This window comes from Bradyrhizobium sp. Ghvi, from assembly GCF_900115265.1.
Classification (GTDB): domain Bacteria; phylum Pseudomonadota; class Alphaproteobacteria; order Rhizobiales; family Xanthobacteraceae; genus Bradyrhizobium.
Genome location: NZ_FOVU01000002.1, coordinates 449,869 through 505,652, shown reverse-complemented (window position 1 = coordinate 505,652; position 55,784 = coordinate 449,869). Strand labels below are relative to the sequence as shown.

The 55,784-nt window shown below is 64.0% G+C and carries 54 protein-coding genes and 1 tRNA gene (2 of these 55 only partly in view); 44 read left to right on the top strand and 11 right to left on the bottom strand.

The features are described 5' to 3' along the window. The 8 genes from BM374_RS09165 to BM374_RS09125 all read left to right on the top strand — a co-directional run. On the top strand, positions 1 to 1,004 hold the 3' portion of the coding sequence (locus BM374_RS09165; protein ID WP_092291888.1) for an NAD(P)H-dependent flavin oxidoreductase. The gene continues 37 nt to the left of window position 1, outside the view; only the last 1,004 of its 1,041 coding nucleotides appear in the window; its start codon lies off the left edge, out of view; it ends in the stop codon at positions 1,002 to 1,004. A gap of 104 nt (positions 1,005 to 1,108) precedes the next feature. Beyond that, positions 1,109 to 2,185 (top strand): NAD(P)H-dependent flavin oxidoreductase, encoded by a 1,077-nt coding sequence (locus BM374_RS09160; RefSeq protein WP_092291119.1) that lies wholly within the window; start codon positions 1,109 to 1,111, stop codon positions 2,183 to 2,185. Between the two features lie 136 nt (positions 2,186 to 2,321). Next, a complete protein-coding gene (gene gatC / locus BM374_RS09155) occupies positions 2,322 to 2,609 on the top strand; it encodes an Asp-tRNA(Asn)/Glu-tRNA(Gln) amidotransferase subunit GatC (protein ID WP_063194894.1) in 288 nt (95 codons plus the stop codon). Between the two features lie 17 nt (positions 2,610 to 2,626). Beyond that, complete coding sequence (locus BM374_RS09150) at positions 2,627 to 2,839, top strand: hypothetical protein (protein ID WP_057756502.1); 213 nt, start codon at positions 2,627 to 2,629, stop codon at positions 2,837 to 2,839. Then, positions 2,836 to 4,311 (top strand): Asp-tRNA(Asn)/Glu-tRNA(Gln) amidotransferase subunit GatA, encoded by a 1,476-nt coding sequence (gene gatA, locus BM374_RS09145; RefSeq protein ID WP_092291118.1) that lies wholly within the window; start codon positions 2,836 to 2,838, stop codon positions 4,309 to 4,311. The genes BM374_RS09150 and gatA overlap by 4 nt, the downstream gene beginning before the upstream one ends. Next, the gene (locus tag BM374_RS09140) at positions 4,302 to 4,604 is read left to right on the top strand and encodes a hypothetical protein (RefSeq protein WP_092291117.1); all 303 of its coding nucleotides are present in this window, start codon (positions 4,302 to 4,304) and stop codon (positions 4,602 to 4,604) included. The genes gatA and BM374_RS09140 overlap by 10 nt, the downstream gene beginning before the upstream one ends. Next, complete coding sequence (gene gatB / locus BM374_RS09135; protein WP_092291116.1) at positions 4,601 to 6,079, top strand: Asp-tRNA(Asn)/Glu-tRNA(Gln) amidotransferase subunit GatB; 1,479 nt, start codon at positions 4,601 to 4,603, stop codon at positions 6,077 to 6,079. Before BM374_RS09140 ends, gatB begins: the two co-directional genes overlap by 4 nt. A gap of 1,544 nt (positions 6,080 to 7,623) precedes the next feature. After that, a complete protein-coding gene (locus BM374_RS09125) occupies positions 7,624 to 7,890 on the top strand; it encodes a hypothetical protein (protein WP_092291114.1) in 267 nt (88 codons plus the stop codon). Between the two features lie 300 nt (positions 7,891 to 8,190). Here BM374_RS09125 and BM374_RS09120 read toward each other — a convergent pair. Continuing rightward, positions 8,191 to 8,283: transfer RNA gene (locus tag BM374_RS09120), tRNA-Ser, on the bottom strand. 814 nt (positions 8,284 to 9,097) lie between these two features. Here BM374_RS09120 and BM374_RS09115 point away from each other — a divergent pair. After that, positions 9,098 to 10,705: a porin gene (locus BM374_RS09115; RefSeq protein ID WP_092291113.1), complete on the top strand. Its 1,608-nt coding sequence runs from the start codon at positions 9,098 to 9,100 to the stop codon at positions 10,703 to 10,705. A 612-nt stretch (positions 10,706 to 11,317) separates the two neighbouring features. Here the strand turns inward: BM374_RS09115 and BM374_RS09110 are convergent. Further along, complete coding sequence (locus BM374_RS09110) at positions 11,318 to 13,702, bottom strand: transglycosylase SLT domain-containing protein (protein WP_177248229.1); 2,385 nt, start codon at positions 13,700 to 13,702, stop codon at positions 11,318 to 11,320. Positions 13,703 to 13,998: 296 nt separating this feature from the next. Between BM374_RS09110 and dapA the strand changes: the two genes are divergently transcribed. Genes dapA through BM374_RS09090 form a run of 4 tightly spaced genes read left to right on the top strand, consistent with a single transcriptional unit; the run spans position 13,999 to position 16,476 of the window. Beyond that, a complete protein-coding gene (dapA, locus tag BM374_RS09105) occupies positions 13,999 to 14,889 on the top strand; it encodes a 4-hydroxy-tetrahydrodipicolinate synthase (protein ID WP_092291111.1) in 891 nt (296 codons plus the stop codon). 26 nt (positions 14,890 to 14,915) lie between these two features. Beyond that, complete coding sequence (gene mscL / locus BM374_RS09100; RefSeq protein ID WP_092291110.1) at positions 14,916 to 15,356, top strand: large conductance mechanosensitive channel protein MscL; 441 nt, start codon at positions 14,916 to 14,918, stop codon at positions 15,354 to 15,356. Positions 15,357 to 15,416: 60 nt separating this feature from the next. Then, positions 15,417 to 15,890, top strand: coding sequence for an SsrA-binding protein SmpB (gene smpB / locus BM374_RS09095; protein WP_024341117.1), 474 nt, complete (start codon positions 15,417 to 15,419; stop codon positions 15,888 to 15,890). A 4-nt stretch (positions 15,891 to 15,894) separates the two neighbouring features. Then, positions 15,895 to 16,476, top strand: coding sequence for a peroxiredoxin (locus BM374_RS09090; RefSeq protein WP_092291109.1), 582 nt, complete (start codon positions 15,895 to 15,897; stop codon positions 16,474 to 16,476). On the opposite strand, the gene BM374_RS09085 is transcribed toward BM374_RS09090, so the two are convergent. Both BM374_RS09085 and BM374_RS09080 read right to left on the bottom strand, forming a co-directional pair. Continuing rightward, complete coding sequence (locus BM374_RS09085; protein ID WP_092291107.1) at positions 16,473 to 17,147, bottom strand: uracil-DNA glycosylase; 675 nt, start codon at positions 17,145 to 17,147, stop codon at positions 16,473 to 16,475. The genes BM374_RS09090 and BM374_RS09085 overlap by 4 nt on opposite strands. Further along, complete coding sequence (locus tag BM374_RS09080; protein WP_011087827.1) at positions 17,128 to 17,772, bottom strand: LabA-like NYN domain-containing protein; 645 nt, start codon at positions 17,770 to 17,772, stop codon at positions 17,128 to 17,130. The genes BM374_RS09085 and BM374_RS09080 overlap by 20 nt, the downstream gene beginning before the upstream one ends. Before the next feature lie 329 nt (positions 17,773 to 18,101). Here BM374_RS09080 and rpoZ point away from each other — a divergent pair, with 329 nt between their 5' ends. From rpoZ to BM374_RS09020, 12 genes are all read left to right on the top strand, one after another. After that, positions 18,102 to 18,494 (top strand): DNA-directed RNA polymerase subunit omega, encoded by a 393-nt coding sequence (gene rpoZ, locus BM374_RS09075; RefSeq protein WP_008133017.1) that lies wholly within the window; start codon positions 18,102 to 18,104, stop codon positions 18,492 to 18,494. Between the two features lie 209 nt (positions 18,495 to 18,703). Further along, positions 18,704 to 20,989 carry a RelA/SpoT family protein gene (locus BM374_RS09070; protein ID WP_092291105.1) on the top strand — a complete coding sequence of 762 codons (2,286 nt, stop codon included), beginning with the start codon at positions 18,704 to 18,706 and terminating at the stop codon, positions 20,987 to 20,989. 111 nt (positions 20,990 to 21,100) lie between these two features. Then, a complete protein-coding gene (locus tag BM374_RS09065; protein ID WP_092291103.1) occupies positions 21,101 to 21,853 on the top strand; it encodes a pyridoxine 5'-phosphate synthase in 753 nt (250 codons plus the stop codon). Continuing rightward, entirely contained in the window at positions 21,850 to 22,269 is a 420-nt protein-coding gene (acpS, locus tag BM374_RS09060) for a holo-ACP synthase (RefSeq protein ID WP_092291101.1), read from the top strand. The genes BM374_RS09065 and acpS overlap by 4 nt, the downstream gene beginning before the upstream one ends. Positions 22,270 to 22,528: 259 nt before the next feature. Then, entirely contained in the window at positions 22,529 to 23,293 is a 765-nt protein-coding gene (lepB, locus tag BM374_RS09055) for a signal peptidase I (RefSeq protein ID WP_092291099.1), read from the top strand. After that, entirely contained in the window at positions 23,290 to 24,186 is an 897-nt protein-coding gene (gene rnc / locus BM374_RS09050; protein WP_092291097.1) for a ribonuclease III, read from the top strand. Before lepB ends, rnc begins: the two co-directional genes overlap by 4 nt. Further along, positions 24,176 to 25,102, top strand: coding sequence for a GTPase Era (era, locus tag BM374_RS09045; RefSeq protein ID WP_092291095.1), 927 nt, complete (start codon positions 24,176 to 24,178; stop codon positions 25,100 to 25,102). Before rnc ends, era begins: the two co-directional genes overlap by 11 nt. A 21-nt stretch (positions 25,103 to 25,123) precedes the next feature. Continuing rightward, a complete protein-coding gene (locus tag BM374_RS09040; RefSeq protein WP_092291093.1) occupies positions 25,124 to 25,504 on the top strand; it encodes a hypothetical protein in 381 nt (126 codons plus the stop codon). Positions 25,505 to 25,672: 168 nt separating this feature from the next. Continuing rightward, positions 25,673 to 26,425 carry a DNA repair protein RecO gene (recO, locus tag BM374_RS09035; RefSeq protein ID WP_092291091.1) on the top strand — a complete coding sequence of 251 codons (753 nt, stop codon included), beginning with the start codon at positions 25,673 to 25,675 and terminating at the stop codon, positions 26,423 to 26,425. Between the two features lie 127 nt (positions 26,426 to 26,552). After that, positions 26,553 to 26,831 (top strand): hypothetical protein, encoded by a 279-nt coding sequence (locus BM374_RS09030; RefSeq protein ID WP_092291089.1) that lies wholly within the window; start codon positions 26,553 to 26,555, stop codon positions 26,829 to 26,831. Positions 26,832 to 26,891: 60 nt separating this feature from the next. Next, on the top strand, positions 26,892 to 29,150 hold the full coding sequence (gene parC / locus BM374_RS09025; RefSeq protein WP_092291087.1) for a DNA topoisomerase IV subunit A: 2,259 nt from the start codon (positions 26,892 to 26,894) through the stop codon (positions 29,148 to 29,150). A gap of 112 nt (positions 29,151 to 29,262) precedes the next feature. Next, a complete protein-coding gene (locus tag BM374_RS09020) occupies positions 29,263 to 30,807 on the top strand; it encodes a GMC family oxidoreductase (RefSeq protein ID WP_092291085.1) in 1,545 nt (514 codons plus the stop codon). 196 nt (positions 30,808 to 31,003) lie between these two features. Here BM374_RS09020 and BM374_RS09015 read toward each other — a convergent pair whose 3' ends face one another. Beyond that, complete coding sequence (locus BM374_RS09015; RefSeq protein WP_244552560.1) at positions 31,004 to 31,360, bottom strand: hypothetical protein; 357 nt, start codon at positions 31,358 to 31,360, stop codon at positions 31,004 to 31,006. 221 nt (positions 31,361 to 31,581) lie between these two features. Between BM374_RS09015 and BM374_RS09010 the strand changes: the two genes are divergently transcribed. Continuing rightward, the gene (locus tag BM374_RS09010) at positions 31,582 to 32,400 is read left to right on the top strand and encodes an N-acyl homoserine lactonase family protein (RefSeq protein WP_502689425.1); all 819 of its coding nucleotides are present in this window, start codon (positions 31,582 to 31,584) and stop codon (positions 32,398 to 32,400) included. A gap of 4 nt (positions 32,401 to 32,404) precedes the next feature. Here BM374_RS09010 and BM374_RS09005 read toward each other — a convergent pair whose 3' ends face one another. Together BM374_RS09005 and BM374_RS09000 are read right to left on the bottom strand one after the other, a co-directional pair. Continuing rightward, a complete protein-coding gene (locus BM374_RS09005; protein WP_092291081.1) occupies positions 32,405 to 32,593 on the bottom strand; it encodes a hypothetical protein in 189 nt (62 codons plus the stop codon). A gap of 31 nt (positions 32,594 to 32,624) precedes the next feature. Further along, entirely contained in the window at positions 32,625 to 33,782 is a 1,158-nt protein-coding gene (locus BM374_RS09000) for an MFS transporter (RefSeq protein WP_092291884.1), read from the bottom strand. A 152-nt stretch (positions 33,783 to 33,934) separates the two neighbouring features. Here BM374_RS09000 and BM374_RS08995 point away from each other — a divergent pair, with 152 nt between their 5' ends. Further along, on the top strand, positions 33,935 to 35,194 hold the full coding sequence (locus tag BM374_RS08995) for an adenylate/guanylate cyclase domain-containing protein (protein ID WP_092291079.1): 1,260 nt from the start codon (positions 33,935 to 33,937) through the stop codon (positions 35,192 to 35,194). Here BM374_RS08995 and BM374_RS08990 read toward each other — a convergent pair. Next, positions 35,191 to 36,435 (bottom strand): MFS transporter, encoded by a 1,245-nt coding sequence (locus BM374_RS08990; RefSeq protein WP_092291077.1) that lies wholly within the window; start codon positions 36,433 to 36,435, stop codon positions 35,191 to 35,193. The two genes, BM374_RS08995 and BM374_RS08990, sit on opposite strands and share 4 nt — an antisense overlap. Before the next feature lie 167 nt (positions 36,436 to 36,602). Between BM374_RS08990 and BM374_RS08985 the strand changes: the two genes are divergently transcribed. Continuing rightward, complete coding sequence (locus BM374_RS08985; protein ID WP_092291075.1) at positions 36,603 to 37,955, top strand: Nramp family divalent metal transporter; 1,353 nt, start codon at positions 36,603 to 36,605, stop codon at positions 37,953 to 37,955. 148 nt (positions 37,956 to 38,103) lie between these two features. Here the strand turns inward: BM374_RS08985 and BM374_RS08980 are convergent, their stop codons facing one another. Together BM374_RS08980 and BM374_RS08975 are read right to left on the bottom strand one after the other, a co-directional pair. Next, a complete protein-coding gene (locus BM374_RS08980; RefSeq protein WP_092291073.1) occupies positions 38,104 to 38,880 on the bottom strand; it encodes an arginyltransferase in 777 nt (258 codons plus the stop codon). A 119-nt stretch (positions 38,881 to 38,999) separates the two neighbouring features. Beyond that, positions 39,000 to 39,548, bottom strand: a complete 549-nt coding sequence (locus BM374_RS08975) for an RDD family protein (RefSeq protein ID WP_092291071.1) — start codon at positions 39,546 to 39,548, stop codon at positions 39,000 to 39,002. Positions 39,549 to 39,729: 181 nt separating this feature from the next. On the opposite strand from BM374_RS08975, the gene BM374_RS08970 reads away from it, so the two are divergent. Continuing rightward, complete coding sequence (locus BM374_RS08970; RefSeq protein ID WP_092291069.1) at positions 39,730 to 40,365, top strand: DUF6151 family protein; 636 nt, start codon at positions 39,730 to 39,732, stop codon at positions 40,363 to 40,365. Between the two features lie 153 nt (positions 40,366 to 40,518). Here BM374_RS08970 and hemB read toward each other — a convergent pair whose 3' ends face one another. Next, complete coding sequence (gene hemB / locus BM374_RS08965; protein ID WP_092291067.1) at positions 40,519 to 41,580, bottom strand: porphobilinogen synthase; 1,062 nt, start codon at positions 41,578 to 41,580, stop codon at positions 40,519 to 40,521. Positions 41,581 to 41,705: 125 nt separating this feature from the next. On the opposite strand from hemB, the gene BM374_RS08960 reads away from it, so the two are divergent. From BM374_RS08960 to BM374_RS08890, 15 genes are all read left to right on the top strand, one after another. Then, positions 41,706 to 42,209, top strand: a complete 504-nt coding sequence (locus BM374_RS08960; protein WP_092291065.1) for a DUF6163 family protein — start codon at positions 41,706 to 41,708, stop codon at positions 42,207 to 42,209. 416 nt (positions 42,210 to 42,625) lie between these two features. Further along, positions 42,626 to 43,144 carry a transcriptional regulator LdtR gene (ldtR, locus tag BM374_RS08955; RefSeq protein ID WP_027529973.1) on the top strand — a complete coding sequence of 173 codons (519 nt, stop codon included), beginning with the start codon at positions 42,626 to 42,628 and terminating at the stop codon, positions 43,142 to 43,144. Between the two features lie 195 nt (positions 43,145 to 43,339). Continuing rightward, entirely contained in the window at positions 43,340 to 43,576 is a 237-nt protein-coding gene (locus tag BM374_RS08950; protein ID WP_092291063.1) for a hypothetical protein, read from the top strand. 37 nt (positions 43,577 to 43,613) lie between these two features. Further along, positions 43,614 to 43,835, top strand: a complete 222-nt coding sequence (locus BM374_RS08945) for a hypothetical protein (protein WP_092291061.1) — start codon at positions 43,614 to 43,616, stop codon at positions 43,833 to 43,835. Between the two features lie 292 nt (positions 43,836 to 44,127). Then, positions 44,128 to 45,426: a serine hydroxymethyltransferase gene (gene glyA, locus BM374_RS08940; protein WP_092291059.1), complete on the top strand. Its 1,299-nt coding sequence runs from the start codon at positions 44,128 to 44,130 to the stop codon at positions 45,424 to 45,426. Between the two features lie 28 nt (positions 45,427 to 45,454). After that, a complete protein-coding gene (gene nrdR, locus BM374_RS08935) occupies positions 45,455 to 45,937 on the top strand; it encodes a transcriptional regulator NrdR (RefSeq protein ID WP_011087793.1) in 483 nt (160 codons plus the stop codon). Continuing rightward, positions 45,934 to 47,082 (top strand): bifunctional diaminohydroxyphosphoribosylaminopyrimidine deaminase/5-amino-6-(5-phosphoribosylamino)uracil reductase RibD, encoded by a 1,149-nt coding sequence (gene ribD / locus BM374_RS08930; protein ID WP_092291057.1) that lies wholly within the window; start codon positions 45,934 to 45,936, stop codon positions 47,080 to 47,082. The genes nrdR and ribD overlap by 4 nt, the downstream gene beginning before the upstream one ends. Position 47,083: 1 nt before the next feature. Further along, entirely contained in the window at positions 47,084 to 47,695 is a 612-nt protein-coding gene (locus BM374_RS08925; RefSeq protein WP_092291055.1) for a riboflavin synthase, read from the top strand. A gap of 158 nt (positions 47,696 to 47,853) precedes the next feature. Further along, positions 47,854 to 48,345 carry a 6,7-dimethyl-8-ribityllumazine synthase gene (gene ribH / locus BM374_RS08920; protein ID WP_092291053.1) on the top strand — a complete coding sequence of 164 codons (492 nt, stop codon included), beginning with the start codon at positions 47,854 to 47,856 and terminating at the stop codon, positions 48,343 to 48,345. A 3-nt stretch (positions 48,346 to 48,348) separates the two neighbouring features. Further along, a complete protein-coding gene (gene nusB, locus BM374_RS08915) occupies positions 48,349 to 48,843 on the top strand; it encodes a transcription antitermination factor NusB (RefSeq protein ID WP_092291051.1) in 495 nt (164 codons plus the stop codon). 193 nt (positions 48,844 to 49,036) lie between these two features. Continuing rightward, on the top strand, positions 49,037 to 50,035 hold the full coding sequence (gene thiL, locus BM374_RS08910; protein WP_244552559.1) for a thiamine-phosphate kinase: 999 nt from the start codon (positions 49,037 to 49,039) through the stop codon (positions 50,033 to 50,035). 114 nt (positions 50,036 to 50,149) lie between these two features. Beyond that, complete coding sequence (locus BM374_RS08905) at positions 50,150 to 50,758, top strand: hypothetical protein (RefSeq protein WP_092291047.1); 609 nt, start codon at positions 50,150 to 50,152, stop codon at positions 50,756 to 50,758. A 236-nt stretch (positions 50,759 to 50,994) separates the two neighbouring features. Further along, positions 50,995 to 53,115, top strand: a complete 2,121-nt coding sequence (locus BM374_RS08900) for a sodium-translocating pyrophosphatase (protein WP_092291045.1) — start codon at positions 50,995 to 50,997, stop codon at positions 53,113 to 53,115. Between the two features lie 324 nt (positions 53,116 to 53,439). Continuing rightward, on the top strand, positions 53,440 to 54,327 hold the full coding sequence (locus BM374_RS08895) for an AraC family transcriptional regulator (protein WP_092291043.1): 888 nt from the start codon (positions 53,440 to 53,442) through the stop codon (positions 54,325 to 54,327). An 86-nt stretch (positions 54,328 to 54,413) separates the two neighbouring features. Then, positions 54,414 to 55,784: the 5' portion of a flavin-containing monooxygenase gene (locus tag BM374_RS08890; protein ID WP_092291041.1), read on the top strand. 327 nt of this gene lie beyond the right edge of the window; only the first 1,371 of its 1,698 coding nucleotides appear in the window; its start codon is at positions 54,414 to 54,416; its stop codon lies off the right edge, out of view.

Here is a 55,784-nt window from a genome sequence, read left to right as displayed (position 1 = left end):
TCAGGCATCCGATCCTGTTGGCGCCCATGGACACCATCGCGGGCAGCCGGCTGACGCGCGCCGTCAGCGAGGCCGGTGGTTTCGGCATTTTGGGCGGTGGCTATGGCGATCGCGCGCGACTTCAGGGCGAAGCCGCGGAGCTGAAGGACTTTGCGCCATTCGGGATCGGCTTCATCACCTGGAGCCTGGCGAAACAGCCCGAGCTTCTCGACATTGCTCTCGATGCGCGCCCGCAGGCGGTCATGCTGTCGTTCGGCGATCCCGCGCCATTCGCGCCGCGCATCAAGGCGAGCGGCGCGCGATTGATCTGTCAGGTGCAGAGCGAGGACATGGCGAAGCAGGCGCTCGACGCCGGCGCGGAGATTTTGGTCGCGCAAGGGACAGAGGCGGGCGGCCATGGCGCCTCGCGCACCACGATCGACATCGTGCCCGCGATCGTCGATCTTGCGGCTGGGCGCGTGCCTGTGGTCGCGGCCGGCGGCATCGCCGATGGCCGGGGCCTCGCGGCAATGATGATGCTGGGCGCATCCGGCGTGCTGATCGGCACGCGGTTCTATGCGAGCGTTGAGGCCAATGGAGCAGAGGAGGCCAAGCAGCGCATTCGTACCGCCGACGCCAATGGCACCGTGCGCGGTGTCGTTCCGGATTGGTCGCGAAAACTGTTCTGGCCGGCGCCGTTCACCGCGCGCACGCTCCTCAACACTCACATCAAGAGCTGGACCGGCCGCGAGATCGAGCTGATGCAGCGCGCAGACGAGATCGCCAGGGAGTATGCCGCGGCGAAAATGGCGGGCGATTTCGAAATCGCGGCCGTCTTTGCCGGAGAAGCGGTCGGCCTGATCCATGATATTCCGCGGGCGGCCGAGATCGTCGAACGGATTGTGTCCGAGGCCGAGCAGCTGCTTGCTGGAAAACGCAATTCGGTGGCCGGTGCTTTCAGTTCTCCCCTTGTGGGAGAAGGTGGCGCGCAGCGCCGGATGAGGGGTATCTCTCCGCAAAATTAGTATTGCGTTTGACGAGAGATACCCCTCACCCGTCTCGCCGCTTACGGGGCGATCCACCCTCTCTCACAAGGGGAGAGGGGAAGAGCGAATACGAGGTAAGAACCATGTGGCCTGACCGTCGACTGATCGATCTCTTCAAGACTGAATTCCCGATCGTGCTGGCGCCGATGGCTGGCGTAATGGATGCAGAGCTGGTGATCGCAGCCGCGCAAGGCGGCGCGCTCGGTTCGCTGCCTTGCGCGATGTTGTCGGCGGAGAAGGCGCGCGAGCAGGTCAATCTCATTCGCCAGCGCGTGAAAGCGCCGGTGAACATGAACTTCTTCTGCCACACGCCCGTCGATCTCACGCCTGAGGCGGAAGCACGCTGGAAGCAACGGCTCACGGGCTATTATGCCGAGCATGGTCTCGATCCGGCGGCGCCGATCAACGCCGCAAACCGCGCGCCGTTCGACGCTGCGTTCTGCGAGGTGGTCGAGGAACTGAAGCCGGAGGTGGTCAGCTTCCATTTCGGCCTGCCGGAGCCCGCGCTGCTCAAGCGCGTCAAGGCGGCCGGATGTCTCGTCATCTCGTCGGCCACGACCGTCAAGGAAGCCGTCTGGCTGGAGCAGCGCGGCGTCGATGCGGTGATTGCGCAAGGCGCTGAGGCCGGCGGCCATCGCGGCATGTTCCTGACCGACAAGATTTCCGAGCAGCCCGGCACCTTCGCCCTGGTGCCGCAGGTGGTCGATGCTGTGAGGGTGCCAGTGATCGCCTGCGGCGGCATCGCCGATGGGCGCGGTATTGCCGCGGCGTTTGCGCTCGGCGCCTCCGGCGTGCAGATCGGCAGTGCCTATCTGCGCTGTCCGGAATCCAAAGTCAGTACGGGCGGTCGCAAGGCGCTCGCCGAGGCGGGCGACGATTCCACCGTCATCACCAACGTGATGACTGGCCGTCCAGCGCGTGGCGTCCAGAACCGGCTGATGCGCGAGGCCGGCCCGATCTCGCCCGATGCGCCGCCATTTCCTCATGCCGCGACGGCACTGGGGCCGCTGAAGGCGGCTGCCGAAAAGCAGGGCAGGGTGGATTTCACCAATCTGTGGGCCGGCCAGGCCGTCGCGCTCGGCCGCGAGGTCCCCGCGGCCGAATTGACCCGGGATCTTGCCAAATCGGCGCTGGCCCGCATGAAAGCGCTGGCCGGGTAGGCCAGGTTATTGTTTGCGCATGGTCTTTTCGGAAAACCGCTTTACACTTTTCCGGACCATGCGCTAGCGCCGGTTGCGGCGCAAAACCGGCCTCTGCTATACGGCACTTAGGTTTTGCCGTGAGAGGCCTTATATAATGTCCGTCGACGCCGCTACCGTCCGCCGCATCGCGCATCTGGCGCGCATTGCGGTTTCCGAGGACGAGGTTCCGCACCTGCAGGGCGAGCTCAACGCCATGCTCGCCTTCGTCGAGCAGCTCTCGGAGGTCAATGTCGAGGGTGTGGAGCCAATGACCTCGGTGACCCCGATGCAGATGAAGAAGCGGCAAGACGTGGTCAATGACGGCGACATCGCTGACGATATCGTTGCCAACGCGCCTGCGACCGAGGGGCACTTCTTCCTGGTGCCCAAAGTCGTCGAATAACTTTAGGACTCCGTCCGATGTGTCTGCTTTGCGACGATGAGAAGGCCTATCAGGCCTACATGAATTACCTCGACAAGATGGAGCGGCAGGGCAAGGCTGCCGATCCCAATGTCGCGGTCAATGAAGTGCTCGACGAGCTTCAAGCCGCCGCGAATGCCGCCGCCAAAAAAGACGACCCGGCCAACGACAAGACCCTGTCTCCTTTCTTCTGCAGCCCGATCAATAAATGACCGATTTGACATCGTTGACGCTCGCCGAGGCCCGCAAGGGTCTCGCCGACAAGACTTTCACGTCCCTTGAGCTGACTGACGCGCATCTGTCCGCGATCGAAGCCGCGCGCGTGCTCAATGCCTTCGTGATGGAGACGCCCGACCAGGCGCGCGCCATGGCGCGCGAGGCGGACGCCAAGATCGCCAAGGGCGACGCCGGGCCGCTCGCCGGCATCCCGCTCGGCATCAAGGATCTGTTCGCGACCAAGGGCGTGCGCACCACGGCGTGCTCGAAGATCCTCGGCAATTTCGTGCCGACTTATGAGTCGACCATCACCTCGCAGCTCTGGCGCGACGGCGCCGTGATGCTCGGCAAGCTCAACAATGACGAGTTTGCGATGGGCTCGGCCAACGAGACCTCGTGCTTCGGTCCGGTCGGCAATCCCTGGCGGCGCGAGGGAAGCAACACGACGCTGGTGCCGGGCGGCTCGTCCGGCGGTTCTGCCTCGGCGGTAGCGGCGCTGCTATGCATGGGCGCGACCGCGACCGATACCGGCGGCTCAATCCGCCAGCCCGCGGCGTTCACCGCGACCGTCGGCATCAAGCCGACCTATGGACGCTGTTCGCGCTGGGGCATCGTCGCCTTTGCGTCATCGCTCGATCAGGCGGGGCCGATCGCGCGCAGCGTGCGCGATAGCGCCATGCTGCTGCGCTCGATGGCCGGGCACGATCCTAAGGACACGACCTCGGTCGATATTGCCGTGCCTGACTATGAGGCCGCGATCGGCAAGTCCGTGAAGGGCATGAAGATCGGCATCCCCCGGGAGTATCGCCTCGACGGCATGCCGGCCGAAATCGAGAAGCTCTGGAGCCAAGGGGCAGAGTGGCTGAAGGCGGCTGGCGCGGAGCTGGTCGAGATATCGCTGCCGCACACCAAATACGCGCTGCCGGCCTATTACATCGTGGCGCCGGCGGAAGCGTCGTCCAACCTCGCGCGCTATGACGGCGTCCGCTATGGCCTGCGCGAGCAGGGAAAGAACATCATCGAGCTCTACGAGAACACCCGCGCCGAAGGCTTTGGCGCCGAGGTGCGCCGCCGCGTCATGATCGGCACTTACGTGCTCTCGGCCGGCTATTACGACGCCTACTATCTGCGCGCCCAGAAGGTGCGCACGTTGATCAAGAAGGACTTTGAAGATTGCTTCGCGAGGGGCGTCGACGCGATCCTGACGCCGGCGACGCCGTCGGCGGCCTTCGGCATCGGCGAGAAGGGCGGCGCCGACCCGGTCGAGATGTATCTCAACGACATCTTCACGGTCACCGTGAACATGGCGGGGCTGCCGGGCATCGCCGTGCCATCGGGCAAGGACGCACAAGGCCTGCCGCTCGGTCTGCAATTGATCGGCCGTCCGTTTGAGGAGGAGACGCTGTTCTCGCTCGGCGAGGTGATCGAACAGGCCGCCGGTCGCTTCACGCCAGCGAGGTGGTGGTGAATGTCGCCGACTTCATCGCGAGCCTCGACGGCGCGGCGCCGGCGCCGGGTCTGAACGCGCCGCTCGCCGGTCTTTGGTGGGCTGCGAAAGGCTGTTGGGACCGGGCGCACAAGATTGTGCAAGACGACAATGGCCGCGACGCCGCCTGGGTGCACGCTTATCTGCACCGCGTCGAAGGCGATCTCGGCAATGCCGGCTACTGGTACCGCCAGGCCGGCCAGCCCGCGGCAAAGGATTCATTGGAAGCGGAGTGGGAGCGGATCGCTGCCACGCTGCTCGGGAGCACGACATGAGCACGGCCACGCACAAACTTCTCAAAGGAGCCACCGGCGATTGGGAGGTGGTCATCGGCATGGAGATCCATGCCCAGGTGACGTCGAACTCAAAGCTGTTCTCGGGCGCTTCGACGGCGTTCGGCGGGGAGCCGAACACGCAAGTATCTCTCGTCGACGCGGCGATGCCGGGCATGCTGCCCGTCATCAACGAGGAATGCGTCAGGCAGGCTGTCCGGACCGGGCTTGGTCTCAACGCGAAGATCAATCTGCGTTCGGTGTTCGATCGCAAGAACTATTTCTATCCGGACCTGCCGCAGGGCTATCAGATCAGCCAATACAAGTCGCCGATCGTCGGCGAAGGCGAGGTGATCGTCGAGCTCGAGGGCGGCAGAACCGCTACGATCGGCATCGAGCGGCTGCATCTGGAGCAGGATCCGGCAAAGATGCTGCACGACAAACTGCCGTCGCAGTCGCTGATCGATCTCAACCGCTGCGGCGTGGCGCTGATGGAGATCGTCTCCAAGCCCGATATCCGCGATGCCGAGCAGGCCAAGGCCTATGTGACCAAGCTGCGTTCGATCCTGCGTTATCTCGGCACCTGCGACGGCGACATGGAGAAGGGATCCCTGCGCGCCGACGTCAACGTCTCGGTGCGCAAGCCGGGCGGGCCGCTCGGCACCCGCTGCGAGATCAAGAACCTGAACTCGATCACCTTCATCGGCCAGGCGATCGAGTATGAGGCGCGGCGCCAGATCGAAATCATCGAGGACGGCGGCCGGATCGACCAGGAGACGCGGCTCTACGACCCCAACAAGGGCGAGACGCGGTCGTTGCGCTCCAAGGAAGAGGCGCATGACTACCGCTACTTCCCCGATCCGGATCTGTTGCCGCTGGAGCTCTCGCAGAGCTTCGTCGACGAGCTCAAGGCGAAGCTGCCTGAACTGCCGGACCAGAAGAAGGCGCGCTTCGTCGCCGACTTCGGCCTGTCGGCTTACGATGCGAGCGTGCTGGTCGCCGAGCGCGAGAGCGCGGTGTTCTACGAGACGGTGCTCGACAGGCTCGCCAACCGCGCTCGCGACGGCAAGATGGCGGCGAACTGGGTGATCAACGAGCTGTTCGGCCGTCTCAACAAGGAAGGCCGGGATATTACGGGCTCTCCTGTCACGCCCGAGCAACTCTCGGGGATTGTCGACCTGATCGGCGAGGGCACGATCTCCGGCAAGATCGCCAAGGATCTGTTCGAGATCGTCTGGCAGGAGGGCGGCGACCCGCGTGCGCTGGTCGAAAGCCGCGGCATGAAGCAGGTCACGGATCTTTCGGCGATCGAAAAGGTTGTCGACGACATCATCGCGGCCAATCCCGACAAGGCCGCGCAGGTGAAGGACAAGCCGCAGTCGCTCGGCTGGTTCGTCGGCCAGGTGATGAAGTCTTCCGGCGGCAAGGCGAACCCGCAGGCGGTCAACGAGCTGCTCAAGTCCAAGCTCGGCGTCTAGTCTCGCGCGTTCGGACGAGGTGACGACGCCTCTCGTCACGTCGCTTCACTCGCGATGCGAACGATCGCACGCGTCATCGACGGCAAACATCATCCCCTCCAAGCGCGATGCGACGACCGAATCGCGGCCCGCGCGATTCGCGCAAAATGGCGTCTTGCACATGCGCAGATGCGCGCTCCCGCCGTTAAGCATGAAAATAATTTCGTTGCCAAAGTTCGCGACTCAGAGTCCGCGACTCGGTCTGGTGAGACCATCGCGCGCTTTGCAGCGTGCGCCGTCGCGCTGATCACGCGCGATGTGCGCGCAAAGAATAATACTTGCTGCATAGTGTTTTCTTGCAATCGCGGCGCTTGCCGACATCGATGTCGCGAGACGCATTTGCAATCGCAGTCGCATCTCTCCGCGCGTCCGCAAATCAATCGCGGCTGGCGCACGCGCGCTGCGTCGTCAACACTTCCTTAAGTCAGAAGATGTTTTTTTCGTCGTGTTGGTGTATTTGGGGTGAGTGCATTCGATCCCCGAATGCGCACAGCGATTAAAGCCATCTCACACATCGGAGGGCAACATGGCCAAGAAAGCGAAGAAGGCGAAGAAGGCGAAGAGCGCAGTGAAGAAGACTGCGAAGAAGACCCGCAAGGTCGCGAAGAAGAAGAAGTAACTTCGCTTCTGAAGTTGCCGGCTCCAGCAGCCGGCACGTCATCAGCGCCTCCTAGAGGTTCTGGTCGACGATAGAGGGTGTCGGCGAGACATCAGGTCAACGGTCGGATCGTCAGCTTTCGCGAGTTCGCTCGTCAAAGTCCGGTCCGGCAGAAGAAACGAGTTTTCTTCGTTCGGTGCGGATCTCTTCAAGAGGGCTCCGCAATTCCACGAGCGGCCTTCGGGCCATCACGGAATCTGGTCCTGACGTGTTCGCCGACGCCCTCGTTCTCCTTGAGGCCGGGGTATTGCCGGCATCCCTTTCCCGACATTGTTGATCTGACCGCACGTCGTCGTGCCGCTTCTGTCATGCTGGCTTGGTCACTCAGCTTGGACAGACAACGCGGGGCTATGGCGTGATTGCGCGCCGCTTCTCCAGACGCGGTGTCATCGCCCGGCTCCGATCCGGGTGATCCAGTACGCTGCGGCTTCTCAGGGCCGACTGCGGCCTCTGGAGTTCTGGAATACTGGGTCACCAGCCTTCGCGGTGACGTCGTTGAAGGGAAGCAACCACAGCGCCGGCACCACCGTGTGCGATGGTTATCGATGTCCCAAAATCCTGCGGTAAACGGAATCTGACGAAGCGCAGAAGTGCCCGCAAATCAGGGACTTCTTGCTTCGCCGACGCCTGTGCCGCGTGCTCGCGTTTACGTCTGCTTCATCGCGATACTTAAACTGCCATTCAAATTTGCCCGCCATCATCGCCTCCAACAAGCCGGCAAACGGCAACGGGCAAGAAGCCCTGGGGACGAGTTGAACAGCGCATGATCCAGAAGGATCGCGCAAATCAAGGTTGGACGGGAGCCGCGCTCGGGGAACGGGGCGGCATAAGAAAAAGGGGATGCGTGATGTTTCAGGGTACTTTCGATCTCGATGCGGCAACGCCAATCGATTCGAACGCGCTGTCGGACGTTCTGTTCGAGCGCGGAATCTACTGGGCGAGCGGCCGCTCGGGGCTGGTCGACCTCGTCGCCGCGCACAAATGGTTCAACCTCGCAGCGCTGAAGGGCCGCAAGGATGCCATCGCGCTGCGCCAGGAAGTGGCCGCTCAGATGTCGGATGCCGAGATCTCGGTCGCGCAGCGTGATGCGAGGGCGTGGGTGTCCGCGCATTGAGCTGCGAAAGTACCGAGCCCGCGTGATCCCGACAACAACGTCTCAGGGCCGAGCCAACGGCTGCCGATTCGGATCGCGCCGGACGAGGCGGTTTGGAACTCGGACGGGCGGACGAGGCCGTTCTGATATCGCCCTCGACTGAGGGATCCCGCGCTCCCGCGTCCAGGTGCGCGCACGCATATATAGAAGAGCGCGAATCAAGCTGAATTCAGCCGCGCAGATCCTTGCGTCAGGCTTTCTCAGCCGTGCCACGAGCGCCTTCCGCGGGAACGAATGCGCAGACCTTGATTTTGAGCGGGGTGGCGGAGAGAGAGGGATTCGAACCCTCGATACAGCTTGAGACCGTATGACGCTTTAGCAAAGCGTTGCCTTCAGCCACTCGGCCACCTCTCCGGTGCGAGCCTTATGCATCCAATTGCTTGGGCCGGTCAATTTGGAAGCGTGTGTTTTCGCTCAAATATTCCCAACGAATTCCACAGCTCAAGGCGTGGACAAGCACGGTTCGCTCTCGCGCGGAGCAATAGCACGCGGAAACCCCGACGTCGCCTGGCGCAAGTGACGGGCGGGGGACGCAGACAGAATCATTCCTTCTGCGTCAAGTAACTGAATTCATTAGCTGTTTCCAGCTGTTCCTTGCTTCGCGGGTACGATCATCGTTCGCGGCGCGATCAGAGGCGCTCCGCCAGCAGGGATATAGAGTGTCTGCGCGGTCAACGATTCATCTGTGTCCAGCCAGAGATCACCACGCGTTACGGACGGTTACATACTCCCGCTGAGTCTCCGTGCTGATTCCACGATTCGAGCGCCTGGGACCGCGGGCTGTGTGGCAAAGCCGCCCCGCGCGTCGGAGGGGGGAACTTTGACCGCAGATGGAGTCGTCCAGAAAATGCTAATAAAAACAATGTGTTACGAGCGTCGTCTGATCACATCTGCGTGTTATTTGTGCAACACTCTTCGGGAAACACGCTTCGTAGGCCCGTTTTGGAGCGTTCTCTTGTTGTGTGTGCAAGGACGTTCGGTAATTGTGATCAGGCGACGGAGGGGGGCATCCCAAGGTCGTCCCGTTTAGGTCTTTCGCTTAAGTCCCTCGCGTTCATGCGGGTGTGTCCGAAGACGCGAAGGTGGCCAAAGCGGTGATTTAGAGGGGGTTGGGGAATTGGCCATTCGGGTCAGTGACCTTCCCTGAAGAGCAACTTGGAGGTTTAACATGAAGTTGGTTAAGAGCCTTTTGCTCGGCTCAGCGGCGGGTCTCATCGCCGTGGGCGGAGCGCAGGCAGCCGATCTGCCCGTGAAGGCCAAGGCGGTCGAATACGTGAAGATCTGCTCCCTGTACGGTGCGGGTTTCTACTACATGCCTGGCACGGACACCTGCATCAAGCTGGGTGGTTACGTCCGCGCTGACGCCATTTTCGGTGGCGCTGGCGACTACAATTTCAACGGTAACGGGGCTGCGGTTAACGGTGGTTCGAACAACCGCCTGACCAACTATTACTACACCCGCGCTCGTATGGACCTGAACGTCGATACCCGCACGGCAACCGAGTACGGCGTTGTTCGCACCTACGCTGACATGATCTTCAGCTATGACACGATCACCGGCGCGCAAAACACCTCGGCGCCCACTGGTGGCACGTCGTTCGGTGCTGGCGGTGCTACGCTCGGCCTCTACCATGCGTTCATCCAGTTCGCCGGCTTCACCATGGGTCGCACGGTCTCGATCTTCGACGCTCCGTGGCAGTCCTACAACTCGGGTGGTCCCGATACCATTCCGGGCGGTTCCAACCACGTGACCGGTATCAATCAGCTGGCTTACACCGCTGACTTCGGCCAGGGCATCACCGGTTCGATCGCTTTGGAAGAACCCACCACTCAGTCGAACGGCCAGGGCAACCTCTGGAACGTCAACGGCTTCTCGGCTTCTGGTGCTGTGCTTGGCTCGACCAGTGCGCTCGGCGCGGCCGGTACTACCTTCGTTACCACGTCTGCGGCTGCCGCCGGCGCTGCCCTCATCCAGGGTCAGTACGGCGTGAACGATTGGGGTGGAACGCGCATTCCCGACATCGTCGGTGCCCTGCGTGTTGACCAGGCCTGGGGTCTGGGCCAGATCTCGGTCGCTGCACATGACCTCCACGCTGGTTACTACGGCTCGTCGGAGCCCTCGAACCATCCGGCGGACAAGTGGGGCTGGGCTGTGATGGGCTCGTTGTCCATCAAGAACATCCCGACTGGTGCGGGTGACTCGCTCAACTTGAACGCCGTCTACACGGATGGCGACTCACGCGAAAACTTCCAGGTTCTGTTCCCGCAGACCTTCTATATTTTCAGCGGCACTGGTGTGGCTGGTGCGTACCAGAGCGTTGGTTTCGCTGGTATCTCTGACGGTGTCTTCGGCACCAACGGAAGCATCGAGACCACGAAGACCTGGGGCGTTCGCGGTGGCTACACCCACAACTGGAACCCCTACTGGGCCAGCGCCATCTACGGTGGTTATGCTGGGTTGAGCTACTCCAGCAACGCCAAGGCGCTGATCTGCGCCAACTTTACCGCGGCTGGGTTCGGCGCCACTGCGACGTGTAACCCCGACTTCAACTTCGGCGTCGTCGGTGTCAACACGGTCTGGACCCCGGTCAAGAACCTCTCGTTCACGGCGGACCTCAGCTGGTCGCGGCTGGACCAGAAGTACTCGGGCACGATCACTGTGCCGGGCACTCCGGGCGCGAACGGCTTCAATACCAATGCAAAGCCGGCCGCTGTGTACGAGCTGAAGGATCAGAACTCGCTGACCCTGATGCTCCGTGCCAACCGCGTCTTCTAATATCGACGCATCGACCATCTCTGAACCCCCGGCGGGAAACTGCCGGGGGTTTTCCTTTGCTTGCAGCGGGTGCGGTCGGATTCTGGTTCTGTCCGTATTTGACCGAAACGTCGTCGCTGATTTTTGGGTGCGCTAGTTCTAGTTCACCCGCCCCAGTGTTGGCTTTGGTAGGGATCGCTGTACCCGACCGGTGCCGAGTAGGGGGCCGCGGGGGCGTACCCAAATCCTGCAGCCGCACGCGGCGTCAGGTGGGGGACGAAAGCTTTGGTGGAAGGCGCTAGATGTCGCTTATGACTTGCCGTACCGGCACTGGCGGAGGCAGCCAGGGCGACGAGGATGCCCAAGGCCAAAATCGCTCGCATCGCAATTGCTCCTGTTGAATCGAGATGCTTACGTGTGCTTCGGCCCGTGCCGCACCAGTGTGCCACCCCTACACGATTGCTCACATCCCCGGCATCGAAGGATGCTGAGGGATCCCAGATCATGACGACGTTGGTGCCGGCAGTGGCGCGGCCCTGCAGAGTGAATCTCAGCGAATCCCCGTCATGAGGGGGCAGCGCCGGTTTCTGTTACAAAATGACCTGAACGTGTTCCATTCGGCAGAGAGCTGCTCTACTCCACGCTGCCGGCGCCGCGGCGCAGATCGGCCTCGATCTGTAGCCGCGTGCCGCCGCCGAAGCGGGCGCGGTAGACCTGAAGGTTCTCCATGATCCGCTGCACGTAGTTGCGCGTCTCGGAGAACGGGATCAGCTCCACCCAGTCGACCGCGTCGACTTTTGGATCGCGTGGATCGCCGTAGCGGTCGATCCACTTCTTCACGCTGCCGCGGCCGGCATTGTAGGCGGCAAACGTCATGATGTAGGAACCGCGATAATCCTCGAGCAGACCGCCGAGCTCGGCTGCGCCGAGCGTGGCGTTGTAGGACGAATCGTTCTTCAGCCGCGACAGGTCATAGGTGGCACCGTGCCGCTTGCAGACGTAGCGCGCGGCATCCGGCGTCACCTGCATCAGGCCATAGGCCTGCGCGGGAGAGACCACAGCCGGATTGAACGCGCTTTCCTGGCGCGCGATGGCATAGACAATGCTGCGTTCGACCTCGGGGCCGATCTGGCTGAATTGCGGGATGCCGTTGACGGGATAGGCGTAGAAATCGAACGGCAGGCCGCGATTGAGCGCGGCCTTGCCGACCAGCAGCATGCCGCGCGCGTCGCTGTAGCGCTGGGTCAGCTCGCCGAGGCCGGCCAGGGCCTCGGGATCGCCGTTCTCGCCCATGTCGGCGAGCATCGGGACCGCCAGTTCGCGCTCGTCGAGCTCGTAGAGCAAATGCGCGGCGCGCACGATCTCGAGCCGCTCGGCGCCGCGGCTGCGGGGCTGGTTGTTCAGATCGATCTGCGGCAGGCCGAGCTTGGCGCGTGCGAGCTGGCCGTAATAGCTGGTCGACTGCTCGGCGGCGCGAGCATAGGCATTGCGCGCCTCCTGCTGGCGACCGGCAGCCTCGGCCGCGCGGCCCTGCCAGTAACCCGCGCGTGCCAGCGTGGTCGGATTGACACTGCCGACGCCGATGCGAGCAAAATGCTGGGCGGCCGCCGCGGGATCGTTCAGGAAGCGTAGCGCGATCCAGCCCGCCGTGAACTCCTGCTCGGTCTTGTAGATGTCGCGCGAGGGCAGCGCGGCGTCGCGCGCGATCAGATAGGCGCTGCGGAAATCCTCGGTGTCGATCATCTTGCGCGCAAGGAGCCGCCGCTCGATCCACCATTCGTCGAGATTGTAGAGCCGGTTCGGATCCTTCGGCGCCGCCAGCATGAGCTGAGCCGCCTCGGGAAACTTCTCTTCGCGGCGCAGAAGCTGGATCTTGCTGAAGATGAAGCCGGGATCGCCGTGCAGCTCGCGCGGCACTTCTTCGAGCAGCGCGCGCGTGTTGGGCGCCTTCCTGAAGGAGGCAATACGGGCCTTGGCGAGCGCGACATAGCCCGCGCCGAGCCGCTTTGCCGCGCGTAGCGCCGCCTCGTGCTCGCTGCCATAGAGCAGCGTGTCCATCCGCGCCTTCTGGTCGCCCGGGGTGAGCAGCGCACCGAACTGATCGAGCGCGTTGTTCTCGGTCTCCTCCGACATCGGATCGCTGCGCCATGCTTCACGCACCAGCCGTTCGGCATTGGCGCGGTCGCCACGCGCCAGCATTGCCTTGGCGAGCGCGAAGCGGCCCTTGGCCGAAACCGGGGATTCGTTCTCGAACCACGACCAGGCGACGGAATCGTCGCGCCTGTCATCCCACATCGCGGCTTCAAGCCGCCGGCGCAGGAAAGTCTGCGACGGCCAGCTCGGATTGGCGGAGAGGAAGGCGCGGTAGCGCTCGACGCTCGCGCCGTTATCCTCGCTGCGCAGGATGATCCATTCCGCGAGTTTTCGCGCGACCGGATCGGAAATCGAATCCGCGTAGCTGGTGGCATCGGCCGGCTTGTGCTTGCGTACGAGCTCGATGACGTTTTCGAGCGTGTCCTTGTCGGCTTGCGACGTCGAGGACGTCGCAGCGATCGCGGCCGGTGTGACGGGCTTGCGCGGCGCGGCGTGCTGGCGGGTCGCAGGCGCCAGCACGGGCGTTGCGACGGGCCTCGCAGGGGCCGGCGCGGAAGGTCTCACGGTGGCCGTCACCGCTGGCGCGGGGTGGGAGGACGGACCATTGGCGGCCGGCCGGGACTTTGGAGGAGCGGCCGCAGCCGCGGGCTTTGGCTTGTCCTTCGAGGCATCCTTGCCGGCAGGCTTCTTCGCCGCATCCTTGGCTGTAACCGGGGCGGGTCCCTTGCTCGTGCCTTTGGTGGTTTCCTTGGCCGGACCCTTGGTGGTCTCCTCGTGCGATCCTTTTGTCGTATCCTTCGCGGCCGGCTTGGCAGCCGGCTTCGCGGTTCCCTTGTTCGCTTGCTTGGTGGGGTCCTTTGCTGCGTCCTCGGCCGTTTCGCTGGACTTGGCCAAGGCGACGCAGCCGATCGACAGCCCGGCCATCAGGCACAGGGCCAGACCGGTGGATCGCCATGCGGCACGGGGAAAGGAGGTCACGGCGGTTCGTCGCCCCGAATCAGTCAATTGGCTCAAGACCTATCTGTACAAGATCTGGCTGTATTTGATTGAATATGCGGACAAAATACCAACAACCGCTTACCTTCGCCGGGTTTGCACCATCACCGCGGCAAAATCGCGGCTTAAACGGTGCGTCACACGGAAGCGGGTCTTTTACGGGCCGGATAGACCCGATATGAAGGTGGCTTGCTCGAGAGATAGCCGCGTACGGAGGGAAGTCCATGGCAGCCAAGACGAAATTCCGGGGATCGTTCACCGCCTTGGTCACGCCGTTCAAGAACGGCTCGCTGGACGAGGCGGCGTTCCGGTCGCTGGTCAACTGGCAAATCTCGGAGGGCACCAACGGCCTGGTCCCGGTCGGCACCACCGGCGAGAGCCCGACGCTCAGCCATGACGAGCACAAGAAGGTGGTCGAATGGTGCATCGAGGAGGCCAAGGGCCGTGTGCCCGTGATCGCCGGCGCCGGCTCCAATTCGACCAAGGAAGCGATCGAACTGGCCCAGCACGCCGAGACGGCGGGCGCTAACGCCGTGCTGGTGGTGACGCCCTACTACAACAAGCCGACCCAGGAAGGCATGTACCAGCACTTCAAGGCGGTCAACGATGCGATCGGCATACCGATCATCATTTACAACATCCCCCCGCGCTCGGTGATCGACATGTCGGTCGACACCATGAAGCGCCTGTGGGAGTTGAAGAACATCGCCGGCGTCAAGGACGCCACCGCCAGCATGGTGCGTGTGTCGCAACAGCGCGCGGCGATGGGCGAGGATTTCAACCAGCTCTCGGGCGAAGACGCCACCATCATCGGCTACATGGCGCATGGCGGCCATGGCTGCATCTCGGTGACCTCGAATGTCGCACCGCGCCTGTGCGCCGAATTCCACGCCGCCTGGCAGAAGGGCGACACCAAGGCCGCGCTTGCGATCCACGACAAGCTGATGCCGCTGCATAACAACCTGTTCATCGAGAGCAATCCGGCGCCCATCAAGTACGCGATGTCGCTGCTCGGCAAATTCGACGAGACGCTGCGCCTGCCGATGGTGCCGGTCTCCGAGCCGACGCGGGTGGCCGTGCGCAGCGCCATGGTGCACGCTGGCCTCATCAACTGATGGACTAGCCAATCTGGGAGCCGTCGATGAGCGTCGAGGAAAGAGGCACGCGGATGCTCAGGGAGTTCCGCGAGTTCGCGATGAAGGGCAATGTCGTCGACCTCGCGGTCGCCGTCATCATCGGCGCGGCCTTTGGCGCCATCGTCACGTCGCTGGTCAGTGACATCATCATGCCGATCATCGGCGCCGCGACCGGCGGCCTCGACTTTTCGAACTACTTCGTGCCCTTGTCGAAGGCAGTGACCGCCACCAACCTGGCGGATGCGAAAAAGCAAGGTGCGGTGCTCGCTTACGGCAACTTCCTGACGCTGACGATCAACTTCCTCATCATCGCCTTCGTGCTTTTCATGGTCGTTCGCACCATGAACCGGTTCAAGCGCAAGGAAGAGGTCAAGCCCGCGGAGCCGCCGAAGCCGTCGGCCGAGGTCGTGCTGCTGACCGAGATCCGCGATCTCCTGAAGAAGTGACGCGCGCGCTTCATCCAATTTGTTAGCGTACGCGCGCATCTCGATTAGGTTTTTGCTACCATGGCCGACAAGAACGAACGACCCATCAAGGTCATGGCGGAAAATCGCAAGGCCCGCTTCAACTACGCCATCGAGGATACGATCGAGGCGGGGATTGCGCTGACCGGAACCGAAGTGAAGTCGATCCGTAACGGCAAGAGCACGATCGCGGAATCCTATGCCGACTCCAAGAACGGCGAGATCTGGCTGATCAACGCCACCATTCCCGAATACCTCCAGGGCAATCGCTTCAACCACGAGCCCAAGAGACCGCGAAAGTTGCTGCTGCACCGCCGCCAGATCAACAAGCTGATGGGCGCGGTCGATCGCGAAGGCATGACGCTGATTCCGCTCAAGCTCTATTTCAACGAGCGCGGTCGGGCCAAATTGCAGCTCGCGGTTGCAAAGGGCAAGAAGCTGCACGACAAGCGCGAGAGCGAGAAGAAGCGCGACTGGAGCCGGGAGAAGGGCCGCTTGATGCGGGCGAGGGGATAGTGCGATGAACCAGCGGAACTTGCTCGAGGTCGACTGGAGCCAGATCCCGGCACCTGCCGACGATGGTGGCGCGGCGCATCTGAAAGGCCTGGTGCTGCCCGCGATCAGCCTGCTCGCGACCGATGACACTTCGGTTGATCTGTCGGCGCTTCGGGGCCGCACGGTGGTATTTGCCTATCCGCGCACCGGCGAGCCCGGCAAGATCTCGCTGGTCGACGATTGGGACATGATTCCGGGCGCGCGCGGCTGCACGCCGCAGACGTGCGCCTTCCGCGATCTGTTCGCGGAGTTGAAAGCCGCCGGCGCGGCGCAGGTGTTCGGCCTCTCGACCCAGAGCAACGAATACCAGACCGAGATGGCCTCGCGGCTACATCTGCCATTCCCGGTGCTCTCGGATGAGAAGCTGGCGCTCACGCGCGCGCTCAATCTGCCCACCATGGAAGTCGCGGGCCTCACGCTGATCAAGCGCCTCGCGCTTGTGATCGACGATGCCAAGATCACGCATGTGTTCTATCCGGTGTTCCCGCCCGATCGCAACGCCGGCGACGTCCTGGATTGGCTGAAGGCCAATCCCGCGAAAGCCTAATCCAGGTCGGCCTTCACTTTCGCGAACACGCTGCGGAACATGTCGGGCGTCAGCACGCCGGTGTTCGTGTTGTAGCGCGAGCAGTGATAGCTGTCGTACAGCCTGAAGGCGCCGGCCTGGTGCACCGCGCCGTGGCCGAACGGCGCTTGCGAGGCCTTCAGCTTCAGCGGCTTGAGCACGCTATCGTGCGCAATCCGCCCGAGCGCGATGATGGCGCGCAGCTTCGGCATCGTCTCGAGGTTCGCGACGAGAAACTGGCGGCAGGTGTTGATCTCGATCGGGAGCGGCTTGTTCTGCGGCGGAACGCAATGCACGGCATTGGCGATCCGGCAGTCGACCAGCTTCAAACCGTCATCCGGCCGCGCCTGATAGCTGCCCTTGGCAAAACCATATTCCAGTAGCGTGGCGTAGAGCAGGTCGCCGGCATAGTCGCCGGTGAACGGCCGCCCCGTGCGGTTGGCGCCCTGCATCCCCGGCGCGAGCCCGACGATCAGAAGGCGGGCCGTGATGTCCCCAAAAGGTGCAACCGGAGCGTTGTGCCAGGACGGCTCGCGCGCGCGGTTCGCCTCGCGAAAGGCGACCAGGCGCGGACAGAGCGGACAGTCACGGTCGGGGACGAGGGCGGAGGCCTGGCGGCTTGGCCGGGCCGCCTCACTCCTCGAAATCGTCATCGCCCCTCGGCGCCATCGTGGTCGCGCGCTGGAGGAACTGCGGGGCATGGTGGCGCGCCTCGCGTTCGCCGCGATCACGCGGGGCCGGGCGCTCGGAAGGGTCGCGGCCAAGCTTGGACTGCAGCTCGACGAGATCGGTGAAGACGTCGGCCTGGCGGCGCAGCTCGTCGGCGATCATCGGCGGCTGGCTGGCAATGGTGGAGACCACGGTGACCCGCACGCCGCGGCGCTGCACCGCTTCGACCAGCGAGCGGAAGTCGCCGTCACCCGAGAACAGCACCATCTGGTCGATATGCTCGGCAAGCTCCATGGCGTCCACGGCGAGCTCGATGTCCATGTTGCCCTTGACCTTGCGCCGGCCGGAGGCGTCGATGAATTCCTTGGTCGCCTTGGTGACGACGGTGTAGCCGTTGTAGTCGAGCCAGTCGATCAGGGGACGTATCGAGGAATATTCCTGATCCTCGATGATCGCCGTGTAGTAGAACGCCCGCAGCAGCGTCCCGCGGCTCTGAAACTCCTTCAGAAGGCGCTTGTAATCGATATCGAAGCCAAGAGTTTTCGCCGTCGCGTAAAGATTGGCGCCGTCGATAAAGAGCGCGATCTTGTTGGTAGGAGAAGGTGACATTCAGTTTGCTCGCGTAGTGGTCGTGATTGATCGTTTATTGTTGGCACGGCCACAGTCAGCCGCGCAGTTCTAAATTGCCGCCGAAGCCCGTCGAAACCGCAAATCCGGAGAAGTCGGGGCAAACAAGGTATAGTTATGGCGGTTCTGTCTACATCCGGCGCTGCCCACAATGGCAGCCCGGAAAACCACCCATCCCAGCCCCAATGTGGGGGTAGCAGAGCCATTTGGCGAGGCCAAATCACAAATTGGCCTTGCGAAATCGTCCCGTCCCCTATAACTAACCCCGATCATCCACATATTTCGTCCCACCCAAAGCGGAGCGACAGTCCATGGCTCGCGTCACCGTAGAAGATTGTATCGACAAGGTCGACAACCGGTTTGACCTGGTCCTGCTGGCTGCCCACCGCGCCCGCATGATTTCGTCCGGTTCACAACTAACGGTTGACCGCGATAACGACAAGAACCCTGTTGTATCTCTGCGCGAAATTGCCGACACGACCATCTCGCCGGAAGATCTCCGCGAGGAGCTGGTGCACTCCCTCCAGAAGTTCGTCGAGGTGGACGAGCCCGAACCCGACACCGTGCCGCTGATCGGTTCCGCCGGAGCCAGCGTCGATGCGGACGATACTGAAGTGGCTGTGGAGCGCATGACCGAAGAGGAGCTCCTGAAGGGCCTCGAAGGGCTCGCGCCGCCGGAAGAGCAGCCCGAGGAGGACGAGTAATCGTCTTGCTCGCGATCGTCGACTTCTTGTGATCTTATCAAAGGCCCGAACCCGCGTTCGGGCCTTTGCTTTTGTTGACCTTTTCGTGGTTACCATAGCGTTGCCGGTTGCGCCGCGCGCCTGTCACTGAATTGATCGGCGGCGTCCGCGATCGGAGCTTAAGATGTATACAACGGGCCGTTTCGCGGTCCGTTTGAAGGCAGGACCGTATGGTGTATCGACGCCGCAGACCCACGCAGATGCAGGCCGCAACCGAATCGGTTGCCGTGGCCCCGACTGCGCCGGTGGCACGGCCAGCGAAGCCGCGCGCGCGCATGATGCGTCAATATGACCTCGTCGAGCGCGTCCGGTCCTATAATCCGAACACCAACGAAGATCTGCTGAACCGGGCCTATGTCTACGCCATGAAGGCGCACGGCTCGCAGACCCGTGCCTCGGGCGACCCGTATTTTTCGCACCCGCTCGAAGTGGCGGCGATTCTCACCGACTTGAAGCTGGACGACGCCACCATCGTCGCCGCGCTGCTGCACGACACGATCGAGGACACCGAAGCGACACGCGCCGAAATCGATCAGATCTTTGGTCCCGAGATCGGAGCATTGGTCGAGGGCCTGACCAAGCTGAAGCGGCTGGAGTTGGTGTCGCGCGAAGCGAAGCAGGCCGAGAATCTGCGCAAATTGTTGCTGGCCATCGCAGACGATGTCCGCGTGCTCCTGGTCAAGCTCGCCGACCGCCTGCACAACATGCGCACGCTCGACTTCGTGCCGACAGAATCGCGCCGGCGCATCGCCGAGGAGACACTCGACATCTACGCGCCCCTGGCCGGACGCATGGGCATGCAGGAAATGCGCGAGGAGCTGGAGGATCTGTCCTTCCGCACCCTCGATCCGGAAGCCTATGCGGTGGTGATGCAGCGGCTCGATGCGCTGGCCGAGCGCAACCGCAACCTGATCGGCGAGATCGAGGACCAGCTCTCCAACAATCTGCGCCACCGGGGGCTCGGCGCGCGGGTCTATGGCCGCCGCAAGAAGCCGTTCTCGATCTGGACCAAGATGGAGCGCAAGTCGGTCGGCTTCGAGCAATTGTCCGACATCTTCGGCTTCCGTCTCGTCGTCAACGACATCGAGGCCTGCTATCGCGCGCTCGGCATCGTCCACACCACCTGGCCGGTCGTGCCGGGGCGTTTCAAGGACTACATCTCGACGCCGAAGCAGAACGATTACCGCTCGATCCACACTACGGTGATCGGCCCCGGCAACCAGCGCGTCGAGCTGCAGATCCGAACCGAGGCAATGGACCAGATCGCCGAGCGCGGCATCGCCGCGCACGTCTTCTACAAGGAAGGAGTCGGGTCGCCGACCGAATTCCTCAAGCGCGAGTCCAACGCGTTCGCCTGGCTGCGCCACACCATCGGCATTCTCTCGGAGAGCGCCAATCCCGAGGAATTCCTCGAGCACACCAAGCTCGAGCTGTTCCACGACCAGGTGTTCTGCTTCACCCCGAAAGGCAAGCTGATCGCTTTGCCGCGTCATGCCAACGTGATCGACTTCGCCTACGCCGTGCATACCGACGTCGGCAACAGCGCAGTCGGCTGCAAGATCAACGGCCAGTTCGCGCCGCTGTCATCGGAGCTTCAGAACGGCGACGAGGTCGAGGTGCTGACGTCGGAGGCGCAATCGGCGCCGCCCTCGGCTTGGGAGACGCTCGCCGTCACCGGCAAGGCGCGCGCCGCGATCCGGCGTGCCACCCGCACTGCGGTGCGCGATCAATATGCGGGTCTCGGCCGGCGCATCGTCGAGCGCCTGTTCGAGCGCGCCAAGATCGAATACGCCGACGACAAGCTCAAGGGCGCGCTGCCGCGCCTTGCGCGCACCTCGATCGAGGACGTCATGGCGGCGGTCGGGCGCGGCGAGATCAAGGCCTCCCACGTCGCGCGCGCGATGTATCCTGATTACAAGGAGGAGCGCGTCGCGCGTTACGGCGTCAAGAAGGGACTCGCCGCCAAGCTCAAGGAGAAGTCGTCGGAGCCGTCGCGCAGTCCGGTCGCGATCCCGATCCGCGGCATCAATTCCGACCTGCCGGTGAAGTTCGCGCCGAACGGCGGCGCCGTGCCCGGCGATCGCATCGTCGGCATCGTCACGCCGGGCGAGGGGATCACGATCTATCCCATCCAGTCGCCGGCGCTGAAGGATTTCGAAGAGGAGCCGGAGCGCTGGCTCGACGTCCGCTGGGACATCGAGGACTCCGCGCCGCAGCGCTTCCCGGCGCGCATCAAGGTCGAGAACGTCAACGAGCCCGGCGCGCTGGCGCAGATCGCGACCGTGATCGCCGAGCACGACGGCAACATCGACAATATCAGCATGCAGCGCCGTTCGCCCGACTTCACGGAGACGACGATCGATCTCGAAGTCTACGATCTCAAGCATTTGAGCGCGATCCTGGCTCAGCTGCGCGCCAAGGCGGTCGTTGCTCGTGTCGAACGTGTTAATGGATGAAGCGCGTCGTTGCCGGGCTTGACCCGGCAACCCATCTCTTCAAAGAAGATGGATGCGCGGGGCGTGCCCGCGCATGACGAGTTGAGAACCGTCACTTCGTGAGTTCCTGAAATGCCCGCATCTCCGCTCCGCCTCGGCGTCAATATCGACCATGTCGCCACCGTCCGAAATGCCCGCGGGGGCCGCCATCCCGATCCCGTCCGGGCCGCGCTGCTCGCGATCGAGGCGGGCGCCGACGGCATCACGGCGCATTTGCGCGAAGACCGCCGGCACATCCGCGACGAGGACATGGCGCGGTTGAAGGCGGAAATCTCCAAACCGTTGAATTTCGAGATGGCCGCGACCGACGACATGATGCGGATCTCGCTCGCGACAAAGCCGCACGCGGTGTGCCTGGTGCCGGAGCGGCGCCAGGAGGTGACGACCGAGGGCGGCCTCGACGTCGTCGGCCAACACAACGCGCTGGCGCCCTATATCGCGCGGCTCACGGACGCCGGCATCCGCGTCTCGCTGTTCATCGCGGCAGACCCTGCGCAAATCGCGATGGCCGCGCAACTGCGCGCGCCGGTGATCGAGATCCACACCGGCGCCTGGTGCGACGCCGTGACGGACGGCCACACCGACAAGGCCGAGGCGGAGTGGCAGCGGATCCTTGCCGGGGTGAAGCTAGCCAAGGCGGCCGGGCTCGAAGTTCACGCCGGCCATGGGCTCGATTATGCGACGGCCGAGAAGATTGCAGCGCTGCCGGAGATCATGGAGCTCAACATCGGCTACTACATGATCGGCGAGGCGCTGTTCGTCGGTCTCGCCGAGACGGTGCGCAAAATGCGCGCCGCGATGGATCGCGGGCGGAGCCGGGCATGATCATCGGCATCGGCTCCGACCTGATCGACATCACGCGCGTCGCCAAGGTGATCGAGCGTCACGGCGAGCGCTTCCTCGATCGCATCTTCACCGCGACCGAACGGGCCAAGGCCGAGCGGCGTGCCAAGAACGAGAAGATGGTGGTTGCGACTTACGCCAAGCGGTTTGCCGCCAAGGAGGCCTGCTCGAAGGCGCTCGGCACCGGCATCCGGCAGGGCGTGTGGTGGCGCGACATGGGGGTGGTCAATCTGCCTGGGGGCCGGCCATCCATGCGGCTGACCGGGGGGGCGCTGGCCCGGCTCCAAGTCCTGACCCCGGAGGGGTTCGAGCCGCAGATCGACCTTTCCATCACCGACGACTGGCCACTCGCGCAGGCCTTCGTGATCATTTCCGCCGTCCCGCGGGCCAAACCCTGACCAAGTTCTGACGGACTGCCGTTTGCTATATAATTTGCGTTAAGAATCAATGCTTTGTGCAGTTTTGATGCGATCCTTGATTGCGTGACCTGCGACAACCGTCTAAAAGTCCGCGGACGCAAATCAGGCTGGGCGAATTCGGCTTTACGCCGGAATTGGCCCCACTATCAGAATCAGGACAATCTCCTTGGGCCGCGAACGGGTGGGCTGGACGCGGGAGGAGGGCGTTCTGTGATCGCCGGCCGGAATTGAGAGAGCAATGAGCGTGACTTCGGGAACGAAAACTGAAAGCGGCGTCGGCGAAACAGTCCGGGTCGTGATCCACGCTCTCCTGATCGCCCTGGTGATCCGCACCTTCCTGTTCCAGCCGTTCAACATCCCCTCCGGCTCGATGAAGGCCACGCTGCTGGTCGGGGACTATCTGTTCGTCTCGAAATATTCGTACGGCTATAGCCACTATTCGATCCCGTTCTCGCCGCCGCTTTTCTCGGGACGAATCTGGGGCTCGGATCCGAACCGTGGCGATATCGTCGTGTTCCGCCTGCCCAAGGATGACACCACCGACTACATCAAGCGTGTGATCGGCCTTCCCGGCGACCACATCCAGATGAAGGACGGTCTGCTCTACATCAACGACACCCCGGTCGAGCGCCAGCGCATGAGCGAGTATGTCGGCGAAGATCCGTGCGGCTCCGAGGGCGGCGGCATCTCGCGCGTGAAGCGCTGGAAGGAAACGCTGCCGAACGGCGTCTCCTACGAGACGCTCGATTGCGCGGACAACGGCTACATGGACAACACCAACGTCTACACCGTGCCGCCTGGCCATTTCTTCATGATGGGTGACAACCGCGACAACTCCACCGACAGCCGCTTCCTCGGTCAGGTCGGCTACGTGCCGCGCGAGAATTTGATCGGCCGCGCGCAGATGATCTTCTTTTCCATCGGCGAAGGCGAGCATGCCTGGATGTTCTGGCGCTGGCCGTGGTCGGTGCGCTGGAATCGCTTCTTCAAAATCGTCCGATGAAAGACGAAGCCAAGGACATCACGACCGAACCGATCGAAGCGCAAGCCGCTCCTGAGGGCGAAGCTGCAACCAAGACGCTTGCGCCCAAGAGCGCTGAGGCCAAGACGTCTGATACCAAGGCTGCTGATGCCAAGGCTCCCGCGAGGAAGAAGCGGACGCGGAGTAGTAAGGCCAAGGACAAGGCCAAGGCGGCCGCCGAGGCCAACGCGGCGCTCGAGGCGCGCATCGGTCACCGCTTCGCTGACCCGAATCTTCTGATGCAGGCGATCACCCACGTCTCGGCGCTGAAGTCCGGGCGCAAGCGCGGCGACAGCTATCAGCGGCTGGAGTTCCTCGGCGACCACGTGCTCGGGCTCGTCGTCTCCGACATGCTTTATCACGCCTTTCCGAACGCCGACGAGGGCGAGCTGTCCAAGCGGCTTGCCGAACTCGTGCGCAAGGAGAGCTGCGCCGACGTCGCCAAGTCGCTCGGTCTGCTCGAGGACATCAAGCTCGGCTCGGTCGGCTCCAGCGCCGATGCCCGTCTGCGCAAGTCCATCCTCGGCGACATCTGTGAGGCCGTGATCGGCGCGATCTTCCTCGACGGCGGTCACGCAGCTGCGGACGAGTTCGTCAAGCGCAACTGGACCGAGCGCATGCACAAGCCGCGGCGTCCCTTACGCGATCCCAAGACGGTGTTGCAGGAATGGGCGCAGGGGAAGGGACTGCCGACGCCAGTCTATCGCGAGGTCGAACGCACCGGCCCGCATCATGATCCGCAGTTCCGCGTCGCGGTGGACCTGCCGGGATTGGAGCCGGCCGAAGGCATCGGCGGCAGCAAGCGCGCGGCGGAGAAGGTGGCGGCCTCGGTGATGATCGAACGTGAAGGCGTTGGCGGCGGCAATGACGGTTGAAACAGGCGGCGAGGCGCCTGCCGCGACGCGCTGCGGCTTCGTTGCGCTGATCGGCGCGCCGAATGTCGGCAAGTCCACACTGGTCAATGCGCTCGTCGGGGCCAAGGTCACGATCGTCTCGCGCAAGGTGCAGACCACGCGCGCGCTGATCCGCGGCATCGTGATCGAGAACAACGCGCAAATCATCCTGGTCGACACGCCCGGTATTTTCCTGCCCAAGCGCCGGCTCGACCGTGCCATGGTTTCGACCGCCTGGAGCGGGGCGCATGACGCCGATCTCGTCTGCGTGCTGCTCGATGCCAAGACCGGAATCGACGACGAGGCCGAGGCGATCCTGGCCAAGGCCGCCAGCGTCAATCACGACAAGATCCTGGTCATCAACAAGGTCGACCTGGTCCAGCGCGAGAAGCTCCTGGCGCTGGCGCAAGCCGCCAACGAGCGCATGAAGTTCGCAAGGACTTTCATGATCTCCGCGATCTCGGGCGACGGCGTCGACGACATCCGCACGACGCTTGCCCAGATGGTGCCGCCGGGCCCGTACCTCTATCCCGAGGACCAGATGTCGGACGCGCCGATGCGGCAGCTGGCGGCCGAGATCACGCGCGAAAAGATCTATCAGAAGCTGCACCAGGAATTGCCCTACCAGTCGACGGTCGAGACCGACAAGTGGGAGGAGCGCAAGGACAAGTCGGTGCGCATCGAGCAGACGATCTTCGTCGAGCGCGAGAGCCAGCGCAAGATCGTGCTCGGCAAGGGCGGCGCCACCATCAAGTCGATCGGCGCGGATTCGCGCAAAGAGCTGATGCAGATCCTGGACGTGCCGGTTCATCTGTTCCTGTTCGTCAAGGTGCGCGAGAACTGGGGCGACGACCCCGATCGCTACCGCGAGATGGGCCTGGAATTTCCCAGGGAATAACCAAGAAAAGATCAGTCGCCGATGAGTGTGCCCCGCAACGTCCAGCGTTTCGAAGCGCTGCTCTATGCCTCGCTGATGCTGGATGCGCTGTCGGTGGCGGTGCAGGACCGCACGCCCACGATCGAGATGACCGAGCAGATGATCATGACGGGGACCTTGCTCGCCGGCGGCATGATTTTGCTGCTGGTCTATTTCGTCTGGCTGGCCGCGCATTGGCGCAAGAACTGGCCGCGCTGGGTGCTGGCGGCGGCGTTGGTGCTGTCGGTGATCTCGCTCGGCCAGATCCTCGGCGAGCGGGGCCTCGAGCTCGACAGCGCCATCGAGATCGTCTCCTGCGCGCTGACGGCGTTCGGGCTGTATTTCTCGTTTACCGGCGACGCGCAGGGCTGGTTCAACGCGTGACGGCCTCGTGTCCCGGACAAGGGGCGGCGCGTCAGCGCTGCGCCGCAGAGCCGGCCCAGGTGCGCGCGGAGAACGGGCCCCGGCTCGGCAACGCGGCGCTAGCGCGCCGCGTTTCGTCCGGGGCACGAGTGCGTGCGAGAGGCGCCGGAATCCTGTAAACTCTCCCCCATGGAATGGACCGACGATGGCATCGTGCTGGGCGTGCGGCGGCATGGCGAGAGCAGCGCCATCGTCGAGCTGCTGACGCGCCAGCACGGCCGGCATCTCGGTCTCGTGCGTGGCGGCGCCAGCTCGCGGCTGCGGCCGCTCTTACAGCCCGGTAACAGCGTCAGCGCGGTGTGGCGGGCACGGCTCGACGAACACCTCGGCACCTACGCCATCGAGGGGCTGAAGCTGCGCGCCGCGACGCTGCTGGGATCCTCTCATGGGGTCTACGGCGTCACCCATCTGGCTTCGATTGCGCGGCTGCTTCCCGAGCGCGATCCGCACGAAGAGATCTTTGGGTTGCTCGAACATTCGCTCGACGATTTCGACGACATCGGCAGCGCCGCCGTGCATCTCATCCATTTCGAGCTGGCGATGCTCTCCGAGCTCGGCTTTGGACTCGCGCTCGACAACTGCGCGGTGACCGGGGAGACCACCGACTTGATTTATGTCTCGCCCAAATCCGGCGGTGCGGTATCGCGCGGCGCGGGTGAGCCGTGGCGCGACCGGCTGCTGCGGCTGCCCCCGTTCCTGCGTCAGGGCGAGATGCACGACGACCTCACGGACGAGGATCTCCAGGACGGTTTCCGGCTGACCGGCCTATTCCTGCTGCGCCACGTGCTGGAGCCGCGAGGCCAGGGCCATTCCGACGCCCGCGCTGGCTTCATCAATGCCCTAATCCGGCAGCAGGCCAAGGCGGCACTTCCCGCACCGTGAATGGCGACGATACCGCCGCCATGAGCAGATCGCGGTGCTGCATTGCTTGAGGACATGCGGTTCCCCCCGGAACGAAATGGGGCTGTTCGCGTTGGCGCGGGCAGGTTCCATAACGGGGACAGCCCACATGTTGATCAGGGGTTTTGCGCTGACCGCGGCGCTGCTCGCTTTTGCGCCTGACACTATGGCCGGCGAGGCGCAACCCAGCGTCTTCCGTCGTGCCTCCTGCACCGTCGTCCGGTATTATGTTGCGAAATATTCCGCTGCGGCCGCAGAGACATGGGCGCGGTCTCACGGCGCAACCGATGCCGAGATCGAGGCGGCCCGCCGCTGCGTGGCCAACGCGCCGGCGACATCTCCGGCCAAGGTCCAGCCCACCGTGACGGCCGGCTGGGCAGGGCAGTAGAAGCCCACAGGGAACCAATCCATCCTTGCCCGATTCGCTTCCACGGTTTAACCGGGCGGCATGGGAAAACGAATCGTTCCGCCGGAAGAACCGGCCGAAATTCACGAGGTGCCGCTGCGTGATGCGCTGGAAGAGCGCTATCTCGCCTATGCGCTCTCCACCATCATGCACCGCGCGCTGCCCGATGCGCGCGACGGCCTGAAGCCAGTCCACCGGCGCATTCTCTACGGCATGCGCCTGCTCCGCCTCGACCCCGGCACGGCCTTCAAGAAATCCGCCAAGATCGTCGGCGACGTGATGGGCTCGTTCCATCCGCACGGCGATCAGGCCATCTACGACGCCATGGTGCGCCTCGCCCAGGATTTCTCCTCGCGTTATCCGCTGGTCGATGGCCAGGGCAATTTCGGCAATATCGACGGCGATAACCCCGCCGCCTACCGCTACACCGAAGCGCGCATGACCGACGTCGCGCGGCTTCTGCTCGAGGGTATCGACGAGGACGGAGTCGAGTTCCGCGCCAATTACGACGGCCAGTCCAAGGAGCCGGTGGTGCTGCCCGGCGGCTTCCCGAACCTGCTCGCCAACGGCGCGCAGGGCATCGCGGTCGGCATGGCGACCTCGATCCCGCCGCACAACGCCGCCGAACTGTGCGACGCCGCGCTGCATCTGATCGAGAAGCCCGACGCGAAGTCCAAGGCGCTCCTGAAGTGGGTGAAGGGCCCGGATTTCCCGACCGGCGGCATCATCGTCGATTCCAAGCAGGCGATTGCAGAAGCCTATACGACCGGCCGCGGCTCGTTCCGTGTCCGCGCCAGGTGGTCACAGGAAGAGGGCGCTCGCGGCACCTGGGTCGTCGTCGTCACTGAGATTCCCTTCCTGGTGCAGAAGTCGCGCCTGATCGAGAAGGTCGCCGAGCTGCTGGACCAGAAGAAGCTGCCGCTGGTCGGCGACATCAGGGACGAGTCGGCCGAAGACGTTCGCATCGTCATCGAGCCGAAGTCGAAGAACGTCGATCCCGCGCTGATGATGGAATCGCTGTTCCGGCTGACCGAGCTCGAAAACAAGATTCCGCTGAACCTCAACGTGCTGATCAAGGGCCGCATTCCCAAAGTGGTGGGGCTCGCGGAGTGCTTGCGCGAATGGCTCGACCATCTGCGTGACGTGCTGATCCGCCGCAGCAACTACCGCAAGGCGCAGATCGAGCACCGCCTGGAAGTCCTCGGCGGTCATCTGGTCGCCTATCTGAACCTCGACAAGGTGATCAAGATCATCCGCACCGAGGACGAGCCGAAGCCGGCGCTGATCAAGGCGTTCAAGCTCACCGAGATCCAGGCGGAAGCCATCCTCAACATGCGTTTGCGCAATCTGCGCAGGCTCGAGGAAATGGAGATCCGCAACGAGGACAGGGATCTCCGCAAGGAGCTGAAGGGCATTGAAGGCGTGCTCGCCTCGGAAGCCGAGCAATGGAAGAAGGTCGGCGAGCAGGTCGGCAAGGTCCGCGACATGTTCGGGCCGAAGACGCCGCTCGGCAAGCGCCGCACCACCTTTGCCGATGCGCCCGAGCACGATCTCGCCGCAATGGAGGAGGCCCTGGTCGAGCGCGAGCCGGTGACGGTCGTCGTCTCCGACAAGGGCTGGATCCGCACCATGAAGGGTCACGTCGAGGATCTCTCGGGCCTCGCCTTCAAGCAGGACGACAAGCTCGGTTTCGCCTTCTTTGCCGAGACGACCTCGAAGCTCCTGCTGTTCGCCACCAACGGCAAGTTCTATTCGCTGGATGTTGCGAAGCTGCCGGGCGGCCGCGGCCACGGCGAGCCGATCCGCCTTTTCATCGACCTCGAGCAGGAGGCGGCGCCCGTTGCGCTGTTCGTCCACAAGGGCGGTCGCAAATTCCTGGTCGCCAGCCACGAAGGCCAGGGTTTCGTCGTCAACGAGGACGATTGCGTCGGCACCACCAAGAAGGGCAAGCAGGTTCTCAACGTCGACATGCCGAACGAGGCGCGCGCGGTCACTGAGGTGGTCGGCGACACCGTCGCTGTGATCGGTGAGAACCGCAAGATGCTGATCTTCCCGCTCGAGCAGGTGCCGGAGATGGCGCGCGGCCGCGGTGTGCGCTTGCAGAAATACAAGGACGGCGGTCTTTCCGACGTCGCGGTCTTCGACGCCAAGGCGGGCCTCACCTGGAAGGACTCCGCCGGGCGCGAGTTCTCGGCGACCATGAAGGAGCTCGCGGAATGGCAAGGCAACCGCGCCGACGCCGGTCGCCTGCCGCCGAAGGGCTTCCCGAAGTCGAACAAGTTCGGCAAGGTGATTGGGTAGGGGCGGCCCTCGTCGGCCTGACGTGCAGCAATGCGCTTGCATGGCTGGATCGGTCCGAGCGGTCTGATACCGTCCGCCATGCCGGTTTTGGGGAACGTCGAGAACTAGCGCGATGTACGATGTTATTGTTGTCGGCGGCGGCTCCGCCGGCGCCGCGGTTGCGGGAAGGCTCTCCGAGGATCCGGCACGGCGCGTCCTGCTTCTCGAAGCGGGTCTGGACTGGCGCGCCGACGAAGCGCCCTGGGAAGTCAGGACGCCGAACCCGATCCCGATCATCCACAAGCGCGAGTATCAGGAGAAATGGCAATGGCCCGATCTCCTGGCGCGCCGCGTGGCCGGGCAGGAGCCGCGTTTCTACTGGCGCGGCAAGGGGCTCGGCGGCTCGTCCATGATGAACGGCCAGATCGCCATCCGCGGCGTCGCCGAAGCGTTCGACGAATGGGCGGCCAATGGCTGCACCGGTTGGTCGGCCAGCGAGGTGATGCCGCTGTTCTCGGTGATCGAGGACGATCTCGAGTTTGGCGACGCCGACGGCCATGGCCGCGGCGGTCCGCTGCCGGTTTTCCGCGCGCCGCGGGAGACGTGGGGCCCGATCGATCGCGGCCTGCGTGATGCGGCACTCGCGAGCGGCTATCCTTGGTGCGCTGACCTCAACGGTCCTGATGGCGAGGGCGTCGCCTGCTATCCCATCAACAGCCGCGATAGCCGCCGTATCAGCACCAATGAGGGTTACCTCGAGCCCGCGCGCGGCCGCGCCAATCTGGAGATCCGGGGCAGGACGTTGGTCGACCACGTGCTGATCAGCGACGGCCGCGCCACCGGCGTCCGCGTTCACACGGAGGGGCAGGGCACCAGCGAGATCAGCGCCCGCCAGATCGTGCTGTGCGCAGGCGCCATTCACAGCCCGGCGATCCTGCTGCGCTCGGGCATTGGGCCGGCGGAAGAGCTGAAGGCGATGGGGATTGCGGTCGAGCGCGACCTGCCGGTCGGCCGCCACTACTTCGACCATCCGCTGTTTCGTGCCACGATCCAGCTGCACGAACATCTGCGCCCCACCGATCCGGACACCCGCCACACCAATTGCTGCGTGACCTATTCCTCCGGTCTCGCCGACGGCGGCAAGCGCGACATGATCCTGATCGCGTTCAATCACCGCGGCATCGGCATGCCCGGCGCGATCGGCGCCGGCCTCTTCAACGCCTTTTCGCGCGGGACGCTGAAGCTGGCTTCGACCGATCCGTCTGTCGATCCCATCGTCGAGGAGAACATGCTCGCCGACCCCCGCGACATGCTGCGCATGATGGATGCGGTGAAGCGCCTCGCCGTGATAACCTCGCAGCCGGCGCTGTCAGGCATCGCCGACTGGATCCGGCTCGCCGACACCGATCTGACATTGCCGCAGGCCGCTCGCCTGCCGGATCACGAGCTCGACGCGCTGCTGCGCCGTGAGACCGGCGATATCCAGCACGCCGCCGGCAGCTGCCGGATGTCCGGCGTCAACGATGCCGATGGCGTGGTCAATCCTGATGGCACGGTGAAAGGTATCTCGGGCCTGCGCGTCGCCGATGCCTCGATCATGCCGTCCGACTGCCGGGCCAACACCCACTTCACGACCGTGGTGATTGGGGAAGCGATCGCGCGGATGATGATGCGGTAACTGTCGTTCGGACGCAGCGGGTGACGGGCCTTTATCTTTCGACCGCCAAGCCGAACAGGGGTCGGGGATGTGTTCCCAGGATATTGCCGACGAAGGCCGCCACCATATTTTGCGCGGGAAGCTTGACGCGTGGGATCTTGCCGATCGTTGCTGTTTTGTCCGACGGCGACGATGTACGGTTATCGGGCTTGAGGTCTTATTCTATCGTCGCGTTCACCGTCATGACCGATCTGCCTGAGCCGTATGGACCTACTCCTTCGCCGTAGATCGCAAACGTGTCGTTGCCCTTGTAGCCGGACGCCGCCGTGTACCTGAACGTCGTTACATTGATCTGCCTGAGCGTCCCGTGCGCAGGATTGTCGGAAATGCCCGAGCGATGCATCGCTCCCGGAAGTCGCATCGGGAAATTGCACGTTTGCCCGGACCTGATCGCGAAATAGGCCGTCATGTCGACGCCAAACACGGACGGATGACCGGTGACCCGGCAGTCGGAGGCGGCGAAAGCCGCAACCGGCGTCAGGCTCAAAACAGTTGCAAATGCCAGTGACCGCATGTTGGTCTCCCGTGAAGATGAAGGGCGTCATGGCAGTTCACCTTGAGGCACCTGGATTACCTTTGATTTGCATCAAGGTATTGATCGGGTCAGCCAAGCCGTGGCGTTGCGACGGTCGCCTAAGTGGAATTTTACGGGAAGGTCGGGGTTGATCCTCGATCGCATTAAGAAAGCGCTGCAAGGAGGGATCAGGGATGACATCCAAAATCATGTCCAGGATCATGCGGAAGATCGCGTTCGCGCTGACCCTTGCCGCACTCGCGCTGTCCACCCCTTCTGCATTCGCGCAGACGGGGGTCGAAAAGCTCTACATCCTCAATTGCGGAGAGGGCGTCGCCGGCGACATCTCGCGCTGGTCGCCCGGAGTGAATGAAGGCAAGTCGATGGACTTCGTCGACACTTGCTATCTCATCAAGCACAGCCAGGGCTGGTTCCTGTGGGACACCGGCATTCCCGACGCCGTCGCAGCGATGCCGAACGGGCTCGTGCCGGCCGATCCCAAGGCCGTCACCTGGCGACGTCCGAAAACGTTGGCCGCGCAGCTCGAGCAGATCGGCGTGAAACCCGCCGACGTCAAGGCGATGGGCGTCTCGCATACGCATCCCGATCACATCGGCAATGTCGAGATGTTCCCGCAGGCAACGCTCTATGTGCAGAAGGCCGAATATGACTGGCCGGGCGCCAACAACGAGCCGCGCTTCAAGCCCTCGCATCCGGTCGAGCTGCTCGCGGGCGACAAGGACGTGTTCGGCGACGGCAGCATCACCATCCTCTCGACGCCCGGCCACACGCCGGGACATCAGTCGTTGATGGTGAGGCTGCCGAAAACCGGCGTGGTGGTGTTGTCGGGCGATGCCGCCCATTTCAGGGATAATTACGACAACCGCCGCGTCCCCACGATGAACGTCAGCAAAGACCAGTCACTCGCCTCAATGCAGAAGATCGCCGACACCCTTTCGAAGGAAAAGGGGCAGCTCTGGATCAACCACGACAAGGCGCAGCGCGACACCCAGAAGATGTCGCCGGAGTTTTACGACTGAAGGCTTAGCTCTTCGGTGCGGTGACCGCCGGTGGGCTCGGGTCCGGTGTCTTCTTCGGCTTCAGCGTGCCAACATAGAACGAGACCAGCCACACCAGCAGCACGGCGAGGAGATAGACGCCCCAGGCTTGTGGTGGCGTCATGGCCCAGCGCAGCAGGCCTTTGAAGGTGCGGGGCGGACTGTTGTCGGTCATGCTGCGCTTGTGCGCGAAAGCGGCGGGCCGGTCAATCCGGCCGCGGCTTGGCGCGGATCAGAAACAGCGCCGCCAGCGCCGACAGGCTCAGCGCGGACGAGACCATCAGCACCTTGGCGCCCATGACGTCGATCAGCAGACCGAAAGCCAAGGGCGCCACGGCTTGTGCCATTCGTGCCGGCGCGCCGATGATGCCGAGGCGATAGCCGAAATCCTTCGGGCCGAAGATCGAAAGCGGCAGCGTTCCGCGGGCAATGGTCAGGATGCCGTTGCCGGAGCCGTGCAGCAGCGCAAAGGCGCTTGCGGCGGGAGCGCCGAAGATGGCGACGACGGCAGCTCCGATCGGGTGGGTGAGGCAGGCGAGCCGGGTCGACCAGAGCGGATGAAAGCGGCTGAGAACGCTGGCTTCGAGAATGCGCGCGATCACCTGCGCCGGGCCGATCAGGGCGCCAGCGGCGATCGCCTCGACATGCGTTGCCCCTGTTGCCTCGAGGATGCGCGGGAAATGCACGGCCATGGCGCCGGTGACGGTCCAGACCGCCGCGAAGACGAAGGCGAGCAGCACCATGGTGCGGTCGAGCGGCAAATGCGGCTTCTCGGCCGCAGCAGCGGCCTGCTTGGCGCCCTTGATCGCCGGCAGCATGAAGAAATTCAGGGGCAGGCCGATCAGGATGTTGGCCGCGGCCCAGGCGAAACACGTCTCGCGCCAGCCGATATGGGCAAGGCCCCAGGCGGTGAGCGGCCAACCCACGGTCGAGGCAAAGCCCGCCATCAGCGTGATGCCGGTGATCGAGCCCCGCGCCTCCGTGCCGTAGATGCGGCCGAGCGCGGCGAAGGCGGCATCATAGAGCCCCATCGCCATGCCGATGCCGAGCACGAGCCAGGCGAGCGCCATCACCACGACCGATTGCGAGAACCCAAGGAGCACGAGGCCCGCCGCGATGGTCAGGTTCGAAGCCGACAGCACCTGCCGTCCGCCGACGAGGTCGATCTGCCGGCCGATGCGCGGCCCCAGCATCGCGGAGATCACGAGCGAGGCCGAGAACGCGCCAAAGATCCAGTTCGAGGAGACGCCGAGGTCATGCGCCATGGGATCGGCGAGCAGGGCCGGCAGATAGTAGCTGGAGGCCCAGGCCAGGGTCTGCGTCGTGCCGAGCGCCAGGATGATCGGAAGCTGGCGCTGGGTCATATCCCAATGTTTCTGGTCGGCAGTGTCATCGGTTCCATTTGCAGCCGGCACTGCCGGCGCGTCAACAGCGTCCGGCACATGTTCGATCTGCTTGCGGAGCGAAGCCTGGTCTGCGGCCTTCCGCTCGTCACGAATGCACGCCATAATGGCGTATGCAATTGACCTCGCGCCTCGCGCTGATGAACTGGCTGGCCGGCCAGGGACTCACCGGCCTGCCTGAACCCGAACTGCTCCGCGGATTCTGCGAGCGCTGCCGCGCCGAGGGACTGGAACTCTCGCGCGGGCTTGTGGTCATCGATACGCTGCATCCGATCTATGAGGGTCGCGCTTTCCGCTGGAGCGATACGCCGACCAACGAGAGCGACGTTGTCGAGTACGGCTCAACGGCTGAGGGCGATGCGGCCAAGAACTGGCGCCGCTCGGTGTTCTATCATCTGCTCGAGCATGGCCACGACGAGATGGTGCTGGACCTTGCCGACGCGTCCTCGCTCGATTTCTCGCAAATCGGCGACCTCGCCGAAAACGGTCACCGCCACTTCCTGGCTTTCGTGCACCGCTTCGGCGAGACCGGAGCGCTCGGGCAGATGGACTGCCTCTACTCCTACTGGACGACGCGCCGTAACGATGGCTTTGCCGAAGCCGAGCTCGCCGCGCTGCGCGATCTCGTGCCGGTGCTGGGACTCGCGATCAAATCGGCGCAGCAGGTCGACATCGTGCGGACGCTGGGGCGGGTCTATCTCGGGCGCGACGCCTCCGAGCAGGTGCTGCGCGGGCGCATCTCGCGCGGCGTCACCGAGCGCATCAACGCCGTGCTGTGGTATTCGGATCTGCGCGGCTCGACGCGGATCAGCGAGAGCATCGGGCCGGACGAGATCATCCCGTTCCTCAACGATTATGCGCAAGCCGTGATCGACGCGATCCACGAGGCCGGCGGCGACGTGCTGAAGCTGATCGGCGACGGCGTCCTTGCGATGTTCACGGCTGCGGACATGGCGGATGCACGGCGCGCCGCGCTGCGCGCCGAGCACCTGTTCCGCCAGAACGTCGCGGCGCTGAATGCACGCCGGGCGGCGGAGGGCCGTCCGACCACATCGGCCTATATCGGACTGCATGTCGGCGAGGTCCTTTACGGCAACATCGGCAGCGAGGACAGGCTCGATTTCACCGTGGTGGGGCCGACTGTGAACGAGGTCAGCCGCATCGCCTCGATGAGCCGTTCGGTCGATCGCGAGCTGTTGGCGTCATCCGAATTCTACAAGGGTCTGGACGCCGCCGGCCGCCGTTATCTCGTCTCCACCGGCCGTTACGCGCTGCGCGGCATAGGCCGCGCGCAGGATCTCTACACGCTCGATCCCGATGTCGACGCGAGCGAGCCGGTGACCGGAAGCTACGAGCGCTATCTGGCGAATTAACACCGCGCCGTCGCTTCATCCCCCACCATGGCCGGCTGTCGGTCCAGCGCCACCGCCGGCGACAGCCAGATCACCAGCGCCTGCACGCCGAACACGGCGGCCGCCAGATAGAGGCACGCTTCCGCGCTCCAGAGGCCGCCGACGATCGCGCCGAGCGCCGAGCCGAGCGGACGGGCGCCGTAGCTCATGATGTTGATGGCGGAGACACGGCCGAGCAGACGTGGCGGCGTCACCGACTGGCGCAAGGTCGTCGTCGAGATCACCCACAGGATCGGCCCGACGCCGAGCAGGAAGAAGCTCAAGGCCGCCAGCCACGGCGAGGGGACCAGTACGGTTAGCGCCATCACGACAGCGGCGACGAAGCCGATAATCGGGCCGAGGCCGACCACGGTGCCGAAGGCGATGCGTTGCATCACGCGCGTGGCGAACAGCGCGCCGATCACCATGCCGACACCGTACATCGTCAGCACGGTGCCGACCCCGGCGGCGGTCAGACCGAGATGGCGCACGGCATAGGGTACGAACACGGCGATCTGCAGGAACCAGCCGGTGTTGAAGATGAACTGGGTGATGAACACCGGCCGCAGCAGCGGATGGTGGAAGACGAAACCCGCGCCTTCGCGAATGTCCTGAAACGGATGACGGCGCGGCATCGGCGCACGCGCCGGCTCATAGAGGCCGGAGAGCAGCACCACGGCGATCGCCGAGAGCGCGGCGGCAAAGCCGAAGGCAGGGCTCGCGCCCCACCATCCCACCAGCGCGCCGCCGAGAGCAGGACCGCTTGCGAAGGCGATGGTGCGGGCAAGCTCGATCCGTGCATTCGCAGCCGGCAGCAGCTCCGCGTGCACCAGCGAGGGCACCAGGGCCGGCGCGGCCACGCTGTAGACGACGGTGCCGCACACGGCGGCAAAGCCGAGCAGCGCCAGCAGCGGCAGATTGAGCGCGCCGAGCGCGAGCAGGAGCACGACGGCAGCCAGTGCTACGGCCCGCAGAGCCTCGGCGCTTGCCATCAGCGCGCGGCGCGAGATGCGGTCGGCGAGCAGGCCGGCGGGGATGGCGAACAGGACGAAGGGCAAGGTGAGGGCGGTCTGGAGCAGGCCGGTCTGGCCCTCGGCCACGCCCAGCGTCAGCACCGCGACGATGGGAGCTGCGGCGAGGGCGATCTGCTCGGCCGACTGCGCCGCGAGATTGGACCAGGCGAGGCGGTTGAAAGTCTCCGGGAGACGGGATGCATTTGACATGACGCATTTCCTGCAAAGTCTTGATGGCGCCAATATCGGCGGCCTGGGCCGGGCAAACCCACCCGCTTCCCGATAGGAGCCGGCCATGACACGGCGGCGGGAACCGATGCGGCTAGATGCAGTTGCAAATGAGTTGCAATAAGAGCCGAATTCGGTATTCTCGCCGTATGGATGCCCGATCGCCCGATCTGTCCCCTGACGCTGCCGGCTGGCGCGCCGACGCGCCGACCACCAAGAGCCTGGCCGAGGTGAACGCCACGGTGGTCGTGCCGATGGCTGGGACGTGGTGGCGGCGGCTGCTGGCCTTCGTCGGCCCGGGCTACATGGTCTCAGTCGGCTACATGGATCCCGGCAATTGGGCGACCGATCTCGCCGGCGGATCGCGGTTCGGTTACACGCTGCTTTCGGTCATCCTGCTCTCGAATCTGATGGCGATCCTGCTGCAGTCCTTGGCTGCGCGGCTCGGCATCGTCACCGACCGCGACCTCGCGCAGGCCTGCCGCGCGACTTATTCGCCCGCCGTCAACTTGCTGCTCTGGCTCGCCTGCGAGGCGGCGATCATCGCCTGCGATCTTGCCGAGGTGATCGGCACCGCGATCGCGCTGAAACTTCTGTTGGGCATTCCCCTGGTCGGCGGCGCGCTGATCGCCGCGCTCGATGCGTTCCTGCTGCTGGTCCTGATGAACCGCGGTTTCCGCTTCCTCGAAGCCTTCGTCATGGCGCTGCTTGCGGTGATCGCGGTGTGCTTCGCGGTCCAGATCGTCGCCGCTGCGCCGCCGGTCGCCGAGGTGCTGCGCGGCTTCGCGCCCAACAGCGAGATCATCACCAACTCCGAGATGCTCTACATCGCGATCGGCATCATCGGCGCGACCGTGATGCCACATAACCTTTACCTGCACTCGTCGATCGTGCAGACGCGCGCCTATGCGCGCAACGACGAGGGCCGCCGCGAGGCGATCAAATGGGCAACCACGGATTCCACCATCGCGTTGATGTTGGCGCTGTTCATCAACGCCGCGATCCTTGTCCTCGCGGCCGCGACCTTCCACACGAGCGGCCATTCCGACGTTGTCGAGATCGGCCAGGCCTTCGAGTTGCTGTCGCCGCTGCTCGGCCTCGGCATTGCCTCGACGCTGTTCGCGGTCGCGCTGCTCGCCTCCGGCCTGAATTCAACCGTGACCGCGACACTCGCGGGCCAGATCGTGATGGAAGGCTTTCTCGACCTGCGCCTGCCGAGCTGGGCGCGACGTCTGCTCACGCGCGGCATCGCGATCATTCCCGTGATCGCCATCACCGCAATCTATGGTGAGCGCGGCACGGCGGATTTGCTGGTGTTCAGCCAGGTCGTGCTGTCGATGCAGCTGCCCTTCGCCGTCATTCCGCTGGTGCGCTTCGTCTCCGATCGCCGCAAGATGGGGCAATTCGCGATCGCACCTTATGTCGCTGCGATCGCGTGGATCGTCTCAGGCGTGATCGTGATTTTAAATGTGAAGCTGCTGGCGGATGCGCTGTTTAGCTGATCCACCACGGCTGTCATCGCCCGCCTTGTGCGCGCTTGCGCACTGGGGCGGGCGATCCAGTATTCCAGAGACAGTAGTTCTTGAGCCGAGAAGCCGCAGCATACTGGATGCCCCGCCTGTGCGGGGCATGACGACGACAGTGTCTAGATCAATCCTGCGGCTCGGACGCCGTATCGCCCTGCGCGTCGATGCGCAGCCAGCCTGAGGGGGCCAGGCGCTGTTGCGGCAGGAAGCGGGCCTTGTAGTCCATCTTCTTGGAGCCCTCGATCCAGTAGCCGAGATAGACGTAAGGCAAGCCTTGCCGCCGCGCCCGCGCGATGTGGTCGAGGATCATGAAGGTGCCCATCGAGCGGCTGACCTGGTTCGGATCGAAGAACGAATACACCATGGACAGGCCGTCGCTGAGCACGTCGGTCAGTGCGACCGCGATCAGCTCCTCGCCGCGGCCGGTGAGGCCGCTGTCGGGACCGCGCTTGCGGTACTCGATGATGCGGGTCTCGACGTGGCTGTCCTCCACCATCATGGCGTAATCGAGCACCGTCATGTCGGCCATGCCGCCGTGGCGGTGACGAGCATCGAGATAGGCGCGGAAGATGGAATATTGTTCGGAGGTCGGCACCGCGCTACGCTGCTCGCCGATGATGTCCGCATTGCGTGCCATCACCTTGCGGAAGTTGCGGGACGGGCGGAACTCGTTGGCGACGACCCGGACCGAGACGCAGGCCCGGCACTGGTCGCAGGCCGGCCGGTAGGCGATCGACTGGCTGCGGCGGAACCCGCCATGGGTCAGGAGGTCGTTGAGGTCGCCGGCGCGGTCACCCACGAGGTGCGTAAACACCTTGCGCTCATGCCGGCCCGGCAGATACGGGCAGGGGGAGGGCGCCGTGAGGTAAAACTGAGGAGTATCGCGCGAGTGCTGGGTCAAGGGACGTCGTGGGCCTCCAAATTGGATATCAGCATCGCGCTACGGAAGCCCTTGGTCAATCGGTCTGCTCGGCGGGGCAGATCAGTCAGCTTAGTCGATCCTGGTTGATAGGCTCTTGATCACCAGGTTCTGGCGGTCTGAGCCACGGGCGCCCGGACGGAATTATTGATCACGACCGTTCCCAGCACGAAATCGTGCAGCAGTCGCCGACGACCATTGAACAGGCCGACCAGCACCACGAAGGGCGACAGGAAGGAAACCGTCACCCAGAACAGCACGGCATGGGTGGCGCCGAGGACAAAGTAGCCCGGCGCGCCGTACCAGGTGCGCAGCTCAAGGTCCATGATCCGCATCCCGACCGTCGCCGATGAGGGACCGCCGATGCAGGCGCCGTAGTAGACGATGGCCCAGATCACGGAGGCCGGCCAGGCCAGCCAGAACAGCGCCCAGCCGATGCCGAGCGTCACCACGCCGAATAAGGCGATGAAGATGTAGCCGAGGACGACGGGCACGGAGATCACGACCATGTCGATCAGGAACGCGAACACCCGCCGCGTCGCAACGCCCCGGAACAGTTCCGGATGCAGGTAGGGATCATAGGCGTGCGGCTCTGCGGCACCGCCATTGCGCCAGACGCTGTCGTCATTTGGTGAACCCGAATAAGACATTGGCTTCCCTTCCACTTTCGGAACTGTCACCGCTGCACATGGTAACAGTCCAGCCACACGCCAAGGCTGTTAGCGCTTTAGGAGCGCAAAATATTCCGGCGATTCGGCGGCCGCGGACGCTTGCACGGTCCGCGATTTGCACCATGCTGGGGCGGGCTGAGCCCGCACAGGGACACATACGATGGATCGTCAGGTCGAACTACATTGCCGTTGTGGTGGGGTCCGTGCCGTAGTCGGGGGCGTGTCGCCACGGAGCGTCAATCGCGTGGTCTGCTACTGCGACGACTGCCAGGCTTTTGCATATCATCTCGGGCGCGCCGATCTGCTGAATGCGAACGGCGGCAGCGACATTGTCCAGGTCGCGCCATCGACGCTCACCTTCGTGCAGGGGCAGAACCGGATCGTGGGGGTGCGACTGAGCCCGAAAGGTCTCTACCGGTGGTATGCGAACTGCTGCAACACCCCTGTTGGCAACACGCTTTCGCCGAGCGTTCCCTTTGTGGGGATCCTCGCGCAGGCGTTCGAGGGCGGCGCGCCGGCGGTCGACGAAGCCACCGGTCCGCCGATCGGCGCCATTCTCGGCAAGTACGCGATTGGCGAGCCACCGGCGGGCTCAACGGGACTTAATCTTTCCCTCATCCTGCGCGCCATCGGCAAGGTGCTTGCCTGGAAAATGGGGGGCAAGGCGTGGCCGCATCCGTTCTTCAAGCGAGAGCCGCGCGAGCCGATCTATCCAATCACCGTGCTGTCGCGCGAGCAACGCGAGGCGCTGCGCCCGCTATGTGGGCCCCAGCCAAACGCACAAGCAACGGGGTGAGTGTTACAGCGGTAGGCAACTCTGCGCTCGTGTCCCGGATAAGCGCCGCAAAGAAGGCCACAAGCGAGATCGCGGTAACGGTGAGATGGGCCCCGGCTCTGCAACGCATCACATCGCAAGTGCGCCGTGCTGCCTTGCGTCCGGGGCACGACCTTACCCCTCCGCCCGCAGCTTCTCCGCTACCTTCGGCGCAAAATAGCTGAGCACGCCATCGGCGCCGGCACGCTTGAAGGCGAGCAGGCTTTCCATCATCGCGCGGTCGCCGTCGAGCCAGCCGTTAGCCGCGGCGGCTGCAATCATCGCGTATTCGCCGGAGACCTGATAGGCGAAGGTCGGCATCGCAAACGTGTCCTTCACGCGGCGCACCACGTCGAGATAGGGCATGCCGGGCTTCACCATCACCATGTCGGCGCCCTCGGCGATGTCGAGCTCGACCTCGCGCAGCGCCTCGTCGGTGTTGGCGCTGTCCATCTGATAGGTGCGCTTGTCGCCGGTGAGCGTCTTGGCCGAGCCGATGGCGTCGCGGAACGGGCCGTAGAAGGCTGAGGCGTATTTCGCCGCGTAAGCCATGATCTGCACGTCGAGCAGGCCGGCGCGGTCAAGTCCTTCGCGGATCGCGGCGACGCGGCCGTCCATCATGTCGGAAGGCGCGATGATGTCGCAGCCGGCTTCGGCCTGCACCAGCGCCTGCCGCACCAGCACGGCGACCGTCTCGTCGTTCAGGATCTTGCCGTCGGAGATCAGGCCGTCATGGCCATGGCTGGTGAAGGGGTCGAGCGCGACGTCGCAGAGGACGCCGATGTCAGGGAATTCCTTCTTGATCGCCCGCACCGCCTGGCAGACCAGATTGTTCGGGTTGGTGGCTTCCGAGCCTTCCTCGTCGCGCAGGGCCGGATCGGTATAGGGAAACAGCGCGATGCAGGGGATCGTCAGCTTCATGGCGCGCTCGGCCTCGCGGACGGCCTGGTCGACGCTAAGGCGCTCGACGCCGGGCATCGAGGCAACCGGCTCGCGCTTGTTGTCGCCGTCGATCAGGAACAGCGGCCAGATCAGATCGTCGGTGGTGAGCACGTTCTCGCGCACCATGCGGCGGGCCCATTCGGCCTTGCGGTTGCGGCGCGGGCGGACGGTCAGATCGAGGGCGTGGGGTACCGCTGCACCCGTCCCGCGCGCGACCTCGCGCAATTCGATCGGACGTCCGTATTTGATCGCCATCAGTCTTCTCCCGGCTGGAATTATTCTTATACCAGCTCGCATGGTTCCCGTCACCGCGGCTTGACCTCCCGCAAGGTGATGGCAGCCGATTGATTTTGCGAGGCGAAACGGCCAGAAGGGGGGCCATGTCCGAGATCTCCACCCGTGACGCGGCCCGCGACAGCGCCAATGCCAGGGATGCCGTCAGAGACAATGCGCGAGACGGCGCGATGTCCGTGGCGGCCATCTCGTCGGAGCGGACCGAAGCCGACGACAACGTCTGGACCCGCCGGCTCGTGCTGTTCCTGCGGGTGATGGCGCTGCTGTCGATCCTCAAGGGGCTCTATCACTGGGCACAGGTGACGGGCTTCGTCGGCGGCGAGGATGACGCCTTCGAGAACCAGTCGATGGCCTGGCAGGCCTCAACCATCTACTTCGCGGTCATCGAACTCGTCGCTGCGGTCGGCCTCTGGCTCGCCACGCCCTGGGGCGCGGTGGTGTGGCTCACGACCGTGGTCTCCATGGCGGTGATCGAGCTGATGTTCCCGGGCATCTATGGCGGCAGCCTGGTCGTCGTGGGCGTCGAGGCCTTCATGCTGGCGGCTTATCTCGCGCTCGCCTGGATGGCCGCGCGCGAACGGCCGCCATAGCCCACCTCTTCGTTATCAAGGAATACTCTCGTGCCGGACGCGATGCAGCGCGCCGCACGGACACGAGAGTGTGCGTTTGGTTGACCGCTGGTTTCATAAAATTCGAGGTAAGTTTTCGTTGACCTAGCGATTTCAGCCACAGCTCTTACGCGTACGTTTCGAAACGGGGCGCGGCTGTTCTGGAATGTGACAGCAGGGGCGGACGGAGGGTGAACAAGACCTTGCGACGGTCAACAGACGGTTGCGAAAAGTGCTTGTGGCACAGGCTTAATCCGCAATTCACTGTCTTAAATTCATGATCTCTTTATTCTCTTATTTAAGCCGATCTTCAAACGCCCCCCTTAAGTTGCACCTATCAGACGGGACACAAGTTTCGTCGAATAAGTGTCGATAAAAACGACAACAGGGGAAGTGTCATGATGAAAGCCGTCGCAACTGCGGCAGATACCGCAGAGCGCGTTTCGGGCCCGCAAGGTTCGGTGCAGTCGCTCTATCTGGAAGCATTGACTCTGGTGGAGCGGCTGCATCGCCGGCTCCTCGACGTGATCAAGGACGAGTTCGATCGTCGTGGTCGCGCCGACATCAATTCCGTGCAGGCGCTCCTGCTCTATAACATCGGCGACAAGGAGCTGACCGCAGGCGAGCTGCGCACGCGCGGTTACTATCTCGGCTCCAACGTCTCCTACAATCTGAAGAAGCTTGTCGAGCTCGGCTTCCTCGACCATCAGCGCTCACGCGTTGACCGCCGCTCGGTGCGCATCCGCCTGACGCCGCAGGGCCAGGAAGTCCGGCGCATCGTCGACTCGCTCTACCAGAAGCACGTCAAGACGGTGGAGCAGGTTGGCGGCATCTCCGGCGAGGAGTTCTCGACCCTCAACAAGTCGCTGCACCGCCTCGAGCGGTTCTGGACCGACCAGATCCTGTACCGGCTCTGAGTTCCAGGCGATCAAGGCCAAGCCGGCCCAATAAGACCGGCAGGCCTCCCTGACGTGCCTGACTTCCCCGAGCGCGCTGGCCCGGCTTGTTCCGGGACCGGCGCGTTTTGCATCTGTTCGCACTTGCGAAAAAACGGCCTGAGAGGTGGAACCAGTCCATCGCGTCGTAGTTGTCGTCCCGGATCGGAGGATGCGATGCTGGTCGAGCGCGGGATGCAGGCAATGAACGTCGAACTCGTGAGCGATGCCTATGCCATCGCCGCGAATTATCTGCGCCGCTCCGGTGCGATCTCCGACACACTCGTCACCAACGAACGCCTGCTCGAGATCATCATCAAGCTGCTCCAGCACGGCGAATTCAACAGGATCAGGCTCGCCAACAAGGCGATCGCGCGCTTTGAAGCGCAGGCCGAGGCCAGAGCAGTTGCCTGATCACGACTCCCAGAATTCAAGAGAACCAGAGGGTGCCATGGAAGCTGCCATCGACCGCATCATGAAGACCTACGACCTGCTCGCCAATCGCACGGCGGCGGCGAGCGAGGAGGCGCGGGAAAAGGTGACGCAGTACATCAACACCCTGATGGAAGCCGGTGAAAAGGACACCCATAGATTGACGGTCTGCGGTCTGACCTATCTGCGCCAGCTCGACGGCAGCGTGGACCCTGTGAAGGCGGGGTACACCGGGCTGTAGACGGGATGGCCCGAAGGTTGGCGGTCGGGGCGAAATTTGGCGGCATCCGCCCCGTCCTTAAAGATTGGGCGGCCTGACCGGCCAATCCGCATCCCAACGCCGGGCAGTCCCGTAAGCTTGCGGGCCCCCGAAGTCCCGGCGATCTCCACCATATCTGGCATAATTCGCCCACCCGACCCGCAAATGCTTGGCCCGGGCGGGGGGATGTGGTAGATCGCGCTCGCCGCTTCCGATCGCCACACCAAGACCCCCGTAGCCCGCCAAGAGGCTGCGGCGGTGGAGATATTCCACGATGACGTCAGCCAAGACCGCCAACGCGCCCGATTCGTTTTTTACGGCCTCGCTCGAGCAGGCCGACCCGGAAATCGCTGCTGCCATCAAGGGCGAACTCGGCCGTCAGCGCCACGAGGTGGAGCTGATCGCTTCCGAGAACATCGTCAGCCGGGCCGTGCTGGAAGCGCAGGGGTCGGTGATGACCAACAAATACGCGGAGGGTTATCCGGGCGCGCGCTACTATGGCGGTTGTGAGTGGGTCGACGTCGCCGAGAACCTCGCGATCGACCGCGCCAAGAAGCTGTTCGGCGCCAACTTCGCCAATGTGCAGCCGAACTCCGGCAGCCAGATGAACCAGGCGGTGTTCCTGGCACTGCTGCAGCCCGGTGACACCTTCATGGGTCTCGACCTTGCGGCCGGCGGCCATCTCACCCACGGCTCGCCCGTCAACATGAGCGGCAAGTGGTTCAAGGCTGCGCACTACACCGTGCGCCGCGAGGATCAGATCATCGACATGGACGCGGTCGCCAGGCAGGCCGAAGAGGTCAAGCCGAAGCTGATCGTCGCGGGCGGCTCGGCCTATTCGCGCGCCTGGGATTTCAAGCGCTTCCGCGAGATCGCCGATAGCGTCGGCGCTTACCTCTTGGTCGATATGGCGCATTTCGCGGGCCTCGTCGCCGGCGGGGTGCATGCTTCGCCCGTGCCGTACGCTCACGTCACCACCACCACCACCCACAAGTCGCTGCGTGGACCGCGTGGTGGCCTGATGCTGTGGAATGACGAGGCGCTGACCAAGAAGTTCAACTCGGCGATCTTCCCGGGCCTGCAGGGTGGCCCCTTGATGCATGTGATCGCGGCGAAGGCGGTCGCCTTCGGCGAGGCGCTGCGTCCGGACTTCAAGGTCTATGCGAAGAACGTCGTCGAGAACGCCAAGGCGCTGGCCGAGGCGATGAAGGGCCACGGCTTCGACATTGTCTCCGGCGGCACTGATAACCATCTGATGCTCGTTGACCTTCGGCCGAAGGGCCTGAAGGGCAACGCCTCGGAGAAGGCGCTGGTCCGCGCGGCCATCACCTGCAACAAGAATGGTATTCCCTTCGACCCCGAGTCCCCGTTTGTCACCTCCGGTATTCGTCTCGGCACGCCGGCGGCGACGACCCGCGGCTTCGGCGTCGCTGAATTCCAGCAGGTCGGCGGCATGATCGCCGAGGTCCTCAACGCGATCGCGCAGTCCTCTGACGGCAAGGCGCCGCTGGTGGAAGCCGCGATCAAGGAACGGGTCAAGGCGCTCACCGAGCGGTTCCCGATCTATCAGTAAGGCCAAGAAAACTGGTTAAGGTCAACGGATGCGCTGCCCGAACTGCAACAGTCTCGATACGCAGGTAAAGGACTCGCGTCCGACCGAGGACTCGTCCGTGATCCGCAGGCGACGCGTGTGTGTCGCCTGCAATTTCCGCTTCACCACTTTCGAGCGCGTGCAGCTGCGTGAGCTCACGGTGATCAAGCGTAACGGCCGCCGTGTGCCGTTCGACCGCGACAAGCTGATGCGCTCGGTGCAGATCTCGCTTCGCAAGCGCCAGGTCGAACCTGAAAGGGTCGAGAAGATGGTCTCCACCATCGTGCGCGAGCTGGAGACCGGGGGCGAGGCCGAGATCTCTTCCGAGGTGATCGGCGAGACCGTGATGGAGCATCTGCGCACGCTCGACGACGTCGCCTATGTGCGCTTCGCCTCGGTCTATCGCAATTTCCGAGAGGCCAAGGATTTCGCCGACGTGCTCGGCGAGCTCTCCGGTGAGGAGGAAGCGCGGCTCGCCGCGATCCGCAAATGATCTTCCGCATCCTGGAGGATCAGTTCGCCGCGAGGATCCGCGAGTCCAAGGACGCCGATCGCCGCTTCATGCAGCTGGCGCTCGCGCTGGGCCGGCGCGGGCAGGGGCGCACCTGGCCCAATCCGGCCGTGGGCGCCGTCATCGTCAACGACGCTGTCATCGTCGGTCGTGGCTGGACGCAAGCCGGCGGACGACCTCACGCCGAGCCTGAAGCGTTGCGGCGCGCCGGCGAGGCGGCGCGCGGCGCGACGCTCTACGTCACGCTCGAACCCTGCTCGCATTTCGGCAAGTCGCCGCCCTGCGCCGATGCGGTGATTGCAGCCGGCATCAAGCGCGTGGTTGCGGCGATCGAGGATCCCAACCCGGAAGTTGCCGGGCAGGGTCATGCACGCCTTCGTGCTGCCGGCATCACGGTGGATGTGGGCTTGTGCGCGGCGGAGGCTGCCTTCGACCACGCGGGGCATTTCCGTCGTGTCAGGGACAAGCGTCCGCATGTCATCCTGAAGCTGGCGATCTCGCCCGACGGCAAGATCGGCGCTGAAGGTGGCAAGCCGATCGCGATCACCGGCGAAGCCGTGCGCGATCGGGTGCATCTGCTGCGCGCGAAAAGCGATGCCGTTCTGGTCGGCATTGGCACGGTGCTGGCGGATGACCCGCAGCTCAACTGCCGCCTGCCTGGCATGGAAGCGCGTTCTCCAGTGCGCATTGTCCTCGACCAGAATTTGCGGATTCCCGCGTCCAGCCAGCTCGTTCGTTCTGCGCGCGAGACGCCGCTTTGGGTGATGGCGTCCGAGCTTGCGGAAGCAGCCGCAGCCACCCGGCTGGGCGCGGCCGGTGCGCAAATCATGCGCATGCCGCCGAACGGTGCAGTCGGGCTCGATCTTCCGGCCGTGCTGCATGCGTTGGCAGAGAAGGGCATCACGCGGCTGATGGTCGAGGGCGGCAGCCATGTCGCGGCCTCTTTCGTGGCCGCCGACCTAGTCGACGAGATCTGGCTGTTCCGCGGAGCGGAAGAGGTGGGCGCTGGCGGGGTCGATGCGCTCGATGCATTGCCCCTGTCGAAAATCACGCAGTCGCCGGCCTACAAGGTTCATGCTAGCGAGACATTCGGCCCCGATATTCTCACCATCTACGAGCGCGCCTAACATGTTCACCGGCATTGTCACCGATATCGGCGAGATCGTCAGTTTCAACCCTGTGGCGCAGGGGCAATTGCACCGGCTGCGGATCGCTTGCAGCTACGATCAGACCACCATCGCCGATGGTGCTTCGATTGCCTGCAACGGCGTCTGCCTCACCGTGGTCGCTTCGGGCGTCGCCGATGGCAAGACCTGGTTCGAGGTCGATACCGCCGCCGAGACGCTGGCACTGACGACGGCCAGGCACTGGAAGCTGGGCACGCGGCTCAATCTCGAGCGTGCGCTCAAGATCGGCGACGAGCTCGGCGGCCACATCGTCGCCGGCCATGCCGACGGCATCGCCACCATCATCAGCCGCGAGGACCTGCCCGACATGGCGCGGTTCAAGCTCTCGACCACGCGCGAGTTGGCGAGGTTCATTGCCACCAAAGGATCGATCACGCTCGACGGCGTCTCGCTGACCATCAATACGGTTGATGACGTGAGCTTTTCGGTGTTGATCATCCCGCATACGCTTGGTGTCACAACGATCGGCGGCTGGAAGGCGGGCGCTGAGGTTAATATCGAGGTCGATCTGATGGCGCGCTATGCGGCGCGGCTGACGGAAATGACGGAGTAGCCGTCATTCCGGGGCGCGAAGCGAACCCGGAATCTCGAGATTCCGGGTTCGATGCTTCGCATCGTCCCGGAATGACAGTCTCTTTGAACTTGGCTTACACGTCTGCGGCGACTACATAACGCCGACCCTAGAGACGAGTTGCTGAAACGGATTGAACGATGGCAGACGCGCGGCGCGCACCCCTGAAGGACCAGACCGACATTTCCGGCGCGCGGGCGCTTGTCGTCGAGGCACGGTTCTATGACGATCTCCAGGACGCGCTTCTGGACGGTGCGGTCGCGGAGCTGAAGGCGGCCGGGCTGACCCACGACGTCATCACGGTTCCCGGCGCGCTGGAGATTCCGGCGGCGGTGGCGATCGCGGTCGACGCGGCTGCGGCAAACGGCAAGCCCTATGATGCGGTGATCGCGCTCGGCTGCGTCATCCGCGGCGACACCATTCATTTCGAGATCGTCTCGCAGGAATCCTCCCGCGCCCTGATGGACCTCGCCGTGGCGCGCAAGCTGCCGCTCGGCAACGGCATCCTCACCGTCAACAACGAGGACCAAGCCTGGGCGCGGGCACGCGCCAGCGAGCTCAACAAGGGCGGCGATGCCGCGCGCGCCGCGCTTGCGATGCTGCGCATCAAGCGCCGCCTGGCGCGGGCCTGAGCCATGGCTGACCCCAAGAAATCGGCGGGCGCTCCCGAGAAGAAGGCGAACCGCCGTGGTGCGGCGCGGCTCGCAGCCGTGCAGGCGCTGTACCAGATGGATATCGCGGGCGCCGGCATCAACGACATCTTTGCCGAGTTCGAAAGCCACTGGCTCGGCAACGAGGTCGAGGGCGACACTTATCTGCCGGCGGAAGCCGCGTTCTTCCGCGACATCGTCTCCGGTGTCGTGCGTGACCAGAAAAAGCTCGATCCTCTGATCGACGAGGCGCTGTCGAAGGGCTGGCCGTTGAAGCGGATCGAAGCGATCCTGCGCGCCGTGCTGAGGGCAGGGGCCTATGAGCTCCAGCATCGCAAGGACGTGCCGGGCCGCGTCGTCGTGTCCGAATATGTCGATGTCGCCAATGCCTTCGTCGACCGCGAGGAGACCGGCATGGTCAACGCCGTGCTCGACCAGATCGGCCGCCAGTTTCGCGGCGACGAGTTCGGGCGGGGGTAGACATCCGCAAGGGCGGTGAAGTCATGCAATGCTGCTGCCCCATGCTCCGTTGTCATCACCCGCGAAAGCGGGTGATCCAGTACCCTGCGGTCTATCGATTTCACATGCACGTCTCTGGCATACTGGATCGCCCGATCCTAGTGCGCAATTGCGCACTGGCCGGGCGATGACAGTGGAGAGTGGGGCTAGGCACGTGGCAAACCCGCAAGACGCGTCCGGCGAAGACTCCCTCATTGCGCGCTACTTCAAGCCGCTGGCGACTGATCCGGGTGCGCTCGGGCTGGTCGACGACGCCGCGATCCTGTCTTCGTCCGGCGAGGACATCGTCGTCACGACCGACGCCGTGGTCGAGGGCGTGCATTATCTTGCCAGCGATCCCCCCGACACCATCGCGCGCAAGGCGCTGCGGGTGAATCTGTCCGATCTGGCTGCCAAGGGAGCTGCGCCCGCCGGCTTTGTGCTGACGCTGGCGCTGCGCAGCAAGGAGGATGCCTGGCTCAGGCCGTTCGCGGACGCGCTCGGCGAGGACGCCAAGACTTTCGCCTGTCCGCTGCTCGGCGGCGACACGGTGTCGACGCCGGGGCCGCAGATGATTTCGATCACGGTCTTCGGTCGCGTGCCGAAGGGGAGGATGATTGGCCGCACCGGCGCGCGGCCGGGCGACCGCATTCTGGTGACGGGAACGATCGGCGATGCCGCGCTTGGTCTCGACGTGCTTACCGGCGGAGCCGCGGCTGCGGCGCTCGCGTCCGATCCGGCTGCCAGGGAGGCGCTGGTCTCGCGTTATCGGATCCCGCAGCCGCGCAACCTGCTGGCGCAGGCCGTACGCGACCATGCGACGGCTGCGATGGACGTCTCCGATGGGCTCGCCGGCGATCTGACCAAACTCTGTGCAGCATCCGGTGTCTCGGCCATGGTCAATGTGGAGCGCGTGCCACTCTCCGCTGCGGCGGCGGGCCTGGTCGCTCGCAACGCCACTTGTGTTGAGACGCTGCTTGCCGGGGGGGACGATTACGAAATCCTGTGCACCGTGCCGCCGGCACAGAGCGACGCGCTGATCGCCGCGGGGCGAGCGGTGGGCCTCGCCGTCACGGCGATCGGCACGATCGTCGCCGGCAGTGAGCGGCCACGATTCCTGGACGGGCAGGGCCAGGAACTCGCCTTGAAGCGGCTGTCCTACAGCCACTTCTGACGCCAGCCTCACCTTCGTTCCGACTATCCATGGCACGAGACGGCGCAACCCTCGCGACAGCCAAATGCTCTATCCGCATCCATTGATGCAAAAGCAGCCAATGGGTTTGATTCGATGACGGCCACCGTCGCAGGTTCGAGCGAGGCGCCGGCGGCGGCCGGGCGGGAATGTGGAGGCTGCACGCTCTGCTGCAAAGTCTACAACGTAGTCGCGTTCGGCAAACCCGCCGGCAAATGGTGCTCGCATTGCAAGCCCGGCCAGGGCTGCACGATCCATGATGACCTGCCCAGCGAGTGCGCGGCGTTCGATTGCCTCTGGAAAACCATGCCGGCGTTGCCCATGCACTGGAAGCCCGATCTGTCGAAGATGGTGCTTACCCTGCATCCTCAGACCAACAACATCCAGGTCGTCGTCGATCCCGGGCTGCCATCGGCGTGGACCCGGCAGCCTTATCACGGCCAGTTGCGCTTGTTATCCAAAAGCAACATGGCTAGAGGCCATCTGGTGATCGTGTTCGTTGGCGAACTGGCGACGCTGATCCTGCCTGACCAGGACGTTCCCCTCGGCGTGCTCACGCTCGACCAGGTTGTTTCGGTGTCGCTGGAGACCGGCGCGAGCGGCAGCGTCTACGAGGTCAGGATCTTCAACCGGCGCACATCGGCCGGCGGGCAGACCCTGGAATTGGCCTCTTCGTCCCGGCATCGCGTGAGGGCGGCGGCTTGAGGCGCAGCCGAGGCCAGGCCTCGGCCGGGGTCTCGTGATTAGGTCCAAATACCTGCCGAGATCGGCTTTTTCGGCTGATCCGGCGTTGCACCCTCAATTTGATTTTGGCAAGCTTGCGAATGACTGGAGCCGCCCCTTCGGGAAAGGGGCGGCTTTGTTCAAAATCAAGGCGCTGCGTCGCAAGACGGACAACAAAGGCGCCGGGGGTACATCAAGGATCTGAGGCAAAAAATCACATGACAGCATTATGGTTGATAGTGCTCTGCGGAGTACTTTCCGTCGTCTACGCGATTTGGGCGACGTCTTCGGTGTTGGGCGCGGATGCGGGGTCGCCGCGCATGCAGGAAATTGCAGGGGCGGTGCGCGAAGGCGCACAGGCTTATCTGCGCCGGCAATACACCACGATCGGTCTCGTCGGCATCGTCATCTTCGTGCTGCTTGCCTATTTCCTTGGACTCTATGTCGCGATCGGTTTCGCCATCGGCGCCATCCTGTCGGGGGCGGCCGGTTTCATCGGCATGAACGTCTCGGTCCGCGCCAATGTGCGCACCGCCCAGGCCGCGACGACCTCGCTCGCCGGCGGCCTCGAGCTCGCCTTCAAGGCAGGCGCGATCACCGGACTTCTAGTGGCGGGTCTCGCGCTGCTCGGTGTGACGCTCTATTTCGGCTTTCTGGTCCACTCGCTGAAGCTCGCAGCTGATAGCCGTACCGTGGTCGACGCCATGGTGGCGCTCGGCTTCGGCGCCTCACTGATCTCGATCTTCGCACGTCTCGGCGGCGGCATCTTCACCAAGGGTGCTGATGTCGGCGGCGACCTCGTTGGCAAGGTCGAAGCGGGCATCCCGGAGGATGATCCGCGCAATCCGGCGACGATTGCCGACAACGTCGGTGACAACGTGGGCGACTGCGCCGGCATGGCGGCGGACCTGTTCGAGACCTACGCGGTGACCGCGGTCGCCACCATGGTGCTGGCAGCGATCTTCTTCGCCAAGACGCCGATCCTCGCCAACATGATGACGCTGCCGCTCGCCATCGGCGGTATCTGCATCATCACCTCGATCATCGGCACCTTCTTCGTGAAGCTCGGGCCGAGCCAGTCGATCATGGGCGCGCTCTACAAGGGCCTGATCGCAACCGGCATCCTGTCGCTGATCGGCATTGCGCTGGTGATCTATTACCTGATTGGCTTCGGCAAGCTCGAGGGTGTCGACTACACCGGCATGGCGCTGTTCGAATGCGGTGTGGTCGGCCTCGTCGTCACCGCGCTGATCATCTGGATCACCGAGTACTACACCGGCACCGACTATCGCCCGGTGAAGTCGATCGCCCAGGCCTCGGTGACCGGTCACGGCACCAACGTGATCCAGGGTCTTGCCGTCTCGATGGAGGCGACTGCGCTGCCCGCGCTCGTGATCATCGCCGGCATCCTGGTCACCTACAGCCTCGCCGGCCTGTTCGGCATCGCGATCGCGACCGCCACCATGCTGGCGCTGGCCGGCATGGTCGTCGCGCTCGATGCGTTCGGCCCGGTCACCGACAACGCCGGCGGCATCGCCGAGATGGCGGGCCTGCCGAAGGAAGTGCGTAAGTCGACCGACGCGCTCGATGCTGTCGGCAATACCACCAAGGCGGTGACGAAGGGCTACGCGATCGGCTCCGCCGGTCTCGGCGCGCTGGTGCTGTTCGCGGCCTACAACCAGGACCTCAAGTTCTTCGTTGGAGACAGCGCGCATCACGCCTACTTCGCCGGCGTCAATCCGGACTTCTCGCTGAACAATCCTTACGTGGTGGTGGGCCTGCTGTTCGGCGGCCTTTTGCCGTATCTGTTCGGCGCGATGGGCATGACCGCTGTGGGGCGTGCGGCAGGCGCGATCGTCGAGGAGGTGCGGCGTCAATTCCGCGAGAAGCCGGGCATCATGCAGGGCACCGACAAGCCTGACTATGGCAAGGCGGTCGATCTGCTCACGCGCGCGGCGATCAAGGAGATGATCATCCCCTCGCTGCTTCCGGTGCTGTCGCCGATCGTCGTCTACTTCGTGATCTACGCGATCGCGGGCGGCGGCGCGGCCGGCAAGTCGGCGGCGTTCTCCGCTGTCGGTGCCATGCTGCTCGGCGTGATCGTGACGGGCCTCTTCGTCGCGATCTCCATGACCTCGGGCGGCGGCGCCTGGGACAACGCCAAGAAGTACATCGAGGACGGTCACTTCGGCGGCAAGGGCAGTGATGCCCACAAGTCCGCGGTGACCGGCGACACCGTAGGTGATCCCTACAAGGACACGGCGGGTCCCGCGGTGAACCCGATGATCAAGATCACCAACATCGTGGCCTTGCTGCTGCTGGCGATCCTGGCGCACTGAACGACGCTAAGTGATGCACGACAAAACCCCGCGGCGCGAGCCGTGGGGTTTTTTGTTTGGTGGATCTCGCTCTACTCGCGTTCCCCCGACGCTGCGCAGCACGAAGTGCTGCAGATCCGTGGGGGCTAATGCACGTCCACCTGCGATGATTTCTTCCGGATGATGCCGGCGAACTTCTTTCACGGCATCCACGAAGTCGACTCGCCCGGCGCCGGGATACAGCGAGCGCACGCCACTCCCGTTCAGCTCGGCTTGACACGTACAAACCTGCTGTTGACAATAGTTCGCACAGGTGCCGTCCGTCCGCGACGTTGGAAAAATCCCATGGCACTGCTCATTCGACCAGAAGAACTGCCGCGCTTTGTACCGGGTGAGTTGCTGCGCTGCAGTGCCGGTCAAGGCTGGAAGGGCGTTGAGCTGCGGACCTACCGCTATAGCGGTCTCGACGTCCCAGTGCCCGCGATGGCCGATTTCATGATCGTCTCCTATAAGCGCGGCAGCACCATGATGGAGCGGCGTTTCGAGGGGCGCTGGACCCGGACCGAGTGTCATCCGGGCGATGTTTCGCTATTGACCCGCTCGCAGGCTTCGCACTGGCATTGGACCGAGCAGATCGACGTCTCGCATGTCTATCTTTCGGACGCTGTGGTCTCCCGCGTGGCTGCCGACGTCCTCGAACGGCCGATCGCCGCGGTGCGGCTGCACGACATCTTGCGCACGCAAAGTCCGATCGTGACCGAAACCGTCGAGGCGATATCTCGCGAAGCCGGCGGGAACGGCATCGGCGGCGCGTTGTACGTCGACGCGTTGAGCACACAGCTCGTCGTCAATCTGCTTCGCAACTTTGCATCCGTTCAGTTTGTCGACAAGTCCGGAAGGGGCGAACTGCCTCCGGCAATACGCAAACGCGTTGTCGAGTACATCGAAGCCCGGATCGATCAGGCGCTCTCGCTTGAAGAACTCGCCGAAGTCGCCTCCATGGGCGTCTGGACTTTCGGGAAGCGCTTTCGCGCTTCGTTTCGGACCAGCCCCCACCAGTACGTCCTCGACCGCAGGCTCGAAAAAGCGCTGCAAATGCTTGCTCTTGGTCGTTTGCCGGTGAAGGCGATCGCGGCGGAATGCGGCTTCGCGGATCAGGCCCATCTGACGCGCATCATGCGCGCGCGCTTGGGTCGGACACCGGCCGCCATCAGGGACGATGGCTCTCGCTAGCGCTTCTTCACCTGATCCTTCAACACGCTCACTGGTTCATTCAAGACGGCGCTGCACGTCGCTTCTAACGTTCCTCCCACGGCCGAATGGCCATTCGGTCGCTCAAGCGGCCGCTACAAAAGAGGGGAAACGTTTTGGGCACCTTGTTGGAGCCGACACACACGTCGCGTGCGGATGCACCGACAACACGGTTGGATGCGCTGGTCATCGGCGCCGGGATCGCCGGTCTCTATCAGCTGTATCGCCTGCGCGAAATGGGACTGAACGTCCGCGCCTATGATACGGCATCTGGGGTGGGGGGCACCTGGTACTGGAATCGCTATCCGGGTGCGCGCTTCGACTCCCAGGTCGAGGTCTACCAGTATTGGTTCTCCGAAGAGCTGTACAAGGCCTGGAAGCCGAGCGAGCGATTTCCCGCGCAGCCGGAGACCGAGCGCTGGCTCAACTTCGTCGCGGATCACCTCGACCTGAAGAAGGACATTCAATTCAACAGCCGCATCGCCTCGGCCCACTATCGCGAAAAGGACGGCCGCTGGACGGTCACGACGGACGCCGGCGAGAAGATCGACACGCAATACGTCCTCGCCTGTTGCGGCATGCTGTCGGCCCCGCTCGTCGACCGCTTTCCCGGCCAGTCGACGTTCCGAGGCGAGATCCACCATACCGGACGATGGCCGAAGACCGGCGTCGATCTCAAAGGCAAGCGCGTCGCGGTGGTCGGCACCGGGGCGACCGGCATCCAGGTCATCCAGACCATCGCTCCCGACGTCGCCGAAATGAAGATCTTCGTCCGCACGCCGCAATACGTGGTGCCGATGAAAAATCCGCAATACAGCCAGGCCGAATGGGACCGATGGGCGAGCCAGTTCCACGACCTGAAGAAGCGCGTCCGTTCGACCTTCGCCGGCTTCCATTACGATTTCGAGAACCGTCCCTGGGCGGAGCTGACGCCCGGAGAGCGCACGGAAGTGCTGGAAAAGTTCTGGAACGAAGGCTCGCTGTCGATGTGGCTGGCGACCTTCCCGGAAATGTTCTTCGACGAATCGGTCAGCGCCGTCGTGTCCGACTTCGTGCGCGGCAAGATGCGCGAGCGCCTGCGCAACGATCCGAAACTGTGCAGCCTCCTGATCCCGTCCGATTATGGCTTCGGCACGCACCGCGTGCCGCTCGAGAACGGGTATCTTGAAGTCTATCTGCAGGACAATGTCGAAGCGATCGACTGCCTGACAACCCCGATAGAGCGCATCGTGCCCGACGGCATCCAGACCTCCGACGGCAAGGTTCACGAGGTCGACGTCATTATCCTCGCTGTCGGCTTCGACGCCGGGTCCGGTGCGCTGAGCCGGATCGACTTCCGCGGCCGCGACGGTCGTTCGCTGAAAGAACAATGGAAGCAGGAGATCCGCACCGCAATGGGCCTGCAGGTCCATGGCTATCCGAATCTGTTCACGACCGGC

What these genes read in the sequence shown, in the direction of transcription:
- BM374_RS08990 (WP_092291077.1), bottom strand. Translation starts at nt 36,435, where the DNA reads ATGTCAAATGCATCCCGTCTCCCGGAGACTTTCAACCGCCTCGCCTGG.
- ribD (WP_092291057.1), top strand. Translation starts at nt 45,934, where the DNA reads ATGATCTTCCGCATCCTGGAGGATCAGTTCGCCGCGAGGATCCGCGAG.
- parC (WP_092291087.1), top strand. Translation starts at nt 26,892, where the DNA reads ATGGGAAAACGAATCGTTCCGCCGGAAGAACCGGCCGAAATTCACGAG.
- BM374_RS09000 (WP_092291884.1), bottom strand. Translation starts at nt 33,782, where the DNA reads ATGACCCAGCGCCAGCTTCCGATCATCCTGGCGCTCGGCACGACGCAG.
- ribH (WP_092291053.1), top strand. Translation starts at nt 47,854, where the DNA reads ATGGCAGACGCGCGGCGCGCACCCCTGAAGGACCAGACCGACATTTCC.
- gatB (WP_092291116.1), top strand. Translation starts at nt 4,601, where the DNA reads ATGAGCACGGCCACGCACAAACTTCTCAAAGGAGCCACCGGCGATTGG.
- nusB (WP_092291051.1), top strand. Translation starts at nt 48,349, where the DNA reads ATGGCTGACCCCAAGAAATCGGCGGGCGCTCCCGAGAAGAAGGCGAAC.
- glyA (WP_092291059.1), top strand. Translation starts at nt 44,128, where the DNA reads ATGACGTCAGCCAAGACCGCCAACGCGCCCGATTCGTTTTTTACGGCC.
- rnc (WP_092291097.1), top strand. Translation starts at nt 23,290, where the DNA reads ATGAAAGACGAAGCCAAGGACATCACGACCGAACCGATCGAAGCGCAA.
- BM374_RS09085 (WP_092291107.1), bottom strand. Translation starts at nt 17,147, where the DNA reads ATGACGATTTCGAGGAGTGAGGCGGCCCGGCCAAGCCGCCAGGCCTCC.
- BM374_RS09125 (WP_092291114.1), top strand. Translation starts at nt 7,624, where the DNA reads ATGTTTCAGGGTACTTTCGATCTCGATGCGGCAACGCCAATCGATTCG.
- BM374_RS09160 (WP_092291119.1), top strand. Translation starts at nt 1,109, where the DNA reads ATGTGGCCTGACCGTCGACTGATCGATCTCTTCAAGACTGAATTCCCG.
- BM374_RS09005 (WP_092291081.1), bottom strand. Translation starts at nt 32,593, where the DNA reads ATGACCGACAACAGTCCGCCCCGCACCTTCAAAGGCCTGCTGCGCTGG.
- BM374_RS09065 (WP_092291103.1), top strand. Translation starts at nt 21,101, where the DNA reads ATGCCCGCATCTCCGCTCCGCCTCGGCGTCAATATCGACCATGTCGCC.
- BM374_RS09040 (WP_092291093.1), top strand. Translation starts at nt 25,124, where the DNA reads ATGAGTGTGCCCCGCAACGTCCAGCGTTTCGAAGCGCTGCTCTATGCC.
- gatC (WP_063194894.1), top strand. Translation starts at nt 2,322, where the DNA reads ATGTCCGTCGACGCCGCTACCGTCCGCCGCATCGCGCATCTGGCGCGC.
- hemB (WP_092291067.1), bottom strand. Translation starts at nt 41,580, where the DNA reads ATGGCGATCAAATACGGACGTCCGATCGAATTGCGCGAGGTCGCGCGC.
- BM374_RS09010 (WP_502689425.1), top strand. Translation starts at nt 31,582, where the DNA reads ATGCGGAAGATCGCGTTCGCGCTGACCCTTGCCGCACTCGCGCTGTCC.
- dapA (WP_092291111.1), top strand. Translation starts at nt 13,999, where the DNA reads ATGGCAGCCAAGACGAAATTCCGGGGATCGTTCACCGCCTTGGTCACG.
- BM374_RS08995 (WP_092291079.1), top strand. Translation starts at nt 33,935, where the DNA reads ATGCAATTGACCTCGCGCCTCGCGCTGATGAACTGGCTGGCCGGCCAG.
- BM374_RS09080 (WP_011087827.1), bottom strand. Translation starts at nt 17,772, where the DNA reads ATGTCACCTTCTCCTACCAACAAGATCGCGCTCTTTATCGACGGCGCC.
- recO (WP_092291091.1), top strand. Translation starts at nt 25,673, where the DNA reads ATGGAATGGACCGACGATGGCATCGTGCTGGGCGTGCGGCGGCATGGC.
- BM374_RS09090 (WP_092291109.1), top strand. Translation starts at nt 15,895, where the DNA reads ATGAACCAGCGGAACTTGCTCGAGGTCGACTGGAGCCAGATCCCGGCA.
- BM374_RS09015 (WP_244552560.1), bottom strand. Translation starts at nt 31,360, where the DNA reads ATGCGGTCACTGGCATTTGCAACTGTTTTGAGCCTGACGCCGGTTGCG.
- smpB (WP_024341117.1), top strand. Translation starts at nt 15,417, where the DNA reads ATGGCCGACAAGAACGAACGACCCATCAAGGTCATGGCGGAAAATCGC.
- gatA (WP_092291118.1), top strand. Translation starts at nt 2,836, where the DNA reads ATGACCGATTTGACATCGTTGACGCTCGCCGAGGCCCGCAAGGGTCTC.
- rpoZ (WP_008133017.1), top strand. Translation starts at nt 18,102, where the DNA reads ATGGCTCGCGTCACCGTAGAAGATTGTATCGACAAGGTCGACAACCGG.
- BM374_RS09110 (WP_177248229.1), bottom strand. Translation starts at nt 13,702, where the DNA reads ATGGCCGGGCTGTCGATCGGCTGCGTCGCCTTGGCCAAGTCCAGCGAA.
- BM374_RS09030 (WP_092291089.1), top strand. Translation starts at nt 26,553, where the DNA reads ATGTTGATCAGGGGTTTTGCGCTGACCGCGGCGCTGCTCGCTTTTGCG.
- BM374_RS08975 (WP_092291071.1), bottom strand. Translation starts at nt 39,548, where the DNA reads ATGTCTTATTCGGGTTCACCAAATGACGACAGCGTCTGGCGCAATGGC.
- BM374_RS08925 (WP_092291055.1), top strand. Translation starts at nt 47,084, where the DNA reads ATGTTCACCGGCATTGTCACCGATATCGGCGAGATCGTCAGTTTCAAC.
- ldtR (WP_027529973.1), top strand. Translation starts at nt 42,626, where the DNA reads ATGATGAAAGCCGTCGCAACTGCGGCAGATACCGCAGAGCGCGTTTCG.
- nrdR (WP_011087793.1), top strand. Translation starts at nt 45,455, where the DNA reads ATGCGCTGCCCGAACTGCAACAGTCTCGATACGCAGGTAAAGGACTCG.
- BM374_RS08900 (WP_092291045.1), top strand. Translation starts at nt 50,995, where the DNA reads ATGACAGCATTATGGTTGATAGTGCTCTGCGGAGTACTTTCCGTCGTC.
- BM374_RS09150 (WP_057756502.1), top strand. Translation starts at nt 2,627, where the DNA reads ATGTGTCTGCTTTGCGACGATGAGAAGGCCTATCAGGCCTACATGAAT.
- BM374_RS08960 (WP_092291065.1), top strand. Translation starts at nt 41,706, where the DNA reads ATGTCCGAGATCTCCACCCGTGACGCGGCCCGCGACAGCGCCAATGCC.
- BM374_RS08950 (WP_092291063.1), top strand. Translation starts at nt 43,340, where the DNA reads ATGCTGGTCGAGCGCGGGATGCAGGCAATGAACGTCGAACTCGTGAGC.
- BM374_RS08945 (WP_092291061.1), top strand. Translation starts at nt 43,614, where the DNA reads ATGGAAGCTGCCATCGACCGCATCATGAAGACCTACGACCTGCTCGCC.
- BM374_RS09020 (WP_092291085.1), top strand. Translation starts at nt 29,263, where the DNA reads ATGTACGATGTTATTGTTGTCGGCGGCGGCTCCGCCGGCGCCGCGGTT.
- mscL (WP_092291110.1), top strand. Translation starts at nt 14,916, where the DNA reads ATGAGCGTCGAGGAAAGAGGCACGCGGATGCTCAGGGAGTTCCGCGAG.
- BM374_RS09070 (WP_092291105.1), top strand. Translation starts at nt 18,704, where the DNA reads ATGGTGTATCGACGCCGCAGACCCACGCAGATGCAGGCCGCAACCGAA.
- BM374_RS08895 (WP_092291043.1), top strand. Translation starts at nt 53,440, where the DNA reads ATGGCACTGCTCATTCGACCAGAAGAACTGCCGCGCTTTGTACCGGGT.
- BM374_RS08985 (WP_092291075.1), top strand. Translation starts at nt 36,603, where the DNA reads ATGGATGCCCGATCGCCCGATCTGTCCCCTGACGCTGCCGGCTGGCGC.
- BM374_RS08905 (WP_092291047.1), top strand. Translation starts at nt 50,150, where the DNA reads ATGACGGCCACCGTCGCAGGTTCGAGCGAGGCGCCGGCGGCGGCCGGG.
- BM374_RS09115 (WP_092291113.1), top strand. Translation starts at nt 9,098, where the DNA reads ATGAAGTTGGTTAAGAGCCTTTTGCTCGGCTCAGCGGCGGGTCTCATC.
- BM374_RS08970 (WP_092291069.1), top strand. Translation starts at nt 39,730, where the DNA reads ATGGATCGTCAGGTCGAACTACATTGCCGTTGTGGTGGGGTCCGTGCC.
- acpS (WP_092291101.1), top strand. Translation starts at nt 21,850, where the DNA reads ATGATCATCGGCATCGGCTCCGACCTGATCGACATCACGCGCGTCGCC.
- era (WP_092291095.1), top strand. Translation starts at nt 24,176, where the DNA reads ATGACGGTTGAAACAGGCGGCGAGGCGCCTGCCGCGACGCGCTGCGGC.
- lepB (WP_092291099.1), top strand. Translation starts at nt 22,529, where the DNA reads ATGAGCGTGACTTCGGGAACGAAAACTGAAAGCGGCGTCGGCGAAACA.